Source organism: Pirellulales bacterium, from assembly GCA_019636335.1.
Taxonomy (GTDB): Bacteria; Planctomycetota; Planctomycetia; order Pirellulales; family JAEUIK01; genus JAHBXR01.
On the sequence record JAHBXR010000001.1, the window covers coordinates 57,672 to 115,342 of the forward strand.

Below are 57,671 nucleotides of genomic sequence, written 5' to 3' on the forward strand. Positions count from 1 at the left end.
CGGTCGCGACGTTAAAGGCCGCCGCTTCGGCCAGCGGTTCGACCTGGGGATCCTGCCCCTTTTCGCTAACGCGTGCGGTGCTGGGCGGTGTGGACCTGGCCGCAGGCTTCGCGTCTGCCAGTGCCACCGGCGAAGACACCGCCAGCACGCCACCGGCGAGCACGACGCTCGACCACCAACGTCGTGGATGGATGCGGAAAAGATGTCTCATCGGGAGACCGGCTCCTTTCGCGGCAGGGTCTTGCGCCGCTCGCTGATAAATGGCTCGAGCGCGGCACACGCCAACGCCAGTCCGATGAACCACTGGTAGCGCGGGATGTAGGCGTTCACGCGGGCGTCGGCGAACGATTTCTCTTCGACCGACGTGAGGTAGCGGTGATAGACCGCTCCCATGTTCACCTGCTTCGTGCCGGCGGGCACGAAGGCGCCCCCCGCCTCGACCGCCACTTTTTCGAGCAACTCGGGATTGGCCTTGGTCCACACATCCTGTCCTTCGTACTGGAGCCAGGCGTTGCTGCCGCGGGCGGTGCGAATCGGAATGCGAGCCCCCTGGTTCGAGTCGCCGATGGCCACGGTAAAGACGCGGATGCCTTGATCCTGGTAGACCTCTCTGGCCGCGTTGGTGGGATCGTGTCCCTGATCTTCGCCATCGGTCAGGACCACGATCGCGCGGTGATTGCCGCTGCGATCGAGGAACGAGCTGGCGGCAAGATGCAGCGCCTCGGACAAGTCCGATCCGCCGCGCGTCACGCTGTGCGGTCCGACTTCGTCGAGCGTCTGACGGAACTCGCGATAGTTGGTCGTCAGTGGAGCCTTGCGCGAGGCCGTGCCCGCGAAGGTGACCAGGCCGACCCGGTCCCCCTCCATTTCGTCGACCATGTCGCCGATGTATTGCTTGGCCCGTTCGAGCCGATTGGGGGCCGCATCTTGAGCCAGCATCGAGTGCGACACATCGAGCAGGAAGACGACATCCATCCCGCGCTGGGGAACTTCGCGCCACGACTTGCCCCAGCGCACGTCGAGCAGGGCCAGGGCCACGGCGGCGAGCGAGGCGATGACCAAAGCGGTCTTGAGCCAGCGGCGACGAGGATTCCACTGCGGAGCGACGGCCCCGTGCAGATTGCTCGTAGCGAACGTGGCCATCGCCCGGCGACCGCGAAACGCCGCGTAGATCAACAGCGCGCCGGCCGCCAGCACGATCCACAACAGGTGGAAGTAGGCCGGGTTGCCGATCAAATAGTCGTACATGTTCTCGATCCTCACGCTCCGTGTGCGGTTGTTCTTGCCGGTTACTACGGAAACCGTCGCAACAGGGTCGCGCTCAGGGCACATTCGCCCGCCAGCAGGCCGAACGCCGCGAAGAGCAGGGGGGGAAAGCTCCAGCCACGCTCTTGGAACGGCTGAACGGCCAGTTCGCGGTAGTCGGTGAACCGTTGTTCTTCGACCTTCGATTTTTCCAACCGGTCGATCTCGGCGTAGATGCGCTCGAGAGAGTCGGTGTCGGTGGCGCGGAAGTACTGGCCGCCGGTTTCCTCGGCCAGCTTGGTGAGCGTCTCTTCGTCGATGCTCACCTGCACCCAACGCATGACCATTTCGCCCGAGAAGGGATCTTCGACTGGAACGGGGGCTTCGCCTCGCGTGCCGACGCCGATCGTGTAGATCTTGACGCCCAGGGTCTTGGCCACGGTGGCGGCCGCCAGTGGATCGAGATCCCCCGCGTTGTTCTCGCCGTCGGTCAGCAGCACGATTACCTTGCTCTTGACCGGCGCCGCGCCGTCGCGGCGGCTATCTTCGAGTCCTTGCAGCCGTTCGACGGCCAGGCCCAGGGCATCGCCGATCGCGGTGCCGTCCTCACGTTCGTCGCTCACGATCTGCGACGTTCGCAAGGCGTCGACCGTATAGCCGTGATCGAGCGTCAGCGGGCATGTGGCGTCGGCAAAGCGGGCGAACGTGATCAGTCCGACCAGGTCATTCGTGCGGCCGGTCAGCCCCTCGCCGCCGGAGATGAAATCGGCCGCGACGCGCTTGAGCGCCGTCAGTCGATCGACCGGCTGGCCATCGAGCTCGAAGTCGTGGGCTCGCATGCTGCCCGAGCGGTCGACGACCATCTGAATGGCGATGCCTTCGGCGTCCGTGGTGGTGAGCGTCTTGCCCCACTGCGGGCGAGCCAGGGCCACGACCAGCACCACCAGCGCGGCGACTCGCAACGCGGCGGGCAACCAGGCGAGTCGCGTACGCCAGGTCGAGCCTGTGGCCCGGGCCACGTCGAGCGAGCTGAACTTTACCGCCGACCAAGGCCGCTTGACGAACAAACGCCAGGCCACCAGCGGGACGAGCAAGAGCAACAGCGCAAACCAGATCGAAGGGGAATGGAACGTCATGTCGTAACCTCTTGGGGTTCACGCGACGGGCGAGCGGTAGTCGTCGTGCCAGCGCTGGCGTTCGCCGGGTGGTCTGGCTGGGTCTCTTCCGCGGTGCCGCGGACAAACGTTTCGGCCGCCCCACGCGCGGCATACACGTCGTCGCTGGCCGGCGAGAAGCAGGCGAACTTCACCAGGTCAGCCGCTTCGAGAAACCGGGTCAGGAGTCGCTTGTGCTCGGTGGCGAAGTTCGCGTTGTGCGTCAGGCCGGCAAGGAACTCGGGGGTCGTCTGGCGCGGTGCTCGCAGGGCGAATCGCCGCTCGATGTAGCTACGCACGATATCAGTCATGACCACATACAGGTCCTGCATCCGGCCGCGAGCGAGATATTCGTCCACCTCGACCCGGGCCAACTCGGCGAGCGCCCATTCGGCCGCGGTGAGCGGACGACGGTCTCGGCGGTACCACCACACACCGGCCGCCGTGGCAATCGCGGCTGCTCCGCTGGCATACCACCACCACCACAGGGGCGTCGTCAGAGGCGGTGCGATTTCCACTTCCCCCTTGATGTCGTGAAACTTCAACGGGTCGGCATCGGCCGGCAGCGTCGAAGCGATCTCGATCGACAGCGTGGGCGAAGTCAGCTCGCCCGTTGTTTGAACGCCCGCCTTGTTCGTCTTGTAGGCGATGGTGACACCGGGCACCTCGACCGGGCCGGCCGCGAGCGATTCGACCACTTGCATGCGGGTCCAGGTGCGTCCGTTGTCGCTGGGCACGTCGAAGGCGTCACGCGTCTCGCGGACAGTGAGCGAACCGAGCGTTTGTTCGTCGGCAGGGAAGGTGACGAGAGTTCCGGTAGGGGCCTCGACGCGGAAGCGGATCGTCACGGGATCGGCCACCTGCGCCGTCGCGCGATCGGCGGTCACGGTGAAGTGGACGCCATCTTTCTCGGTGGATTGCGTGACAGAAGCTGTTGCATTCGCGGTTGTTTGATCCGTTGCAATAGCTGGAGTTGCCGTAGCGAGCAGTGCCAACAACAGGATCGCACTGCTGCGACCAACGGCTCGCGCCGTCCGTGCCCTGCCAGTAGTGCCACGCCAGCGACGACTCGAATTGGTCGAGTCGGCACTAGCACATCGCACCTTCGTGTTCTTTGCGCCTTCGCGGTGCAATTTCTTCACAGCGTTGCGTTGAAATAAGTCGTCGAGTGTCATCGTGCTCTCCGGGCTCCGCGTTTGTGGAACAGTCGGCGGAGCGGCTCGACGAAATCTTCACCGGTCGCCAGCGTGACGGGATCCATTTTCAGTCGTCGCAGGAGCTGCTTGCGCGTTTGATGCTCCGCCTCGGCACGTGCCTTGTATTCCGCTCGCCAGGCGGGGCTCGAGGTGTCGACGAGCATCATTTCGCCCGTTTCGGCATCGGCTAACTCGACGAGGCCCACGTTCGGCAGTTCCTGTTCGCGGCGGTCGCCGATCATGATCGGGATGATGTCGTGGCGGCGGCGCGCGACGCGCAAGGCTCGTTCGTAGCCCCGGTCCTGAAAGTCGCTGATCAGAAAGACCACCGAGCGGCGATCGACCGTCTTGTTCAAGTGGTCGAGCGCGGCGGTGATGTTCGTCCCGCTGCCGATCGGTTGACAGTAGAGCAGCTCGCGAATGACCCGCAGCACGTGCTTCGAGCGTTTGCCGGGGGGGACCACCTTCTCGATCTGATCGGTGAAGAGGATCAGCCCGACCTTGTCGTCGCTCTTGATGGCCGAGAAGGCGAGCGTGGCGCCCAGTTCGGCCACCAGCTCGCGCTTGAGCTGATGCTGAGTGCCGACGTCTTGCGAGGCGCTCAGATCGACGAGCAGATAGACGGTGAGTTCGCGTTCTTCGCGAAACTGCTTGATATAAGGATCGCCTGCCCGGGCGGTGACGTTCCAGTCGATGGCGCGAACGTCGTCACCTTCAAAGTAGGGACGCACCTCTTCGAACTCGATCCCGCGCCCCTTGAAGGCGGAACGATACTGCCCGCTCATCAAGGAGTCGACGATGTGCGTCGTGTGAATCTCGACACGACGGATCTTCTTGAGCATGTCCTTGGGAATCATGAGTGGTCAGTGGTCAGTGGTCAGGGGGCAGGGGTCAGGGGGCAGGGGTCAGTGGGCAGTGAGTGGCTGACCACTAGCCACCGACCACTGTCCACTCTGCTTAAGGTACGGCGACGTGATCGAGCACCATGCGGACGATGTCGGCCGAGGTCTTCTCCTCGGCTTCCGCTTCGTACGTGACGATGACGCGGTGACGCAGCACGTCGGGGGCCATGTCTTTCACGTCTTGCGGCACGACGTAGCCACGACCGCGGAGGAAAGCGCTCGCCTTGGCGGCCAAGGTCAGATTGATCGTCGCGCGCGGCGAGGCGCCGAATTGCACCAACTCGGCCAGCCCGGGCAGACCCGACTTCGACGGTTCACGCGTCGCCATGATGAGATCCACCACGTAATCCTCGATCCGCGGATCGACATAGATCTCGTCGACCAGTTCGCGTGCCGACACGATATGCGCCGGCGTCAGCACCGAGCTTACGGCAAAGGTCGGACGGGTGCGGGCCATGCGGCGGAGAATCTCACGTTCCTCCTCCCGGTTCGGATAGCCCACGATGACCTTGAGCATGAAGCGGTCGACCTGAGCTTCGGGCAGCGGGTAGGTCCCTTCCTGCTCGATCGGGTTTTGCGTGGCCATCACGAGGAACGGATTGTCGAGCGGGAACGTCTCGCCGCCGATCGTGACCTGGCGTTCTTGCATCGCTTCGAGTAGGGCGCTCTGTACCTTGGCCGGCGCACGATTGATTTCGTCGGCCAGGATCAGGTTGGCGAAGATCGGACCCTTCCGCACGACGAACTCTTGCGTCTGCGGACGATAGATCTGCGTACCGACGAGATCGGCCGGCAGCAAGTCGGGGGTGAACTGAATGCGGCTGAAGGTGGTCGAGATGCCGCGCGACAGCGAGGCGACGGCGGTCGTCTTGGCCAGACCGGGCACACCTTCGATCAGCAAGTGGCCGTTGCCCAGCAGGCCCACCAGCATCTGGTGAATGAGCCGGTCCTGGCCGACGAGCACGCGGCCGATTTCGTCGACGAGCTGGCGGAAGGGTTGGCTGCGCTGCTTGATTTCTTCGCCCAGTTCGGCGATACGTCGGTGCGCGGAATCAGCGTGGACGGTGGCCATGCGTGGCACTCCTGTCGGGTCGTGCTGGGGTGGCGGGCGTGATTTCGCCGGCCGATAAGATGTTGGGCGTGTTGCCGCCATTCCTACGGCGACCCCGAAAAAATGGTTCGCCAGCGGCAAAAAGACTTGGCCTAGACGGGGGCGTACGACCGGACGAGCCGGCGAAACCCCACTCACCGGCCGATTGAGAACGCCTCATGCGAGGAGGCAGACGCGAGCCCGATCAATCGATGAGCAGAAGGGTGCCCAAAGGTTGACCGGGGTGGCACAGTATTAACCTGGCGCGGCACGTCATGCACGTCCGAACTCGCACCGACTTGCTCCCTCTGCCCCTGTCGGTGCGCCTCGCTGACGGGGGCATCCTGAAAAAACCGTCAGGTTCGCAGCATGCCGCTCTCCGGCGAGCGGAGTTTGCGCTACTTCACGTCCTTGAGCCCGGTGGCGGCCGGAGCGAAGCGGCCCGTCATGATGTAGATGTTGACGAGCGCCCGGTTCATCATTTCTTCGCCCGCCCCGAGTTGCACGGGAGACATGGTCGGGTCGGCGCCGTAGCCGCCTTCGGACGCGGCCTCGATCGTCGGGAAGTACAACTGGTGCCCGTTGGCATAGCCGAAGAAGAGCGTGTGATCGAGATACGAACGCTCCTTGAGACGGTTCGAGTGGTTCGAGAAGAACTCGCCCGAGCCGCTCACGATCGCCAGGTTGCCGTTGAGCACGATGGTGTTCATCTCCGGCTTGAGGCCGTCGCCGTACTCCTCCATGAAGTTCTTCACCAACTCGGGGAAGAACGCGCGGGAGAACACGCCGGTAATGAGCGGGTTCTTGAAATTCACGCGCGAGCCGAAATGGAAGTGATCGACGCGTCCGTCGACCGAGGGCTTTTCGGGCACCGAGGTGGATGCCGAGCCTGCGAGTTCAAGCACGCGATCGGCCAGGGCATGGCCGAAGTTCTCCGGTCCGCCGCGGCCGTCGACGGGGTTCGGGCTCATATCGCCCCCCGCTCCCTGCATGAAGACGACCGGCACCGACATCGCGCCGGAGACTTTCCGCTTCATGAAGCCCGGGTAGTCGGCCGAGAACTTCAAAAGCTTGTCATCGGTCATCACCGGATGGGCCGCGAAGTTCACCAGCAGCGCAATCGGCTGGCCGTCGAGATCATCGAAGCGGAGCACCGCCAGTTCGGGATCGGTCACTTTCGGCTCGCGCTTCGTGTGACGATTGCGATTGTAGTCGAGCTTTTGCTTGGCGAGGCCCATTCGTGCCGGTTTCGCGTTCTTATCCGCTTCGAGGATCGCGTCGATGAGAAGCTGCGGCAGCTTCTTGGCATACTGCACCGCGTCGTCGTATTTCCCCTGGCCGTAGCCCGGGCGATCGGTGAGCTCGATCACCGGTCCGTGATGCGAGTGGCTGCCACTGATAATGACGTGCTCGATGCCGGCCTTCTCGCGGAGCGTGTTGCGAATTTCTTCCATCATCCAGGGAGTGGGACCGCGACCGATGTCGGTGCCGACGATGGCCAGCTTGTCGTCGCCCGCGTGAATGACGAGGGCCACGGCCATGAGCTTGTCGAGCGTCCCCTCGGAGAGTGCATCGTGCCGGGCGGCATAACCCCACATCGGCAAGCGCCCCTCGGGCGTGATGTCGCGCTCGGCCACCCCCACGGCAAACGTGTTCTTGTCGGCGGCATTCGCCGCAGCCGGCCCGGTCACGGCCGGAATCAGAGAAAACGCGACGAGCGCAAGGCTAACACGAAGCAACGGACGGAACAGCGAGAAGCGGTGCATGGCGGGTTCTTCCGCGGACGGGAAGTTCATCGGGGGTGCGGGGGCTGGATCGAGACGTGGCCCGGCAGTCCGAGGTTCAAAGGCTCCCCAAGCTGCGACGGGCAATCGTTCGACTGTAGCCTGCCGGGGGATGGAATTCCAGCTTCTATCGCACGGCGGGGGGCGAGAAAGCCGGGCTCGTTCAGCCCTCCTTGCGGCGGTAAATCTCGATGATGCAGAAGTCTTTCGGCTCGTACCGGGGGGCATTTTCGTCCCAGGCGAAGTGCGATTCCAGGGAGGAAAGAATCTCGACGCAACCCCGCAGCTCGTAGTTCGCTGCCAGATAGGTCGGAATCCAGTGCAGGATCGGAGTGGGGACTCCCGGCTGCTGAAGCCAGTCGTGTACGTGGACGATGAACTTGGGCCTGGCCGTGGTGATCTCTTCGATCATGCTCTGCTGCATCGCCACGGCGTACGGCTGCACCTCGAGCAAGGGATAGGCGTACATGTGCCCCGTCGCGGCGCGACGCTGCGCCAGAAAATAAATCTGCGGTTGCGAGCCCAACACGGCAATCGAGTCGTCCGGGCTGCTGTGCGCCTTGATGTACTCAGCCACTTGAGGACATTCGTTGAACGGGTTGTATCCGTAGGTGAGTCGCGATAGCTCCCAAGGGGATTTGGTCAGCAGATACCGGGCCGAGGTCGTCACCGGCCACACAACGAGCATCAGGGCCGTGACGACGCCCACGACGAGTCGCACGCGCTGCGATGGCGAGGCCGCTCGCGTATCGGCGGGCGAGCTCGCCAACCAGCGCAGGCCGATTGCCGCCAGCACCGCCACGACGGGCCAGATCAGGAAGAAATAGTGAGGGCGGAAGTGCCAGCCAGGTATAAAGGCCAGCCACGAGCCGACGATCCAGGCAGCGATCAAGAGACCGAATTCATTGGTGCGACGACGCAGCACGATCAGCACTCCGCCGGCGGCGGCCGCCGCTAGCAGCGGCCAGATCGGCGGCATTTGCAGGGAGAGTGCGAGCATCAATCGTTCGATGCCAAAGTCCAGCGCATCGTTGGTCGCGTAGGCCCGCGCGTAGTCGATCGTCCAGAGCTTGAACAGGGCCAAGGTTCCGCCCCACGCTAACAGACCGACGGTGATGGCCAACGGCAGGACGAGGCCGCCGCCAAACGCGATTCCCGTCACGAGCCACGACCGCCGCCGATCGCGGTCGCGGAATAAACCCGCGGCGAGACCGACGACACCGGTCAGCGCCAGGAAGGCGCCGTGCTGCTTCATCAGGGCGCCCATGCCGAACAGAATGCCGGCCAGCATCCACACTCTCCAGCGAGGCGAACGCCATGCATGCATCAACAGCAAAACACCAGGCAGCGCGCAGGCGAGCACGAAATGCTGCGATTGCGTGGTCATCGGCTGAACGCCCCGGCTGTAGCACAAGGCGGCAAACGCCGCCGCGCTCCAAACGCCTCCCCAGTCGTCGAGCAGTCGTCGCCCGATCAGGAACATCCAGACGAGATTGATGCTCGTCACGAGGATCAATCCCAGATGGACGCCGACGGTGGTTTGTCCAAAAAGCAGCTCGATACCGGCGTAGGCGGCGTAGATGCCTGGCCACTTCATGGCATAGCAGGAGCGGTAGGGGGGCTCGCCCGCCAGCAGCCGCTGACCACCGTAGGCGAACTCCCCTTCATCGCGCTCGAAGGGCACGTCGAGCAGGGGCCACCGCAAGGCGAGGTTCGCCGCGAGAACCAGGCCGAGGATGAGCCAGGGGAGCACGGGACGCAACCTTGCGAAGTATTCGCCGCGAGGTCCGTCGTTTGTCGCGGGTAGCGATATCGGCATGGGGGACTCGTTTTCAGCGCAAGCCGAATCCAACGCGGGGCGGGCGTAGCAGGGGTTCTCTGGCGACGGTGCCGTGTGCAGTTGCGCCCGCCGGCGACCACGGGCGAGATTACCGATCGCGCCGGCGGAAGACCTGGATGATGCCGTACTTTTCCGGCGTGTACTGCTTGGCGTTCTCGTCCCATTCGAAGCGAGATTTTTCCGGAGAGACAATCTCCACCCAGCCGCAGAGCTCGTAGTGCGTTTCGAGATAACTGGCAGTCCAGTCCAGGATCAACGTGGGGGCGCCTGGGGTGTAAATCCAATCCTGTACTAGCACGATGAACTTGGGCTTCGAGGCACGAATCTCGTCGATCATGCTCTCTTGCATCTTCTGTGCGTAGGGATGCACTTCGAGCAAGGGATAGGCGTACATGTGCCCCGTCGCCGCGCGGCGCTGCGCCAGAAAGTAAATCTGCGGCTGCGAGCCCAGCACGGCGATCGTGTCGTCGGGGTCGGTGTGCGATTTGAGATACTCGGCGACGATCGGGCATTCGTTGAAGGGGTCGATGCCGTACGTTTTGCGAGACAGTTCCCAGTGCGACTTCGTGAGCAGGAACCGTGCCGAAGTCGCGACAGGCCAGAGCAGCAGCACCAGCGCGGCCAAGACGCCGACGATGAGCCGGGTGCGGTGGGGACCGGGGGACTCGACGGAACGCTCCGGTTGCGCGGCCAGCTCGCGCAGGCAGATCCCGGCGAGCGCCGCGAGCGCCGGCCACACGAGAAAGAAGTAATGCGCGCGGAAATGCCAGCCGGGGATCGTGGCGAGCACCGATCCCACGGTCCACGTCACCAGGAGCAGGCCGAATTCACTCGTGCGCCAGCGCTTGACGACGAGCACGAGTCCCCCCAGCGACGCCAACAGCAGTGGCCACACCGGGGGCACCTGGCTGCGCAACGCGCGCATCAGGCGCCCGAGGCCCACGTCGAACGTGTCGTTCGTGGCGTAAGCCCTGGCGTAGTCGATCGTCCACAACTTGAACGATTCGAACGTGCCGCTCCACAGCAACAGTGCGGCGGTCAGGGCCAGGGGCAAGGCCAGCCCGAAGAGGAAGGCCGCTCCGGATGCCAGCCACTTCTTGCGCGCTTCTGGGGCCTGAATCAACCCCGCGGCCAGGCCGGCAAAACCGGTCAGCGCCAGGAAGGCGCCGTGCTGTTTCATCAGCGCGCCGATGCCGAAGCAGATGCCCGAAAGCAACCATAGCGCGACGCGTGGCGAACGCCAGGCATGCACGAGGAGCAGGATCGCCGGCAAGGCGAACATGAGTACGAAGTGCTGCGACTGCGTCGACATGGGTTCGACGGCCGGGCTGTAGCACAACGCGGCAAAAGCGGCCGCCGTCCAGACCCCACCCCAGCCGTCGAGCAAGCGTCGCCCGATCAAGAACATCCACACGATGTTGATGCTGGTGGCCAGCAGCAGGCCCTGGTGGATGCCGACGGTGGTCTTGCCGAAGAGGACCTCGATCGCGGCATAGGCGACGTAGATGCCCGGCCATTTCATGGCATAAAACGACCGGTAGGGGGGCTCTCCCTCGAGCAGCATTTGTCCGCCGTAGGCGAACTCTCCCTCGTCACGCTCGAGCGGCATCTCGAGCAGCGGCCAGCGCAGCGCGAGATTCGCGATCAGAATCACGATCACGGCGAGCCAGGGCAGCCACGGGCGCGCAACAGGTGGCGCAGCATCGCCGCGAAGTTCGGTCGTCGATTCCGCCAACGCAGACATGAACCGCCGTGGGCACGTACCGAGTGGATGGAGCGGCGCTCAACGAGCCCGCTCTGCCCCATTGTAACGTGCCAAGGCTCGAACGTGTGCAGGGCGCTCGAGGCGAGCGTATTTGCTGGTCAGGACTGCTCGATCTCGACCCAGCGTCCCGACTTGGCGCTAGCGAGCACCGCCTCGCAGACGCGCTGCGTCTCCAGCGCTGAGCGGAAGTCGGGCTGCACCGGCTTCTTCGTCGAAAGGCTTTCGAGGAAGTCGGCCAGGGCGTTGATGAACGTGTGCTCGTAGCCGATCGTACAGCCCGGCACCCACCAGCGGTTCATGTAGGGATGCTCGGGATTGGTCACGTTGACGCGCTGCCAGCCGGTAAGGTGGCTTTCGATCTTCTTGCCCGTCGCCGGGTCGGCGTACTTGAAATACTGCAGAATGTGTGGGTCTTCGAGATCGAAGAAGACGCTGCCCCGTTCGCCGTTCAACTCGAACGTGTTGTAGTTCTTGCGTCCGCGGGCGTAGCGCGTGCTTTCGAACGTGCCCATCGAGCCATTGGCGAAGACGGCCAGGAACATGCAGGCGTCGTCGATGCCGACGGGCTGCTTCTTGCCCGTCTCGGCATGGACGCGTTCCTTGACGAACGTTTCGGTCGCGGCGGTGACGCGCGTGATGGGGCCGTTGAGCCAGAGGGCGGTGTCGATCGAGTGGGCCAGCAAATCGCCCGTCACGCCCGATCCGGCGACGTCGAGATCGAGACGCCACAACGCGGCGCCCCCTTGGGGTACGTCTTCGGCAATCGTCCAGTCTTGCAGATAGGTGGCGCGGTAATGAAAGGGGCGACCGATGCGTCCTTCGTCGACCACCTGCCTGGCCAGCGAAATCGCAGGAACGCGCCGATAGTTGAACCAGACCATGTTCGGCACGCCGGCCTTCTCGACCGCGGCGACCATCTCTTCGCCTTCGGCGAGATTCATCGCCAGGGGCTTTTCGCACAGGATCATCTTGCCCCGCTCGGCGGCGGCCAGCACGATGTCGCGATGCGTGTTGTTCGGCGAGCCGATGTCGATCACGTCGATGTCATCGCGTTCGACTAGCTTGCGCCAATCGGTCTCGTACGATTCGTAGCCCCAGTTCTCGGCAAAGGCCCGGATCTTGTCTTCCTTTCGCGCGCAGCAGGCCTTGAGCACCGGGCGGTACTCGAGGGGGAAGAATTGGTTGACCTGACGATAGGCGTTCGAATGGGCGCGGCCCATGAACCCGTAGCCGATCATGCCGATATTCAGAGGTTTGGTCATGGCGCGAGAGACCTTCTATGCAAGGCGATTGTCTGGAACAGTTCGTGTGGCACTGCTGGCACGTTCAGCAGTGAAGGATCGAAGGCAAATTCAACCCGCTGTGTGCGACGCGCACCTTAGCCGTATTTCTTGGCGAGCACGTCGATCCCCTGCTTGCACTTCTCCGTGGCCTTCCAGGCATCGGGCCAGAAGCAGAGATCGATCGTCCACCAATCGTCGGGGCAGCCCGCCGCCACGATCGCCGGCATGAACTCGTCGAACTGGAGATTCCCCTCGCCGAAGGGGGGGTGGGTGCTCGTGTGGTTGTCGTGCAGCGTGTCGTCCGAGTCGATCAGGTGGACGCGGCCGATCTTGCCCTGCACCTTCTCGGCCAGTTCCTTGATGCCCCCCTTGAGCGTTTCGCGCTCCCCCGGCTGGCGCGAGCCATGGACCGCCACCATGTTCGCGTGGCAGGTGTCGAACATGAGCAGGAAATTGTCGTGATCGACCGCGTCGAGCACGTTAAGCACGTCGCTCGGCTTGTTGAAGGCAAAGCCGGGCTCGAACTCCCACACGACGCGCACGCCGGCGTCGGCCGCCTCTTGCGCACAGCGACGCCAGGTTGCGGCCACGCGCTTGAGCGCCGTGTCGTAATCGACGATCGTCTCCTTCTTCGGCTCTCCCTTGATCTGGCCGAGCACGCCCGGATCTTCCGTCGTATCGACGCGAATCACCTCGATGCCCAGGTCGTTGCAGAACTTCACGTTCTTGCGAAACGTGGCCATGTAGGAGGAATCGTCCGCGGCGGTGATGAGCTTTTCGCTCCACAGGTCCGCGGCCAGGCCGCTGCAGCCCATGCCGCGCGATTCCCACAGTTCGCGCACCTGGGCTCGTTCCTCGGGGGTCTTTTGCAGGTCGGGGTTCGGATGGACGCCGAAGCCTCCCAGTTCCAAGCCGTCGAACTTCAGGGCGTGCAACTTCTCGACCACTTCGGTGAAGGGGACGGGATTGTCCGCATAGGGGCCGATCGAATAGGCCCAGGTTCCAATCGAGATTCGTTTCGACATGGTTTTGCTTCCCGGTCTGGCTTGGCGGTGATGTTTGCGGTGAGCTAAGTCTGCGGTATCGCCAACACTGCCGGACGAGCTAGCGATGGCGTTAGACGTCGTTCACCTTTGGTGTCGCGCTCTTCTCGCTGGGGGGTAGCACGGATGATTTTCCGGAGCGGTGTGGTCAGCGTGCAGGGCTGGAGTCGGAAAATCGTCCGTGTCGCGTAGCGACCAGAGGATTGGTGAGGTTAACGGCGTCGAATACATTCAAAGACACTGTTCTAGCGGCGGTAATCGCCCACGGCGGGCAGCTTCGCATGCACGTCGGGACCGAAGTAGCGCAGGCCGACCAACGGCTCGCTACCGGTGTTCTCGATCTCGACCCCCGCATTCGCCGCATCGTGCGTGATGAAGACTTCGTCCTCCGTATCGGCGCCGAAGCGGATCATGGCCGGCGTTTGCAGCTTGAGCCGGCCCATGCGGCCGCTCCCCTGCACGGTGATCCAGCCGCTGGCGCCCGGGTCTTGCAGCTTGCACTTCTTGCCCGGCTCGATGGTCAGTTCCTTGGCGCTGAAGAGCTGGGCCTTGTCGATCGTGCCGTAGACGATCCAGCGATCGGTGTACCCGTCGCCGCTGCGCGATTCGTCGACGATCGGCTCCAGGTAGTTATTCTCTTTGAAGTGCGTGTCGACGTTCTTTTCCCAGTCGAGCTGGCCGATGATGAAGTCGAGATCCTGGTGCTTCTCCTTCGGTACGTCCTTGACGAGCAACGACCAGGGGACCTCGCGCCCTTCGACGAGCGACTGGAACATGCCGAACACGTCCGAGCCCCACTGCGGCTCGTAGGTGCAGAGCGAACCGGGTGCATGTAGCACGCCGGGGGGAATGAGCCAGCCCGTGCCGCGCTTCAGCCGGTGGGCACGCGACAGGTCGAGGATGCCGTTGTCCCCCTTGTGCCAGTCCTCGAGGCAGCGGCGGACCTGGGCCTTCGTCGTGCCGGGCTCCAGACCCATGAACGTGTAGGCGAAGTTGTTGTCGACGTTGTTCAACTGCGGCGGAAAGTAGTAGCTCTCGGGCTTGCCTTCCTGGCCGACGAGCTTTGCGTCTTCGAAACGCTGGTGCATGTGATGGGGGATCGGCCCCATGTTGTCGAAGAACTTCGAGTAGACCGGCCAGCGCTGGTAGCGATCGAACATGGCGCGGCCGATGAGCTTCGCGCCGGCCTCGGCCACGGCGTCGCGGAGCTGAAAACGCTGACCTTCGTGGACGATGTAGCTGAGGCCTTCATCGGGCACGCGGCCCTCGTTGGCGGCTTCGGTCGTGCTGGCAAACCAGCGCTCGTCGATACCGCCCCGATGGGCGCCGTAGGCGTACCAGTCGGTGGGGGCGAGCTTGATGCGCTTGCCTGGATGCAGAAAACTACGCGGCACCCAGTTCGGGGCGAGCCGCAGGAGGCCCTCTCCCTTGTCCAGCGCGCTCGCCAACAACTTTGCCACATTTTCGCCCGCGACAACCTTCGAGGTCACCATCTATGCACCGCTCTCCGTTGGTATACTTCCCATCGCCGGAAGCGTAGTTGTAGTGGCTCTTTGCGCCCTCTTCAAGCAGGAGAAAAAGTGAGCGGACAGGTACTTGGGGTGGCCCCGCCGGTTGCTACGATGAGGGTCATCTTGCCGGCAATCGCCCACGCTTCCTCCGAATCCACCTCGGCCGATCGATGAGTTCACGCATGAGCATCAAGACCTGGACCCTGCTCGACGCCGCCGCCAACCAATTCGTCGACTCCCTCGAGTTGACCCCCAAGGAAGTGGGCGGCACGGCCCGCGGATATCGCGTGAGCAAGCGCACGCTGCGAGGCGGCGTGCGCGACGGCGTCGATGTGGTCGAGCTCGACAACGGCGAGTGCCGCGTCGTCGTCGTACCGACGCGCGGCATGGGCATCTGGCGCGCCTGGCTGGGCGATTTCGAGGTCGGCTGGCGCTCGCCCGTGCGAGGCCCCGTGAATCCGGCTCACGTCCCGCTGTTCGAGCCGGCCGGGCTGGGTTGGCTGGCGGGCTTCGACGAGCTCGTCTGCCGGTGCGGGCTCGAAAGCAATGGCGGCCCCGAGTGGGACGACCGTGGCGTGCTTCAATACCCGTTGCACGGCAAGATCGCCAACACGCCGGCGCGCAAGGTCGAGGTTTCGATCGATGGCGCCTCGGGCGAAATCACGCTGACCGGCACGGTCGAGGAAGCACGCCTCTATCACGCGAAGCTGCGTCTGACGAGCACGGTTCGGCTCAAGCCGGGCGAGCAGGGGTTCCGCATCCACGACCTCGTCGAGAATGTGTCGGCCGAGCCGAGCGAGCTGGAATACCTATATCACATCAATTTCGGCCTGCCGCTGCTCGACGCGGGATCGAAAGTGGTGTTGCCGGCGACCCAGGTCGTGCCGCAGACGCCGCGCGCCGCGGAAGGCGTGGCCACCTGGGACACGTACGACGCGCCGGCGGCGGGCTTTACAGAAGAGGTGTTCTTCTTCGAACTGGCGTCGTCCGGCGACGGGCACACGCAAACGATGCTGCGCAACGCGCGCGGAGATCGGGGTGTGAGCCTGCTCTTCAATCGTCAGGAGTTGCCCTGCTTTACCCTGTGGAAAAGCACACAGATGCCCGAGGATGGCTATGTGACGGGGCTCGAGCCCAGTCTGAACCTGCCGAATGGGCGCTCTTTCGAGGCCGCGCAAGGCCGCGTGACGAAGCTCGCCCCGCACGAGCGGCGCGAGTTTCGCATCGAGGTGCGCATCCACGGCGATGCCGAAGCGGTGGCCCGTGCCGAGCAGGCCATTGAATCGCTGCGAGGTGGCGTTGAACCACGGGTGTTTGACCGGCCGCAAGCGGGTTGGTCTCCCACGTAGCTACCGGCCTGCGAATCTAGTAGCGATCTTCGCGCAGTCGCAGCAGCCAGAGAACGGCGGCGGTGCGGGTGATCCAACTGCCGAGGAAGATCACCTGGAAGTGATCGAGCTCGAGACCCGCGAGGGTGAAGTGGGCCTGCGCGGCGAGCCGATCGTACATCCAGCCGCCGAACACCGTCGCGGCGGCGTAGCAGAGCCCCGTCGTCGCAAAGTACATGGACAGGTAAGGGGCAAAATCGTCCTCTTGCGACAACCTCAGCGCCAAATTGGGTAGACAAATGTTCTGGACGGCGTAGAGCGACCAGAGCAACCAGGCTCCAGCCAGCCACCACGGATGCGCGGGCGTGGCCGCTAGAAAAAAGAGGGGCGCCGCGCCCAGCAGCAGTTGACTGACGATAAGTGCCGCGCGGTTGCCATAGCGATCGGCCAAGGGGCCTGTCCACCAGCTCACGCCGATCTGGCCGATCCGCATCCCCACACGCATCGTTTCCAGCGGCAGCACGGGCAACTGCAAGACCTGCTTCGGGTAAATATTCTGCGCCGTCTGCACGACGCCATTGGCGAGCGAAAGCCAGCAGCCAAAGTAGAGCAGCCGGCGAAACGACGCACTTTGCCAGACACGTGTGAGCGAAACCCCGGACGGCATCGCCGCGCGCGCCGAGAGTTCCAGGGGGGGCATGGCCGTCAGCGGCACGATCGATCCGACGAGCAGCAGGCATCCAGTAGCAAAAGGGATGACGTAGGCCAACAGCGACCACGCGCGGGCGGCCGCCGGGAAGGTCTCGCGCCATAGATCGGCGAACATGCCGCCGGCCAGGATCAGCGGAATCGCCACGGCCAACTGCCACATCTGACGTCGTGCGAAGTAGCGACCGCGCACGCGGCGGGGCACGAGCGCGCCCAGCCACGTCCACAAGGAGACGGTGCCCATGTATTCGAGCGTTTGATGCACGCACAGGAGCACGATCAGTCCAGCGATCGCCGCGCGGTCCGGCAGAAAGATCAGCCCGGGCAGGAGGGAAAGGATTCCATAACTGAGCGAAAAGAGCTGCACGCTGGCACGCTTCGCGCCACCGAGCGACACAATCAGCCTGGGAGTCAACAAACGCAGCAGCCCCGACAGGGCCGGCGCGGCCAGAATCAGACTCAACGACATCCCACGCGCGCCGAGATCGAGCGCCAGATAGATGACCAGCGTGCCGGTCGTCAGTGCGTTGCCGGCATACCATAGCGTGCCGTTGACAATCGCCAGCCGCATGGCACGGCGACGTGCCGGTTTGTCGAGCTGCCCCACTGCTCTCGTCATGCGTAGCAGCGTACGGCGGTCTGCACGAGAATGCAATCGCGAACGCCGTCTGTAGAGATAATCTCTCCTATTGGTGCGCTGCGTCAAGCGTGCCAACTGCTCGTTGGTGGGGAGTGGTGTTCACGGCAGTTTGCGCTTTCCTGGAATGTCTACACACAATGTAGATAATATGGGCATTCGCCAAGCAAAAAAACTGCACAAGTTTTGCTTGAATAGCAAGAATTAGAGCGATAGTCTCTCGGCGCACTTCCTTGCTGCATTTCACGCGCACGACTCTCATCGCTGGAGGTAACGGCCATGGGCATTCTTACATCAGGCCGTCGTAACGGTCGCGCACTCGAATCGCCGCGCAAGCACTCCTGGTGGCGGTTTCATGGCGGTCACGAAATGCTGCTCGAGCGCGCCGCGCCGGTCGTCGAGCAGTTGGAAGAACGCCAGATGTTGGCGATTTCGACGTTCGCGGCGGGGTTGCTTACGGTCGTCGCCGATCCGTTGTTCAACGAGAACGTCACGATCAGCGCCGCCGGGGGCAACGTCAAAGTCAATGGCGCCGACCCGCTGTTCGGAGCGGTGCCCGCCTCGGCGGTGACGGGCATGATTCTCACCGGTGGGTTGGGGGCGAATGTATTCGATCTCACTCCCGTGCAACGCTTGCAGACGTTTACCAATCTCAGTGCCATTTCCGTCACGGGGGGCCTGGGCAACGACATGCTCAAGCTGCATACCCAGAGCGGCTACAACGATAAGATCGACATTACCGCTTCGACGATCTCGATGTCATTAAATGTCGGTTCGGGCGTCTCGGTTTCGATCGGCTACTCCGGCATCAACTCGCTGCTCGTCTACTCGGCCGGCGGCGCCGATACGATTACCGTCACCGAACCGATCCTAGGCAGCATGCCGAACACGATCGAAATTCAATCTCAGGATGAATCGGACATCATCGAGGTGAATCTCGCTCCCAACGGCAGCAATACGACGTATATCGTTGATGCCGATGGTGGGGCGAACGATCGGTTCAGCTATTTCACGCGGAGCGCCGGAGATGATACTGTCACGGCCACGCAGACGCAGTTCATCGCGCGTCTCGCCGACGGATCGGTCAAGTCGGCTAGTTACACCGGGGTCGAGTACCTGCAGGTCTTCACCGATGCCGGCAACGACTCGGTTGTCGTCACGGAGCCTGCCAACGGAGTCTTTCCCGCGACGATTTCCGTCGAAGGACAATCGGGCAACGACTCGGTGACGGTGAATCACGGCATCGCCACGTTCGCCACGCTCTACGGCGTGAACCTGGGGAACGATCCCGACGATCGTCTGACGGTAAACACCGCCAGTGGTCACAGCGACTCGGTCACGCTGATCGCGCCCACGGTGCGTACGCAGCTTGGTCCCAACCCGGCCACCAAGCCGCAGAAGGTCATCGTCCAAACCGGTGTCGATTGGCTTACCGTGCGTACCGCCGGGGGAGGCGACACCATTACCGTACACGAGCCGGCCTCGGGCAGCCTAGCCCCGATCGTCGATCTGCAGGGGCAGGACGAGGATGATTTCATCGAGATCAATCTGGCAACGAATGGCTCGGCGAGCAACTACAATGTCGATCTTGGCGCCGGAGCGAACGATATCTTTGGCGTCTTCACTCGCTCGGCCGGCGCGGACATCGTGGCGGTCAGCAGCACGCAGGTGGCCGCGACACTGCCGTCGACTCCGACCAAGACAGCCAGCTATGCGGGGGTCGAATACTTGCAGGTCTTCACGTCTGGCGGAAACGATTCGGTTTCGATCACCGAGCCCGCGAGCGGCCCGTTTCCGCCTCTCGTGCTGGCCGACACCGAGACGGGCAACGACGAGGTCATCCTCAATCTGGCGCTCGCCACGCTGGCGACCACGCACGTCGTGTTGTTGGGGGCCGATCCGCTCGATCGACTGGTGGTGAACACGCAGAGCGCCGCCAGCGATTCCGTGACGCTCAGCTCGAACGGAACGATGATGACCACCACGGCGCGATTGGGACCAGGAAACCCCACGAAAACGATCCTGCACTCCGGCACCGATAGCATCACGATCGACACGGCCGCCGGGAACGACACGATCAACGTCACCGAACCGACGTCCGGCGCGTTTCCCGCCAAGGTCATTGCGCAAACCGGCGACGGGGATGACTCGGTCTCGCTTTCTCTGTTGCTGGCCTCGGCCGGCACGATCTACGCCGCCCTGCTCGACAACGGGACGGACGATCGGCTCGAAGTCAAGCTGCTGGGGGGCTACGACGATCTGGTCGGCATTCGCGACGTCGCGCTCGAAGCGCGGTTGGGCCCCAACCCAACTTCCAGTCCGGTGAAGTCGGTCATGCTCGCCGGATTAGAACGACTGGCCGTCAGCACCGCCGGCGGGCACGATCGCATTACCAGCACCTCGTCGCTCGGCGCGACGATCAGCGGCGGCGGCGAGAACGACACGATTCTCGGCGGTCCCGGGCCCGACTCGCTCCTGGGCGAGGCCGGCGCCGATATCCTGGTCGGCGGGCAAGGCAACGACACGCTCGAAGGGGGAGCGGGGCGCGATCTCCTCTTCGGGGGTGAAGGATCGGATAGCTTTTTCGGCGGCGACGATCAAGACATCGTGCTGGCCAGTCCTTCGATCTACGACTGGGACATCGCCGCACTGGGCGAGATCCACGAAGAATGGCGCCGCACGGACGTCGACTTTGCCACACGACTCGCGCATCTGCAGGGCACGCCCGGCGGTCTGAACGACGGCATCTACTTGAAAGCCGCTCCCGACGACTCGACCACGAGCAACTACGGCCAAACCATCTACAACGATCTCGCCACGGACGACGAACTACGGGGGGGTGGCGACGTCGACTGGTTCCTGCTGCACGACGGGACGACGCCCGATCGGGTGGGAGTCGAGCCGCGGACTAACCTCGGAGCATCGACTGTTCCACCACTCGCCCAGATGGACGAAGGCCCGAGCCACTCGGCGAACCCGGTGTTCCTCGAGCCGCCGGCCCCCAGCATCGCGGTGGGGCTGAATCACGTCGTGACGGTGATGAATAAGCTGGTCCGTTTCGAGACGAAGAACTTCACCCACGAAACGACGCAAAGTCTGGCCGCCTTTTTTGGCCCCCTCAATCCGGCCAGCAACATCACGAGCCCGCAGGCGCTCTACGATACCTATCAGCAACGCTACATCATCGTGGCGATCGATGGATTGGGGGCCTCGCCCGGACGCCTGCTGCTCGCCATTTCCGACGACAGCGATCCGAACGGCACGTGGTACTACCGCGCGATTCCGGCGAGCGTGGTCATTGGTAGCGAGACGACCTTCCCACGCTCGTTCAACCTGGGGGTGGGAAGCGAGGCCCTCTACATCATGGCCGAGATGCACGGCACCGTGGTCAACGGATTCCACGGTTCGCGGTTGTGGATCGTGAATAAGTCGCCGCTCTATAGCGGCGGTAGCGCGCCAGACGACGCGCGCGTCTTCGATCCCTCGACGGAGGTCGGACTCAATCGACAGGCCGTCTACCTGCAACCGGTTCAAGCCTACGGGACTTTGCCCGCGGGGGTCGGCACGTTTCTGGTCGCCACGCGATATTGGGATAGCGGTGCAACCTGGAACTACCGCCTCGGTAGCAACGACGCGCTCCTGGTGATTCGTATCGACCATCCGCTGGCGGCGACTCCCACCTTCGCGGGTCAACTCGTCGATATCGGCAACGACATCGATCCCAACTTTGGCAATCTTCCCCTGGCGCAACAGGCCGGGGGTACGAATGGCATCGGCACGGGAGACAATCGCATCGCGAGTGCCATTTGGCGGAACGGCAATCTGTGGCTGGCCAATTCGATCAATCCGATCGGCACTGCCGACGACGGGCAAGCCACCGTGCGCTGGTATCGCCTGAACACGGCCTCGCTCGGTGCGCTGGCTATTGCCGAGATGGGGCTCGTCACCGGCGAGGATATCGCGCCCCGAACGAGTACGTTCTACCCCTCGCTCGCCGTCGACACGGGGGGCAATCTCGCGATCGGCTTTTCGGCCTCGGCCGGCGCCGATACGAGCTTGGGGAGCCAGGGCATCTTTGCCAGCGCGTACTATGCGTTCCGCCTGGCCGGCGATCCCGGCACCTCGCTACGGACGAGCGGTCTGCTGGCTGCCGGTCTCGCGCGGTACGGAACCTCGAACGGCCCGTGGGGGCCCTACTCGGGGCTCGTGATCGATCCCACGTCGAACGAGACGTTCAGCCGTTTCTGGGTCTTCAACCAGTATGCCTTGGCGCCCCAAGGCAATGCCGGCCGTTGGGGCACGCGCCTCGGTGCGTTGGTCGTCGACGTGTGAGGAGAATCGACCCCTCGCGCATGAAAAAACGCCTGCCGGAGCACATCGCTCCGGCAGACGCTGCTTTCATCAATCCGTCGCGGCCACTTACTTGGCGGCCGTCGTTTCCGGCTTGTTTTCCACCACCCAGATGTTGCGGAAGACGACCGGGTTACCGTGGTCCTGCAGCAGGATCGGGCCGGCGCCAGCGGCTTCCTTCTCGCCACCGGGCGTCTCGCTGTCGAGGGCGAAGTTTTCGTGAATCACGACGCCGTTATGCCGCACCGTGACCTTGGCGTTGTCCGTCTTCTTGCCCGACTCGTCGAACTTCGGCGCGACGAAGTCGATATCATACGTCTGCCAGGTGAGCGGGGGGAGGCACATGTTCTCGCGCGGGGCCTTCTTCGAGTAGATGCCGCCGCACTCGTTGTCGAGCCCTTCGAGCCCGAACGAATCGAGGATCTGCAACTCGTAGCGATTCTGCAGATAGACGCCGCTGTTGCCGCGCGCCTGGCCCTGGGCCTCGGGCATGTACGGCGTGCGGAACTCGAGATGCAATGTATGATCGCCGAAGCTCTGCTTGCTCTTCACGCCGCAGTTGAGAAAACCTTCCTCGGTGACCTTGCCACCTTCCCAGGCGTCGGCATTCTTGCCGTCGAAGAGCACGATCGCGCCCTCGGGGGGCGAAGCGCCTTCGGACTCGATCTTGCGCTCGTACTTCTTCAGCGTGCCGAGCTCCTGCTCGTCGATGCTCTTCACGACGACCGTGCCATCCTTGATGATCGCGTAGCCTTCGTTCGCGGTCAGCTTGACGACACCGTCTTCCTCGGCGGCGTCGGCCTCGAGCTTGCCGAAGCCATCCCAGCCTTCGCCCGGCAACCCGCCGAAGTAGGCGACTCCCTTGTACTTGCCTTCGCCCAGCGACACGACCTGCAGGCCGAACTTCTGCGCGTTGCCGTCTCCCAGATCGAACTCGCCCAGGTACTCGCCCTGCACGGCGAAGTCCTTGCCGGCCATTTTCGGATCGGTGATGGCCTCGGGTTTTTCTTCATCGGCGCGAGCCACGGCAAACGTGCCGCACGCCAGCATCAGTGCGACGAACAGCCAGTGTCTCTTCAGCATGCGAATCTCTCCAATCGGGGTGTGACTGCGAAGCGGTGAACGGGTGATGCGGTGGGGCGCGATAGGCATCGCGGCCGCGCGGGGCCGGCACGGTCGGCTCCCTCCATCGACCGGCGGCGAAGTTTGCATTTTGAACCGCCGGCGACCCCAGAGCAAGCGACCGGTGGGCGAATTTCCCCCAGCAGAACCCCCGCAAACACCGCACCTGCGGCTCCCTTTCGACCGCGGGAGACGCGCCACGTTACGATGGAACGTGGTGGTCTGGCAGCAACGCTATCGTCGGCGAGGGGCGCGTCCCGTCGAGCGAGGAAAGGTCCGCGGCATGCAAAAGCTTTCGCCTCTGGGCACGATGACGGTCTTCTACGTGCCGTCACACAAGCTCGACGATCCCCGTTTTGGGCCCCAACAGACCGTGCGCATCACCATCCACGAGTTTCTGATCGAGTCGTATCGCGCCTACACCCATACCCCGTCGACCGTCAAAGGCTACTGGATCAACGCAGCCAATGTGCTTTACCACGACGTCTTGGAGCGTTACGAGGTGTCGTTCGACACCGAGACAGAGTTCGAGGCGATTGTCGACTTCCTGGGGCGTCTCTGCGTCCGTCTGGAAGAAGAGTCCATTTACCTGACGCGGGGGGACCGGAGCTATCTGGTGAGGCGTGTCGAGTAAGGCCCGCCGCAGACCTGTCCCAGGACGAGGGCCTCGCCCAACACGGCGTCATCTAGTGCCTTGATCCGTTTTAACTTGTTTTTATGATTGCGTTTATGTTTCTTTTGGATCGGTCGTGAGCAGGGCGTTAAAGGTCGACCAACGATTCCAGGCGGAATTTTCAAGGAGAGACTCTTGCGAAGGTCGATCCTTGTTGCGTAGAATCCGACGAGTCGCGAGAGATTGAGACTCAGTATCATGTTCCGCTGCCGCCCCACTCGCAGGGACGCGGCTAGCGTTCAGCGATTTCATGTGAGGCCCGGGCCATGAGCCCCCGTTTTCACGGCGCCAACGACTATCTCTGTCACTGTCTGCGGGTCTCGGAAGGCACCCTGCGGCAATTGGCCGCTGTGGGTCAGGTGCGCTCGCTCGACGACGTGAAGCGACACACCGGCGCCGGCGAAGGCTGCACCGGCTGTCATCGTCGTATTCAAGAGTTTCTGGCCGGCGGCGAGTGCGGACGCTAGCTCGCAGCCAGGTCCGCGCGCTGTTCCCCCCGCGAGGCCGAGAACGCCTCGCTGCCGCGCCCGTGCGTCGTGCCGTGCTGCGACCCCTTTAGTGGTTGCCGGCGGGTTCTTCGCCCATCTGCTCGCTGAGATAATTCTCCAGCCCGATCGCGTCGATCAGACCGAGCTGCGTCTCGAGCCAATCGACGTGCTCTTCTGATTCGACGAGGATCCGCTCGACGAGCTCGCGGCTACCGCCGTCGTTCAGCTTGAGGAAGAGCTCGATCGCGGCGTTGTACATCTTCACGCCGCGCGTCTCGAGGGCGAGATCGTGTTCGAACTGTTCTTTGACGTTCGCGCCGACGCGAATCACGTCGTAGCGGGCGATCTCGGGCACGCCTTCGAGGAACAAGATGCGATCGATCAGCATCTCGGCGTGCTTCATCTCGCCGATCGATTCGTGATAGTGCTTGGCGGCCAGTTTGTTGAAGCCCCAGTTCTTGCACATCTTGGCCTGGCAAAAGTACTGATTGATCGCCGTCAGCTCGATGGTCAGCGCGTCGTTGAGGGCGTCGATGACCTTGGGATCGCCTTGCATGACTTTCAACTCTCCGTGCCAAGATGGAAAACGAGCACACCGCGCACACGACAGCGGCGCCGCCGTCAGTATAGGGATCTTAGGACCGAGTGACCATCAGCAAAAACGTGAATCGGCGCGCTGAACTCGAGTTCAGCGCGACATCGAGACGGCATCTCGCGCACGGCATGACGAGCGAGCGAGGCCTTGATACGATGTATCAATCGCGGCGTCGAAAATCGGCTCGTGGGGCTGAGATTCGATTGCAGTTCTGCTGCCCGTCGCGCCGGGACAACCGTGACACCCTCGCGTGAGAAGGGGTTCTTGTGACCGAAGAACAAGTCGTGCTCGAGGCCGCCTTGCGTCCTACGTGGTTCGTCGATAGCGATTCGTCGCTCGTGGCCGAGTTTGCCCGCGGTGCGATCGGCGCCGCGACGGACGACGTCGAACGCGCGTGCCGCTTGTTCTACGCCGTGCGCGACGATATTCGCTACAGCGCCTACGGCATCAAATTCGGCCGAGAGGCGTTTTGCGCTTCGAGCGTGATCGAGTCGGGTTTCGGCTGGTGCGTGACGAAGTCGTGCCTGCTGGCGGCCGTCTCGCGCGCCGCGGGCATCCCCTGCCGTCTGGGCTATGCCGACGTGCGCAATCATCTCGCCACCGAGAAGCTGCTGCGTTGGATGGGGACCGACATCTTCTGCTACCACGGCTACAACGAGTTCTGGCTCGCGGGACGCTGGGTCAAAGCCACCGTCGCCTTCAATCGCAGCCTGTGCGAGAAGGCCCGCCTCAAGCCGCTCGAGTTCGACGGGCGCGAGGACTCGCTGTATCATCCGTTCGATCTCGAAGGTCGGCGCCACATGGAGTATCTCCGCGACTACGGTCCGGCCGACGACGTGCCGTACGATGCCATCCTGGCCCGCTTCGCCGAGTTGTATCCCGGCATGCGCGCCATGATCGTCGAGCAAACGACCACCGAGGCAGGAGACTTCGAGGCCGAGATCGAGGCGGAAACCGCCCAGCGCGAACAACGTCCCTAGTCGCCTTGCCCTCGAGCGCTCTGGCCACACATCACCACGACGGAATCAGCCAACATGGATTTTGCAGCGATGTTCGACGCGGGGCTCTCCTATCACGACTTTCTCGCCCAGCATGGCACGGACGAGCATCGCAAACGCTGGGAGGCGTTCTACGGGCGCGTGACGCTCACGGAGCAGCAACGCACGCTGCTCACCGGATTCGTCCGCGAGATGAAGGTCTTGTGCCTGGCGGGGGCCTGGTGCGGCGATTGCGTGCAGCAATGCCCCATCTTCCAGCACTTTGCCGAGGCGACCGACAAGATCCAGGTGCGTTATTTCGACCGCGATGCGAACGCCGATCTTGCCGCGGCGCTCCAGATGTGCGGCGGGGCACGCGTGCCCATGCTCGTATTCCTGAGCGAGGATGGCCAATGGGTGAGCACCTACGGCGATCGCACGGTGGCCAAATACCGCCAGATGGCGGCCGACTTGCTGGGGGCGGCCTGTCCGACCGGCATCGTCCCTCCCGATCATCATCTGACGGCCGAAGTCATCGAAGACTGGCTGCGCGAATTCGAACGCGCGCAACTCGTGCTGCGCACCTCGGCGCGATTGCGGGCCTTGCACGGCGATTGATGAATTGTTGGGCGTAGGCAGCGGACGAAGGTGGGAATATTTGGCGATGGATGCTCTGTAGAAACCCTGCCGTCGTCTGAGGATCATGATGTTTAGTGTGATCGCACGCAGCAGGATTTCGCGGCATTGACTCCAGTAGCGGCGGGCTCGGAGTGCGGAGCCGAGCAGCCGCTTGAGCATACTGTTCACGGTTTCTGCTTGCCAGCGCTGGGAATAGCGAGTCAGGTGCAGCCGTGATTTCATTTGTCGTCGCCAGTAGCCCGTCGGCGGCTTCTTCGTCGGTCGACCGATCAGCGGAGGGATGAGCGAACGCACGCCCTTCTGCTCACGTGCGAAGCGGTGGTGATGCTCACCATCGTAGCCCGCGTCGGCCGCCAGCGTGTCTATCTGCACGCGCCGCAGCGCTTCGTTCAGCGCTTGTTCAAAGTGCGTTCCGTCGGAGCCCGGGCCCCGTCCTGGCACGCAGGCCAGCACCAGATGCGTCTGGGTGTCGCACAGCACGCCCGCCTTGGGAAAACGACGAAAAGCGGCCTTTGGGCCGGTTTTTGCGGTCGCTGCGCTGCGTCTGAGGTAATGCTGACTGACGTGTCGCGACTCCAGCCCGGTGCCGTCCAAAGCCGCTAGCGAGACACGCCGGGGTAGTCGGCCTTGCACCTGAGCCAGGCGAACCGTCTGGTCGAGATACGCTTGCGAGAAACGGTTGATGAGCAGCCGCCGAGCCGCCTTCTGAAAGGTCGTGAAGTGCGGCACCTTCTGGAGGCCGATCGCGGCGGCCAACTCGCTGGCGTCTTGGAGCAAGCCGGTCAGCTTGCGATAATCGAGTTGCAGGAACTCCTTGAGTGCCAGGCAGGCAAACAGCTGCGGCTGCGTAAAATCGTGGCGGCTGCAGCGATGCGAATAGTCGGGCAGCACCAACTGGCCGATCAGATAAGCATACTGCAATACTCGCCGTGGCGACTTCGTAGTCTTCATTCTCCTTGTGCTACGCACGCGGAGAAGCTAGCAGGCTAGCTAGCAAATGTGGGGATTTCTACAGAGCAGGCGATGGACTATTACCAGATCTGGTAGCATTCGATGAGCTCAGCCATACCGCCAGCACAGCCTTCAGAACGACCGTTGATCGTCGACCCCGCGCTGTTGCGTCAGGCGACGCTGAAGAACCTCGACGCGCATACGACGCATCGCGGGCAAATCGAGATGCCTTGCGCGCCGGCGGCCCTCGAACATTACATGGCACGGCTCTGCGGCATGTTCCAGCACATGGGTCGCGCGCTGGCGCCACAAGAAGCCAGCGAACTGCGCCATCTGGTGGCGGAAAACCTTCGCCGCGGCTACGATCTCGCCCCCACGGCCAAGCTTGTCGTCCAGTACGAGATCCAGTCGTCTCCCACATTGACGAAAAGCTTGAAGTGCCAGGTGACGGTCAGCGTGCCGTCGCTGACGGACCACTATCGCACGTGGACGGAGACGAAGAGCGAGGCACTGTTCGGCGCGAATCCCGACGCCCGCGTGATGGCCGTCGCGGCGGAGATTGCCGATCCGCGTGCCTGCCCGGTACTCGACGTGGGAGCGGGCACGGGGCGCAATTCGCTGCCGCTGGCACGGCTCGGTTTTCCCGTCGATGCCGTGGAGATGACGGTCGAATTCGCCGATCGTCTCGAGGCCGGCGCGGCGAGCGAATCGCTGTCGGTTCATGTTCTACGGGGAGACCTGTTCGATCCTGCCACCGCACTGCCGACGAATCATTATCGTTTGGCGCTCTTATCGGAAGTGGTCTCGCACTTCCGCAGCTACGACGAGCTGCGCCGCATGCTGACCAAGCTGAGCGATTCGCTGGTGCCAGAAGGCTTGTTGCTGTTCAATATCTTTCTGACGGCCGATCACTTCGAGCCGGAACCGCTCTTACGTGAGATGTCGCAGGTAGCCTGGGCGTCGCTCTATACGACGCGCGAGTTGAATCAGGCGCTCGAGGGGCTGCCCCTCACCGTGCTCTCCAACGATTCGGTCGTCGAGTACGAGCATGCCCACCTGCCGCGCGAGGCCTGGCCCCCGACCGGCTGGTTCATGTCGTGGACGACAGGCAAGGCGATTACCCCGCTCGAGCGCGGCTATCCGCCCATCGACATGCGGTGGATCCTCTGCCGGCGCCTGTGAGCGCCCTGCCTGTACCGCGGCGCTGGTTGCACGCTAACGATGCGCCATGTTCGTCAGGTAGGTTTCGGCCAGGCGGCGGACGCGCGGCGCGGCGTCGGCATTGGCCGCCTCGCGCATGCGATCCATCAATTCGGGATCGTAGCTGGTCGCCAGCACCGAGAGGGCCGCGTGTCGGACTTCTTCCAGGTCGTCGTAGCTGAGCCACAGCAGCCACGGCCGCGCGTTCATGCCACGCATGACCGGCAACGCACGAGCCGCCGCCGCGCGCTTCTCGGCATCGGCATCGGTGACCGCATGCAGCAGTTCGACGTGAACGTCGGAATAGCCGATCGCGCGCAGTTCGGCCCGCGCGGCGACACGCGTCGCATCGACGGGCGAATGCAGCCGCTGCGCCATCTCGATTACCGGCGAAGTCGGACGAGTGCTTCCCCGGCTGGCCTGTTGCACCGCGACGACGGCAGCGGCCGCGGCAATTGGATGGCGTCGTCGATGGGCCGCCTCGCGCTGAAAGCGCGGCATCTCGAGCAATTGCTCGCTTGGGGCCGAAAGGGGTAGGGGGGATTGTCCGTCGGCCGCAGTCGATTCCGCACTGGCCGAGCCATTTACCGCTGCGAGACGCGGCGAATGGCCAGACACGCTCCCCGGCAACGCGCTGCCGGACGATCCACGCTCGGGCTCGGACTTCGCGGCGGCAGGCAGGGCCGGTCCGGCGCGTTCGATGGGAAGCCCTCCCCCTGGAAACTGTGCGAGGGGGGCGTCGAAACTCAACGCCGCGATGGGATGTTCTGCGACGGTGTTCGCTTTCGTCGGTGATTCTGTGGGGACAGCCGCCGCGACCTGACGGCGGTCTGCCGCCTGGTCGAGGGACGCGGCATGCGCGGCGCGGAGCACGATTTCGCACCGCGCAACCAGGACGTCGCGCGTCGGCACCGGAAAGTGCGATCCTGCCGCCGCAAGTATCTTGTTGGCCAACTCGGCGTTCGCCTGGCCTGTCTCGGCGTGCCAGGACACGCATTCTCGCGCCAGCGCGGCCGAGAGTTCCTCGAGCCGGGCGGCTGCCTGCGGCGTTGGCTCGAGGCGCGTAGCGGCGATCTGTTCGAGCAAGCTCTTGCGCGCCGCGGCGGCTCGTGCCGGATCTACATCGCCGACGGCGCGAGCCAATTCGGAGATCGACCTATTGGCCAGCGGGCGTTTGGTCAGCCAGCGATGCGCGGGACGCGCCAGCAGACGCGGATGAACGACGTAAAACGCCGCCAAGACGATCGTCAGGCAAACGGTTAGCAGCACGAGGGGTTGGGCACGCATGCGGTGCTCGACACAAAGGGAATCGATCGACCGCTACAAGGTCGGAAGCACGCTAGCAGTCGGGGCGCGGATTGTGTTCGTTTGGTTCGTGGGGGGCAAGGTCAGCTATCAAACGCCGCGCCAGGGGCTCTGCCCGAACGAGGAAAGCTGGGACCCCGCCGCGTCACAGTTCGGGCAATCTGGTGAATTTACGACGCCGATTCGGCCTGTTTTTTGAGTCACCCCGCGACCTTCCGGCGGCCGAATTATTTCTAGGACCGTTAGAGACGACGCAGTTTCCTGCCTCGGATCTGAGGGGCTGGTTTGGCACGAGGGGAGGCGGCTCCGCGATGATTTGGCATCGCCACGCGCCGACCCCATGAAGGGGGATCGCATGCTTCGACAGGGTCGGGGGGAGATGGCAGTTGTGCGCGCTGCTGGAACGTGCGGTACCGCCACGCGTCCGCCGGGTCGCCGTCGGGGGGCAGCGACCGTTGCGCTTTGGGCGGCGATCGCCAGCGCGATGTTCGGCGTGTCGGCAACAGGCGATCTGCAGGCGGGCGAGAATCCCTATCGCGCGTCGACCAGCCGCGCGGCGCGCGAAGACGCACTCGCGTCGATTCCTCGCCACCGCCTCACGGCCGAGCAACTGCGCCAGGTCGATACCCTGATCGAAAAGACGAGCATCTTCCGGCGTCTGCCGACGCAGGTGATCGAGTGCGATCCGGAGATCTACCAGTATGTGATGGAACACCCCGAGATCGTGGCCAATATCTGGCAACTGCTCGGCATTGAAAAGGTGGTGGTGCGTCCCGTCGGCCCGAACGTCTATCAGGCCGAAGACGGCGCCGGTACCAAGGGAGTGCTGCACTTCCTCTACCGCAGCCCCGAGTTGCACGTCATCTATGCCGAAGGCGCCTACGATGGGCCCATGTTCACGCAGAACGTGACCGGCGGCTGCTTGCTGATCTTGAAGACGGGCTATCAGCGCGAGGTCGACGGCAAATACTACATCACGTCGCGCGTCGATACGTTCATCCGGCTCGATAATGTCGGCTTGGAGTTCCTCGCCAAGACGTTCCAGCCGCTCGTGGGGCGCGTGGTCGACTACAACTTCATTGCCACGGGTTCGTTCGTCGAAAGCCTGTCGCGCACGGCCGAGATGAATCCGGCCGGCATGCAGCGTCTGGCGGCCAAGCTCGAGCACGTCGATCCGGCAGTGCGTGACGAGTTCGTGCAGATCACGCAGGATGTGGCCGCGCGGGCGGCGGCGCGAGAAGAACGTCTGTCGGCGTTGCCGAAGGGGCAAGCCATCCGGCCGACGACGCGCGCCCAGGGGCGCTAGCCCCCTTTGGCCAGCAAGTAGCCCAGCGCGAAGACGATGATCAGTGGAATGGCGATTGCCGCACCGATCATCACCGTACGCCATACCGAAGGCGCTTTCTTGGATTTCGCCGGAGCCAGCGGTGGCGCGTCGAGACTCACTCCCTCGTTGATCTCGCCCAGCAGGTCGGCGGGGAAATCGAAATCCGATGGGGGCTCGACCGGCTTGGCGGGTACGGTGGACTTGGGGGCAGGGGCCGGCTTGGGTGCCGCGGTCGGCTTAGCGCCCGGCGTTTGCGCGGCGGGCGTCTTCAGCGGTGTGGGGTGTGGCGTCGTGGGACGTGGGGTCGCGCCTGGCTTGACGATCGAACTCGGCCCTTTGAACGTCGCGACATCCTTGCCCGTGGCCGTATCGCTCAGAGCCTGATTCTTACCGGCGCTACTTCCGCCGCGCAGCACGCTGCTCGAACTGCCCGAGCCAGGCTGGGGGGCCCGGGCCAGCACGCCCGACTTGCTGCCGCTGCGGGTCGCCAGCCAGTTGAGCAGCACCTGGCGCACTTCCAGCGCCGACTGGAAGCGATCCTCGCGCTTCTTGGCCATCATCTTCTGGCAGATGCGGACCAGGTCGTGCGGCGTCTCGGGGCGATACTCGAGGATGCTCTTGGGCTGCTCGAGCTGATGCTTCATCAAACGCTGCGCGAGCGAGCCTTCGGGGAAGGGCGGGTTGCCGGTGAGCAGGTAGTACAGCGTGCAGCCCAGGCTGTAGATATCTGCCCGTGCATCGACGTCGTGGCTGTTGATGGCCTGCTCGGGCGAGCAGTAGTCGGCGGTACCCAAGACCTCTTCGCCGTGGGCAATCGTTAGCGACGAGGCCTGCTTCTCGAGCGCGAGCCCGAGATCGAGCAACTTGACGGTCCCCTTGGCGTCGACGAGCAGGTTGGCGGGCTTGACGTCGCGGTGAACCAGCCCTTTCTCGTGCGCGTGCGCCAGACCGGTCGCCCCCTGGCAGACGTACTTCGCGGCGACTTCGAAGCCGAGCGGGCCGTCGTCCTTCACACGCTGATAGAGATCGCGTCCTTCAATAAACTCCATCGCGATGTAGTAGGTCTTGTCTTCGCAGCCGATATCGTACGTGCGCACGATATTCGGATGTTCGAGCTTGGCGGCGGCCTGCGCTTCGCGGAGGAAGCGGTCGAGGTAGGACGAGTCGTCGACCTTGTTCTGCGGCAGGACCTTGATCGCCTCGCGCCGGCGGAGCATCACGTGCTCGGCCAGGTAGACGCTGCTCATGCCTCCCGTGCCGAGATGCCGGAGTAACTTGTGCTTGCCGAGGAAGAAACGCTTGTAGCGTCCTTCGAGCAGATTCTGCGTTTGCCAGTCGGTGAGCAGGCCGGCATCGACCAGCCGCTTGGCCATCACGCGGCTGTCGGCGATCGACTCGCCCGCTTGCTCGGCATCGAGGACAGAGAGTGTGCGCTCGAGCTGGCTGTTGTCTACCAGCCCGCTTCGTCGGACGAGTTCGAGGAAGCTGTCAACCGCGAGCTTGGACATGCCCGAGGCCGCTTTCTAGAGGCCGCGACAAAGAGATAAGTATGCGCCGCACGGCCGTCCCCCACACGACAAACGCAAACATTTGGCCGAATGGCCGTTAGGCTTTGCCCTCGACTCAGGGTAACACGGCCGCGTGAAGGATACCAGCGAATCCTGCTTGCGCCAAAGGCTTTCGGTGTATTTCGCGGGCTGTCCGTCGTCATAAACGGCCCCCTCTCGATTTGACCCCCCTCGCCCGTGTCGTAAGAATCGCCTGGACCTGACCGGAGGGGGCGATCACCCACGCATGAAATCGGTGAAAACAGACGGATGACGAACCCGCCCGAGGTGCTGTTGTTCACGCGCGAAGGGTGCCATCTCTGTGACGATGCGCTGGCCTTGCTGCGCGAGCATGGCCTGCAGCCCACGCTCATCGATATCGATCGCGATCCCGGACTGCGCGAGCGATACGACGTGTGCGTGCCGGTCGTCGTAATCGACGGCAAGGAGCGGTTCCGCGGTCGCGTCGATCGTCGACTGCTGGCGCGTCTCTTGCGAGGGCGCGGTTGACTCGCGCCAGCGCCCGGCCCCCTCGACCCGGCGCGTCGTTCCCCTAGAATAGCGGGGAAAGCGGGCGTTCTACGCTCGATCGTTTCTGTGCTTCCATTCCCGTTCGAAGCCACCATGCACGACACGCTGATCGTCGGCGGCGGAGTGATTGGCCTGTCGCTGGCCTACGAACTCGCGACGCGCGGACAGCGGGTCCAAGTGATCGATCGCGGCGAACCGGCCAGCGAGGCCTCTTGGGCCGGCGCCGGAATTCTACCGCCGGCGAATTCGCGCACCGCCGCCGATCCGCTCGATCGTTTAGGCGCGGTCAGTCTCGACTTGCACGCTGATTGGGCCGAGCGATTGCGCGACGAGACGGGCATCGACAATGGCTTCCGTCGCTGTGGTGCGCTTTATGTCGCGCGAAGCGACACGGAGCGGAAGGAACTCGAGGTGCTCGCGCGCGACGGCGTCCGCCGGCAGGTCGAGTTTCGCTCGCTCGACGTGGCCGAGTTGGCTCGGCTCGAGCCAGCGCTTCGCGCGTCAGCGCAAGACGCCGTCTGGCTGGTGCCGGGCGAATATCAGATTCGTAATCCCCGCCATCTCAAGGCGCTGCTGGCCGCGTGTGTGGCGCACGGCGTGCAGATTATCGCTGGCATCGAGACGTACGACTTCGATGTTGGCGGCGGAAGGGTCCGGGGGGCCGTCACCTCGGCGGGCCGTCTCGAAGCCGGTAACTACTGCGTCGCGTCTGGCGCCTGGAGCCGACGCCTCTTGAGCCGATTGGGCATCGAAGTGCCCCTGCGACCCGTGCGCGGACAGATCGTGCTTTTGCAGGCAGCGGTCGGAGAGCTCCGGCACATCGTCAACGAGGGGCCACGCTACCTCGTGCCGCGCGACGACGGCCACATCCTCGTCGGCTCGACCGAGGAAGAGGTGGGCTTTGACAAACGCACTACCGTCGAGGGTATGACCGGGCTGCTGCAGTTGGCCGTGGGGCTGGTGCCCAACCTCGCGCAGGCGCGCGTCGAGCGAAGCTGGGCCGGACTGCGACCTGCCACCGCGGATCGCAAGCCGATTATCGGACGCTTGCCCGAGTTGGCCAATGCCTATGTCGCCGCGGGACACTTTCGCAGCGGGCTGACATTGTCGCCGGGAACTGCCGTGGCGCTAGCGCAGTTGATGGCCGGCGAGACGCCTTGCGTTTCGCTCGACACGTTGGGCCCCGACCGCTTCTAGCAGTCTGGGGAAGGGGGGAACGCAGTGCCCGGCATTTAGTCGAAGAACACCCAGTTCGCCTTCAGCATCTTGCGGATTTGGGTGACCTCTTGCGGCGAGAGCTTCGGTTCCTGTTGCATTGCTGCTTGCTGCTTCTCGGCGTCCTCGACCGTTTTGGCCTGGACTAGCCGGCTGAAGCCGTTCGAGTCCTTGACGTGATACCAGTAAGGGACCAGGTTATCGGCCTTATCCTGGGCGGGAAGTTGCAGGCGAATCTTGCCGCCGAGCTCGGCGTACTCGATCGAGACGTGCCCCGTTCCCTTCCCAGTGATGCCCTCGAGCCCGCTGGCTTCCTGGCCGTCGGTCCGCAGGGAGTAGTACTTGCCCGGCTCGACCGTGATCGGCGCGCTCCAGGCCACCCCGTCGCGTCGGCGCAGCTTGAACGTGAAGGGCTTGTCGGCGAGGTTCCACAGTTGCCCCTCGATCGGTTCCTTGGCGGCAGTCGCGTCGTCGGCCGCGGTCGCGATTTGCGATCTTGTCCCTGCCTCGAGTGCAACGACAGCCAAAAGCAGCATGCAGACGACAGGCAGGCGAGAGAGCGAGCGCAGCGACATCGGTGGGCGTCCTCTGGGCAGTGGCAAGAAGAAGGCAAATCGCGCACGAGCGGACTTGCCTTTACCCTAACAGCATAGCTCGCTAAGCCGAACTCGACCACGTAGGGGTTGCCCGCCAGCTCCCTTTAGCGGAAACGGAATCCGCGAGAGGTACTCCGGCCCGACGAGGATTTTGCTTGCGATTTGGCCCACTGCTGAGAGCCGTAGTTGATGCCGCTGATGTTGAAGCTCGAGAACGGATTCTGCTTCTGCGGGCGACGCGCTGCCTGGGCTTCGGAGGCCGGAGCGAACAGCACCACCAGGCCAATCGCCAGGCCGAAGAGCGCGGCATAAAGCGTACGCATGGAAAATCTCCTACACCGAAGAGGGACGTGAGGGACGGCCAGATGGAATCGATCTATCTCAGGAGAGCGCAGAAATCGCGGCATTGTTACAGACAATGTAGCCCGCGCCCGCGATGTGCTTTGGTAAGCCGCTTTAGCCAGTGTATGTCCCTAATCTGTAAAAATCATGTCAAGTCGCTTGTATGTTTTCTTCCCCCGAAATTATCATGGGACCAGCAAATCCTTGCATTTCAGCAAGTCCGAGCCCAGAACACCGCCGGCGGTATGAGACCGCTCGTCGCGAGCGGCAGGGATGCCTTCCTCTTGCCCAACCCGCAACCGAGAAAGAGCACCCCATGCGATCTTGGATGGCTGCCGCCAAACGTTTCACGACGCCTTCGCAGAAGAAGAGCAAGCCGGTTGTCCGCCGCGCGCTAGGATCGCGGATCGGTCTCGAGCCACTGGAAGAGCGAGCCATGCTCGCGGTGTTCCATGTCGCCCTCTCGGGCAACGACGGCAACGACGGCAGCGCCGCCACTCCCTTCCGCACGATTCAGCAGGCGATCGACGCGGCGTCGGCTGCCGACGACGGTGACGACATCATTCGCGTCGCGGGGGGGACGTACGACGAAGCGGGCGTGGACATCGGCTTCACGATCAATGCCGATGCCGAGCTCGACTCGCTCGATATCTCCGGTTCGTGGGACGCCACGTTCACCACGCAAGATACCGACAACACGCCGACGATCTTCGCCCCCTCGGATGCAGGCGGGCAGGTCAATGTGCTCGACGACGACGTGACGCTCGAAGCGATCGGCTTCATGTTCGACGGCACGAACACCGGCATCTCGGTTGGAGCGAATAATTTTCGCCTGGATACCGTGGGCGTTACCGGCGCCTTCGATGGCGTCGCCGGCGATAGCCTGACCGCTCAAGTCAGCATCGATGACTCGCTCATCACGGGCAACCTGGGGACGGGGGTCAAGTTCACCAACATGACGGGTGACTTGATCGTCAACGGCACCGAGATTTCGGACAATGGCATCAACGGCATCGATTTCGAGGGTTCGAACGCCTTCGTGTCGATTCAGGGCTCGACCCTGAAGGACCATCTCCTGGGGACTGGTGCGAAGATCGTTAATCCCGGAGGCCAGGTCGCGGTCGGCAACAATTCGGCGATCTCCGGCAATCTGGCGGGGCTCGTCGTCGAAGGCGCCAGTTCGCTGGCCGTCGATGCCACCGACATCGAGAGCAACACGCTCAACGGCATTACCGCCAAGGATGTCACCGGACAGGTATCGATCACCGGCGCAACCACCCTCGTGACGAACGGTTTCATCGGAGCGCAACTCACCAACATCGGCTCGCTCGAGGTGGACAACATCGAGGTCAACGACAACAGCGCGGGGGGCTTGATTGCGGCCCAGGTCGCGGGCGCGGTCGAGATTACGAACAGCACCTTTAGTGGCAACAGCACCGGCATCGGCATTGCCGGCGCCAACGGCGTGACGATTTCGGGTACTTCTGCCTCGCTGAGCACCACCGCCAACGGTCTGACCGTCAACAACGGCGGAAACGTCAGTGTCACCGGCGGCAACTTCAATACGAACGCGGCCATCGGCATCGAGATCAAAGACAGCAATGACGTGACGCTCGAAAGCCTCTCCGCGAGCGGGAATGAAACGAACGGCATCAGCCTGAACGATGTAGACGTCGTCGATTTGACCACCCTCATCGTCGACGGGAACCTGGAAGTCGGTCTCTTGGTCGACGAGGCCACCTCGGTGACCGACCAGTCGAGCAGCTTCTCGTCGAATCTCGGCTCGGGCATCGTGCTCACCAACATCGCCATCGACGTCTCGTTGACCAATAGCACCGTCGAGCTCAACGGGGCTGACGGCTTCTTTGCCAACGTCGTCCTGGGAAATATCACCATCTCCAACGGCACTTTTGACGAGAACGACGGCGACGGCGTTCACGTCGACGAAGCGGGCGCGTTCAGCTTCAGTGCCCAAGCCTCGAAGAATGGCGGCGATGGCGTGGACGTGGCCAACGTGGCGTCGGTGGATATTCAGATCGCTACCGTGGAAGAAAATACGAACGGCGTGGGAGTGAAGGCCGTGGACGTGACGGGCGCCGTCACGGTGGCGTTCGTCGATTTGAACATGAACATGGTCGGCCTCGTCGTCAGCACCGCGGCGTCGGTCTCGGTCGAATCCGCCAACATCGAAGCCAACACCCTGAATGGTGTGGACATCGAAAACGTGGCAGGCCTCGTCGAGATTAAGAATTCGGACATCAATGACAACCAGTTCCACGGGGTCAGCATCAAGACGTCCGGTTCCGTGAGCGTCGTGACGGTCAACGTCAACAACAACAGCGCCGCGGGGCTCTTGATCAGCGGCATTACGGGGGACGTCGATATCGATGACGTCATCGCGGATGCCAATAGCTCGGGCATCGCCGTCGACGGCGCCGCGAAGGTCACGATCAAGGGCGTGTTGGCGACCAACAGCGTCAGCGGCAGCGGTCTCGTGATCAACAACGTCACGGGAGGTGGCACTTCCGTCGCCATCACGGACTATTCGTCGTTCAATGGAAATGCGGCCGACGGCGTCCGCATCACGAACGTCGTGGGCGAGATCATCCTCGACGAAATCGAGGCCAGCGACAACGTCGAGCAAGGCATCGACATCGACGGCGCCGACAAGATCGAACTCAACAACCTCACGCTAAAAAACAACGCCTCAGGCCTGGGCGGCCAGGTCGTCAACGTCGCGCAGATTTATCACAACGGCACTACTCTGGGAACCGTGGCCGACCTCGTTGTCGTCACGGGCACGTCGATCACTCACACGCGTGCCGGTGACGCACAGCAGCCGATCAACTATGCCAACGCCTTCCGCTTAAGCATCAGCGGACACGCGGGCGACGACACGGTTCAGGTCAACGGCGCGTTCGCGCTCGGCGCCGGCGACGGACTCCACATCTTCGGTGGAGACGATAATGACTTGATCGAGTCCAATGGTGTCACCGGGTTCGGGCAGACCGTGCCGTTCGTCATCCGTGGCGAGGCGGGGAGCGATTCGCTCGTCGTCAATACGCTCAGCGGATTCGACGACCTGGTGCAACTCGTCAGCCAGTTCGTCTTGGTGCAGTATGGCCCGAATGCCCTCGTTGCCACGCCCGAGGTGCTCGAGTACGACGACATCGAGGAAATCACGCTTGCCAGCGCCGGTGGCAATGATTCGGTCGTTGTCACCGAACCCGTGCCCAATGGCCAGTTCCCGAATGTCGTCAATATCAACGGCGGCGACGAGAACGACGGCATCGAGATCAACCTTGGCAAGCCCAACTCGGACGTCGTGTACAACATCGACGGCGGCGCCGGCAGCAATGGTCTCACGATCTTCACCCGCAGCATTCACGACAATAATCTCACCTTCACGGACGGCAAGGTCGAAGTCGAACTCCGTAATCCGGTCAATCTCTCGACGGTCAAGACGATCAACTATGCCAATATTCGCGGCATCAACGCCTACGCGGATGCGGGCAACGACGCCTTCGAGGTCTCGACCACGTTCACCAATGGTCTACAACGCCTCTCGTTGTTTGGACAGGGAGACCAGGATCTGGTCAACGTCCATCTCGACGATCCCACCCTGGCCTCGCTCGTCGAGTTCGATGGTGGAGCTGGCGTGGACAATCGCCTGTCGATCTTCACGCACAGTGGCGACGCCGACCTCGTGACGATCGACAGCCAGCGAGTGCGCTCGAAATTGGCCAGCGAAGCGAATCCCAACAAGGACGTCAACTACGCGAACGTCCAGATGCTGAGCGTCGATACAAATGACGGCGCCGACGTGGTGTCGCTGTCGCAGGCGTTGGGGGCTCCGGTCCTGCCCGCCCTCGTGGTGGTCGATCTGGAAGGCGGCGCGGACGTCGTCAACGTTGACGTGGCCAACATTCCAAACTCCGTCGAGTTGAGCCTGTTCCTCGGCGGTGGCGACGACACGGTCAACGTGACATTGGCGGCAACCAACATGTTGACCACGCTCAGCATTGATGGTGGTTCCGAGGATGTCCAGGACGAGATTCGCGTCGTCGGCAACTCTGTGGCTGCGAACAATCTATCGGTCGGCACCTCATCGTCGAACGATCGCATCCGCGCGAGTGGCATCGAACTGTTGTTCATGCTCGGCGGCGCGGGTGCCGACGTGTTCACGAACAACACCAGCATCAACTCGATCCTCGACGGTCTCGGCGGTAACGATACCCTGACCGGTGGTAGCGGCCGCGACTTCATTCTGGGCGAAGGTGGCCTCGACGTGCTGTCGGCCTTGGAAGAAGAAGACCTGCTGGTCAGCGGTCCGGTCTCGTTCGACCTGCACATCGCATCCCTCTTCGCCATCATGTCGGAGTGGACGTCGAATCGCACCTTCTCGGAGCGCATCGCCAACATCAACGGCACGGGCGTCGGGGCGCGTAATAACGGCGATGTCTTCCTGCAGCCGACGGTCACCGTCTTCGACGAAGGCGCCCTCGACCTGCTCACCGGCGGCACGGAGGACGACTGGTTCCTGGCCCAGACGTCGAACGATCAGATCCTCGACCAGCAGAACCTGGACGACATCGTCACGGTCATCCCGTAGTCGACTGACCACCAGGCTGCATTTGTCAAAAACGAAAAAGGCACCGGCCAGCACCGGTGCCTTTTTCATGGACGGAGCGTGTCGGGGGGCGACTACAAATAGTGCTCCAGCAGGCGCCGGCTCGTGCCGTCGAGTTGCCGGGTATCGGCGATCAAATGGCGGATGCCCTGGGCGTCGATCACCAGCGCCTTGCGGCCCGGCAGCCGGCGGACATCCTCTTCGCTCTTGACCGTCAGACGGGTCGGACCGCGATCGGTTTCAACGTCCCATTCCGACGAGCTCGCCAGCCGATCGATGCGCGTGATCCGCTGGATGGCCGGCACGAACTCGCGTCGGGCCAGCTCGCGCCGGATCAACTCGCGCTCGTTCTCCGGCAGCGCGTTCAGGTCCTCGATCAGCTCGAGCTCCTGCGAGGCCTCGTCGACCAGCGCGATCCAACGCTCGGGATCCGAGAAGGGAAATGCGTGCAGGGCCTCGACGCCGACGTGCTGCTCGCCCAACGCATCGGTGTAGACGAGCCGGTTCCAGGCATCGACGGAAAGTTGAAAATCGCAGCTCATGGCACCAGCTCCTCGAGCAACTCGACCTGGGCGCGGTGAAGTCGGGAATAGATGCCCGACGAATGCAGCAGTTCTTCGTGTTGACCGACTTCGGCCATGCGGCCGCGGTCGAGCACGATCAGCCGATCGGCCTTCCGCAGGGTGCTCAAGCGGTGCGCGATGGCGATCGTCGTGCGACCGGCGATCAGGTTGTCGAGCGCCTCTTGGATCTCCCGCTCGGTTTCCGTGTCGACCGATGAAGTGGCCTCGTCGAGAATCAGGATCCGCGGGTCGATCAGCAGGGCCCGCGCGATCGAGATCCGCTGGCGTTCGCCGCCGGAGAGAGCCTGGCCGCGTTCGCCGACGAGAGAATCGTAGCCGTCGCTCAGCCGCAGGATGAACTCGTGCGCCCGGGCAGCCCGCGCGGCGGCGATGATCTCGGCCCGCGTGGCGTTGGGACGGCCGTAGGCGATGTTCTCGGCAATGGTGCCATAGAACAAGAACGGCTCCTGCAACACCAGCCCGATGTGCCGGCGGTATTCCTCGACCGGAAAGCTCCGCACGTCGGCGCCGTCGATCAGGATGGCTCCCTCGTTCACGTCGTAGAAGCGGCAGACGAGGTTCACCAGCGTGCTCTTGCCCGAGCCGCTCGAGCCCACGAGGCCGATCATCTCGCCCGGCGCCACGCTCAGGTTGATGCCGTCGAGCACCGTGCGGTTGCCATAGCGGAAGCCGACGTTGCGGAATTCGATGGCGCCCGACACGCGTTCGAGATGCACGGGCACGCGCGGCTCTGGCACGCTCGGCACGCGATCGAGAATATCGAACACGCGCTGCGCGCACGCCGAGGCCCGCTGCGTGGCCGAGAACATGCGGCTCATCGATTCCAAGCGGGTATAGAAGCGGCCGATGTATGCCAGGAAGGCAGTCAGCACACCGACGGTGATCTGGTGATTGAAAATCAGCCAGGCGCCGCAGGCCCAGACGACGATCAGCCCCACCTGGTTCAGCAGCACCACCAAAGGCCAGAAGAAGGTCCACACCCGATTCACGCGATCGTTGGCGTGAATCACATGGTCGTTCGCCCGGCGAAAGCGTTGCACCTCGCGCTGTTCCTGGGCAAAGGCCTTCACGACGCGGATTCCCGGGATCGTGTCGGCCAGCACATTGGTCATTTCAGCCCAGGCCTTGCCGCCGCGGCGAAAGCCGATCTGCAGCCTGGTCCGCACACGGTAGATCATGTAGCCGATGATCGGGAAGGGGACGAGCGTGGCCAGCGCCAGCAGCGGATCGATCGAGAACAAGATCGCCGCCGTACCGACGATCATCAGCACGTCGGTCGAGAAGTCGACCAGGTTGTCCGACAGGAACGTGCAGAGGCGTTGCGTATCGCTCCCGATGCGCGACATCAGGTCGCCGGTTCGTTTGCCGCCGAAGAATTCGAGCGAAAGTCGCTGCAGGTGCGCGTAGGTTTCGTTGCGCAGGTCCGCGCTGACGCGCTCGCTGGCCCAGGCCATGACGAAGCCTTGCGCCCAGCTCAAGATCCACGCGGCAAAGCTAGCCCCGGCCAGCCCCCCCAGCAACCATGCCACCAACCGAATGCGCGGCGTCTGCTGGCTGTGCAACTCCGCCAGTTGTTGTGCTTGCAAGGCCGGGTCGTGAGCCGTCTGCGCTCGAATCGCTTCGACTTCGGTCTGATAAGGAATGAGTACGTCGTCCAACAGGGGCATCGTCAAATAGGGGGGGACGAGCCCCGCGGCGGTCGTGGCCAGCGTCAGCACGAAACCGAGCAGGATCAATCCGGCCCGCGGCCGGGCAAAGCGCAGCAGACGAAACAGGGCCATCGAGTCGCGCAGGTGCCACGGCGGTGGGGCGTCGCCTGGCGTATCGAACGAAGCGTTACCTCGCGCCGCTGCGGTGTCGCTCGACCGGCTCGTTCCCCACGTGGCCCGTGCCTGATAGGCGGCGGTCAGGGCGTGGGCGGCCGACGAAAGATGCTGCGTGTAGCGCCATTCGCCCAGTTGTGCCTCGCGGCCCAGCAGTTCCAGCTTGCCGACGCCGGCGCGTTCGCTCGCGCGCAGTTGAGCGACCGCGTCGAGCGACCAAGATCGCACGCCTTCCGTAGTGCAAGTGACCACACGCTGATCGGTCAACAGGACCAACTCGTGGGCGAACTGCAAGGCCTCGTCGAGATCGGTTTCAAACCAGCCGACGAGGCGCTCTTCCGGCGCGAGCGCAGCGGCCACGACAGAGCGCCACGTGGACGGAAGTGCTCGCAACGAAGCGTGTTGTTCGGACAAGGTAGGCAGACTCCAGGTTGCTGACCGCGGAGGCGGACGAACCAAGCAGGACAGGGGCGAGGGGGCGTCGCTGGCAGACAGAGCGGATACGGCGCACCAAGGCGCTCGGCCATGATACGGATTCTGTCGGCCGCGCGTTCGCTTGGTCGCGAATTCGCCGATTCTTTACGCGATGCCTGCTCGATTCTTCGCTCGCGGTCCTTATCTTCGACCGCCGAGGGGCAGATTCGTCACAGACGGCAACGTTTTTCCAATCGGTCGAGTCGCACGTCTGCTAGCGGCGATGCACGACGTGCCAACCGTAACGACGTTGACGTTCACGACAGGCAGTCGAAGTCGGAAATCTCGCCGGCTTAACGTTTTCGAGCGGTGGGCACGCTGCTGTCGGAATAGTACGCAAACGACAGCAAACCGTCCACGGAGCGAATGCGTAAAGAGGTGCCAAGGAGATCGCTCGAATCTTCGGCGACCAGCAACGGCGATAGGCGAAGCGGGGTGGTTTGCAACGCCTGTGTGGCTGAGCGTGTTCGCCGAGATTTTTTCGTCGATACGTAGAGGATGTTTACCAGAGGCGAACGGAATCGGAGTCATAATTGGATATCCATGCGGGTGTGCTTGCCCGCGGCGATGTTCATCCCCAAGCATGGTTCGGATCGGCCGACGAATAGGGCCGGACTCGAGCTTCCTACCCCCTGGCGAGGGCAACGATCTTCGCCTCCCCCCTAGGTCAACAACGGTGCCGGTCCGCGCAAGTGGGCTGTCCCTGATAAACCCGCGCGACCACGAGTCGCGCCATCGCTGACAAGAACGAAAACAACAAACAACTTCGGGCAGGTGGTCGTCCGCGGCACGCAACCCTAGGACGTTCGCCTGCTCTCACCTTGCTGGATTCGCTTCGAACCGCGCATCGAAGGCAAAGCATCGCTGAGGAATTCATTAGATGGAGATTCGTAAGGTTTTGACCTTGGCCGGACCGAACGTGTGGGCGAACTTCCCCGTGTTGGAAGCCTGGGTCGACTTGCAGGAGCTGAAGGACTCCCCTTCGGACGAGCTGCCCGGCTTTAACGAGCGGCTCATGTCGTGGCTTCCCACGATGATCGAACATCGGTGCAGCATTGGCGAGCGTGGCGGTTTCTTCGAACGCCTGCGCCGCGGCACCTGGCAGGGACACATTCTCGAGCACGTGACGCTCGAACTGCAGACGCTTGCCGGCTGCCCGGTGGGCTTCGGCCGCGCGCGAGAGACGGCCGAAGAAGGGGTCTACCGTGTCGTCATCGAGTACGAGGAAGAAGCCCTGGCCCGCGCCGCGCTCGAGACGGCCTTCCGGCTGTGCCAGGCGGCGGTCCACGATCGTCCCTTCGACGTGGCGGCCGAGGTCGCCCGGCTGCGCGAGATCGCCGCCGACGTGCGCTTGGGCCCCAGCACACGTGCGATCGTTGACGCGGCGGTCGCACGCGGCATCCCCTTCCGCCGGATGAATGCCAATAGCCTGGTGCAGCTTGGCTATGGTACACGGCAGCGGCGCATCGTGGCTTCCGAAACGGACGCCACTAGCGCCATCGCCGAATCGATCGCGCAGGACAAAGAGCTGACACGCAATCTGCTGGCGTCGGCCGGTGTGCCCGTTCCTTGCGGCTGGCCCGTCGACAACGCCGAAGAGGCGTGGGAGGCCGCTCAGTCGATTGGCCTGCCGGTCGTCGTCAAGCCGCAATTTGGCAATCATGGTCGCGGCGTGGCGACCAACCTGAAGACGCGCGAAGAGGTACTCTCGGCGTATGCGGCGGCGCGGCAGGAAGAAGAGACCGTCATGGTCGAGAGCTTTGCGCCCGGCTGCGACCATCGCTTGTTGGTCGTGGGGGGGCGTCTCGTGGCGGCGGCCCGTCGCGAGCCTGCGCACGTCATCGGCGACGGTGAGCATACGATCGACCAGTTGATCGACGCCGCCAATCGCGATCCGCGCCGCGGCGACGGGCACGCGAACACGCTGAGTAAGATCCGCATCGACGACGTGGCCCGCGACGTGCTGGCTGCGCAGGGATTCACGGGCACGTCCGTGCCGGCTGTCGGACAGCGCATCCTCATTCGCCGCAATGGCAATCTCAGCACCGGTGGCACGGCCACCGATGTGACGGACGAAGTTGATCCCGAAGTGGCCGCCCGCGCGATCGAGGCCGCCCGAGTGGTCGGGCTCGACGTGGCGGGGATCGATGTGGTGGCACTCGATATCCGCTGCCCGCTCGAAGCGCAAGGGGGCGTGATCGTCGAAGTCAACGCCTGCCCGGGATTGCGCATGCACGTGCAACCCTCCGAAGGCACGAGCCGTCCCGTGGGAGAGGCGATCGTCGAGCTGCTCTTCCCGAACAACGACAACGGGCGTATTCCACTCGTCGCCGTGACGGGTACGAACGGCAAGACCACGACCACCCGGCTCGTGACCCACATTCTCAAGACGGCCGGTAAGCTCGTCGGCATGACCTGCACCGATGGCCTCTTTCTCGATGGTCGCCGCATCGATCAGGGGGATTGCAGTGGTCCGCAGAGCGCCCGGTCGGTGCTCATGAATCCGCACGTCGAAGCCGCCGTGCTCGAGACCGCGCGCGGTGGCATCCTGCGCGCCGGTTTGGGCTTCGACCGTTGCGACGTGGCGATCGTCACCAACCTGGGCCAGGGCGATCACTTGGGACTCGGCGGTGTCGAGACGCTAGAGCAACTTGCTAAAGTGAAACGCACGATCGTCGACGTCGTTGCGCCGACGGGAGCCGCCGTGCTCAATGCCGCCGACCCGATGGTGGCCGACATGGCGTCGTACTGCCCGGGCAGTGTCATCTTTTTTGCCCTCGAAGAAACGCAACCGCGATTGGCCGAGCACCGTCAGACCGGCGGCGCGGCCGTCTTCGTCCGCGATGGCTCGATCATCCTGACGCGTGGCGAGGAAGAGATCGTGCTGACACCGCTCGCGAGCGTGCCGCTCGCCCGCGATGGCCGCGTCCGCTTCATGGTCGAGAATGTGTTGGCCGCCGCCGCCGCGGCCTGGTCGCTGGGGCTGCCGCTGGCCACGATCCGCGCGGGCCTGGGAAGTTTTGCGGGGGACGCCGACAGCGTGCCGGGCCGTTTTAACATCCTGAAGGTGGGTGGCGCGACGGTCATCGTCGACTACGGTCACAATCTCTCGGCACTTGCGGCCTTGATCGAAGCGATTCGCGTCTTCCCGCACGAACGCCGCGTGGCGGTCTATTCGGCCGCCGGAGATCGCCGTGACGAGGACATGGTCGTTCAGGGCGAACTGCTCGGCCGGGAATTCGACCGCGTGCTGCTCTACGAGGATCACTACACTCGTGGCCGCGCCGATGGCGAGATCATCAAGCTGCTCCGGCAGGGGATGCAAGCCGGCGGACGCGTGACCGAGGTGTTCGAGATCCGCGGATCGCTGATGGCGGTCGAGGGGGCCCTCGAGATGACCCGAGCCGGCGACCTGCTGTTGATTCAGGCCGACGTGATCGACGAGACGGTCGACTTCGTCCGCAACTACCTCGAGCTCCACCGGCTGTGGCTCGATACGCCCGCTCCGGCCGAGTGCCCCGAACGATTGGGGCAAATCTATGGACAGCAGGCGATTCCGGCCCCGGCAAACATGCCATCCATTTTCCCGCTTTCTACGTAGATAGATTGGATGGTTCGGGCCGGAAAATGGGACGCCGTGGCCTAAAGGTTGGCGCCATCGTCACTTCCGCCCGATGCACTCCGGCGATAGAATTGAAAGGACGCCTCGAGGGGCCTGGCAATAGGCCCTTCGAGCGTCCTTTCCCCTTTGCCAACTAGCGAATCGGAAGCGTCTCTGCCGAGACGCTGAGCATGATGAGTCTGGCAACCGAAAACACAGAATTCGTCGCCGACGACGAGTACGTGGGCGAGTATCGCGCCCTGTCGGCCCTGGCCGTGACGAGCGTGGTCTTGGGCGTTTGCTCGGCGGCGGCGGTGCTCGATTGGTCGCTCGCGCTGTTTCCGCTGGCCGGTATCGTCTTTGGCATTTGGGCCCTCGTGCGCATCCGGCGAAATTCCGAGACGCTGACCGGCGCGAAGATCGCCAAGATTGGCCTGGCACTCTCGATCCTGGGGTGGGCCGGAGGGTGGTCGTGGCTTACCTACGACTACCTGACCGAGGTGCCCCCCGGTTATGAACGCATCTCGTACGCCGATCTCCAGGCCGATGCGACGGGAACGCCCGTCCCGGCGGCTGCGAAAGCGCTCGATGGCAAACGTGTGTTCATCAAGGGCTACGTCTACCCCGGTGCGCAGACCCAGGGCATCCAACGCTTCGTGCTCGTGCGAGACAACGGCACGTGTTGCTTCGGTGGCGCAATGCCCAAGTTGAACGACATGGTCGACGTCAAACTGTCCGATCCGTTACGCATCGTCTACGCGACGGGTGTGTTTCGCGTGGCGGGCACCTTCCGCGTGCAATCGACGAGCGCCCCCGGATTGGGAGAGGTGCTCTACCAGTTGGACGCCGACTACGTGAAGTAGCACGGCCGGTGCAGACCACGTTCACTTCGCCCCTCGAAGTCAACATGCCACGACAGGCGTTACAACTCGGATCGCTCGCTGGCCTGCTCTTGCTCGTCGTCGCGGGCTGCAACGACGCCTCGTCGCCCGCCGTGGTCGTGGCCGAACGGACGGAATCCGCGGTCGAGGCGCCCACGAACGCCACCAGCGAGCCCGCGGGCGAGAATCCGGCGTCGGCGGCCTCGCCTGCCGCCGTAGTTCCCGCCGTAGCACCGGCTACGACACCAGCGTCGACCAACGTACAACCCGCCCCGCCGGCGCCTCGCGGACCGACGAAGGAAGTCACCTTCGACACGGTGAAGCTGGCGCTCGAGAAGGATCAGCCTTTCGAGCGGTCGTTGCTGACGCCCGAGGTCCTGGCCATCGACAACCAGCCCATCCGTATCCGCGGCTACATTCTGCCGAGCTTCCAGCAGACCGGCATCAAGCAGTTCGTGCTCGTGCGCGACAATCAGGAATGTTGCTTCGGTCCCGGCGCGGCGCTGCACGATTGCATCGTCGTCGACATGAAGCCGGGAAAGACGACTCAATACACCGTACGCCCCGTGGCGGTGGAAGGGGTCTTTTCGATCCGCGAGATGAAGGGGCTCGACGACAAACATCTGGCGATCTACCACCTCGATGGCGAATCGGTCGAGTAGTCGAGTTCCCTCTTGAGCAGTGAGGCGATCGTGCCCGAAACGCTTCACTCCGTCGGCAAGCGACACCGTCGGTTGACGCTGCTTGTGGGGCTTATCGCGACCCTTTGGGGGGGGCAGCTCGTCGCCTGTCCCTTCTGTCCGGCGCTTGTTCCCACGCTCTGTCAGCAGCGTGAATCGGCCGCCGTCGTGCTATTGGCCGAGATCGTCTCGCGCGACGAAGCCGGAGCTCGGGTACGCATTCACAAGATTCTTAAGGGAGAGACCGCTCCGACCGCAGGCAAGGAAATCTGTCTCCCCACCGCGCTGATCGGAGACGCACGCGGCCTGGTGCTCCTCTTCGGCTCGCCCAAGACGAGCTCCGCTACCAGCATCGAGGAAATGGACTGGATGGTGCGGCCCGTCGACGAAACCAGCTATGCGTACTTCGCGCGTGCGCCCGGCCTGCGGACGCCCACGTCTGAACGCTTGCGCTACTTCGTACGGTTTCTCGAGCATCCCGATCCTAGTATTGCCGCCGATGCCACGATGGAATTCGCCCATGCGCCGTTTAGCGACGTGGCCGCCATCGCCGATGCCTTCGACTTTCCGCAGGTCCGACAATGGCTAGCGGACGATCGCGTGCCGCAAGAGCGGAAGGGCTTCTACGGACTCGTCCTGGGGTTGGCCGCGGCGCTCCGGGACATGGCTGCAAATCGCGAACTGCTGCACGCCAAGGTCGGTGAGCCGGGCGCCGATCTGCGTGCGGGTTTCGACGGCATGCTGGCCGGTCTGTTGTTGCTCGACGGCGAGCCGGCGCTCGAGTTGATGGAAACACGTTTTCTCGCCAATCCCGACTCGCGCGACGGAGACGTGCGTCACGCCCTGGCCGCGTTGCGGTTCTATGCCGAGTATGGTCGCACGATTTCGCTGACACGCATCGCCCAGGCGGTACGTCCGCTGTTGGATCGGCCGGAGTTTGCCTCTGCCGCGATGGTCGAGCTCGCGCGCTGGCAAGATTGGTCGGCACTGAACCGGATCGTTCCGCTCTACGATGCGGCGGGCTACCCGCAGCCCGGCACGCGCCGCGCCGTCGTGGGGTACCTGCTGGCGGCGCCTGGTCCCCAGGCCGCGGCCGCCTTGGCCGAATTGCGTCGGCAGCATCCTGCCGAGGTCGCCGAGGCCGAGCAGCACCTTTCGCTCTTCGGCGGGGCGAAGTAGACAGGTCTTTTCTCGCCGGCTGCCGCAAACTCTGCTGCGCGTTGTAGCCCCCTATGCGGCTTGGGTTTGCGACCACGGGTCGGCCCGCTATACTTCAAAGTAAGGGACGCTCGCCAGCGGCCGAATGCCGCGCGGGGGTCGCACGCGGCTGACACAGCCGCCCGATAGCATCAGGGATTTCCAGCCGCCCATGGCCAGGTATGTCGTTCGCACCGGTTCGATGCGCACTTTGGGTGTCTACACGACGCGCAGCGAGGAGTACGCACGCTCGTCCCGGGTCATCGTCCGGACGGATCGCGGTCTGGAGACGGGCGAGGTACTGTGCGACGCCACCGACGAGGTGGTCGCCCAACTCGCCGATCCCCCCCGGGGGCAAGTGCTGCGGGCCATGACGGGCGAAGACGAGAACGAGCAATACCGTCTGCGGGCCCAAGAACGCCGCGCCTTCGAAACCTGCCGCCGTCTGATCGCCGAATTGACGCTCGAGATGGACCTCGTCGACGTCGAGCACATCTTCGGCGGCGAACGTATCGTGTTCTACTACTTGTCCGAAAGCCGCGTCGATTTCCGTGACTTAGTCAAGGCTCTGGCCGGCGAGTTTCAAACCCGCATCGAGATGCGCCAGATCGGTGTGCGCGACGAGGCCAAATTGCTGGCCGACTACGGCGATTGTGGCAAGCCGGTCTGCTGCAACACGCATCTGTCGGCGATGCCGCCGGTGTCGATGAAGATGGCCAAGCTGCAAAAGGCCACGCTCGACCCGACGAAGATCTCGGGACGTTGTGGGCGTTTGAAGTGCTGCCTGCGCTACGAGTACGACACCTACGAAGAGTTGCAGAAGAGTCTGCCCCGCGTGGGGGCCGAAGTCGTGACGAACAAGGGGCGTGCCCGCGTCCTTGCTCACGAGATTCTCGCCAGCCAGCTTCTCATCGAGACCGAAGATCACCGCCGGGTGCTGATTCCCGCCTCTGATGTTTTAACCGTGCTCGCCAAGAAATAGCGCGGCATCCCGCTCGATTCTCCGCTACGATCATCGCTTCCGCCTGCCTCGACGAATTCCGCCTTCTTTCGCCCACCATGCCGAAGTCTCCCGACCCGCTGATCAAATTGCTTCGCCGCGACAAACGCTACAGCCTCGAGGCCTATGTTTTTGTCTTCGAGGCGTTGGCCTTCGCCCAAAGCAAGCTTGGCATGGGCCGTGACGTGGCCAGCGAGTCCCGCCCCGCCCCGCCCCCTGCCGAGGAAGAAGAGGACGAATCGTCCGAAGGCTCGGAACGGCACCTCACCGGGCAGGAGCTCTGCGAAGCGATTCGCGTCTACGCCCTGGAGCAATTCGGCTATATGGCCAAGTGCGTGCTCAATAGTTGGGGGGTACACAAGACCGGGGATTTCGGCGAGATCGTCTTCAACCTGATCGAAGTCGAACGCATGCGCAAGACCCCCGAGGATCGCCGCGAGGATTTCGACGACGTGTTCGATTTCGAGACGGGACTCGTGCAAGGCTTCGAGTTCAAGCTGACCGAATGACCCCCTGCGGGCTGGTGGCCAGGCCAGGAAGCGGATGAGCAAGTCGAAATCGATACGCACCCCCGCGCGACCGCAGCCGCCGCGCCCGGCAGCGCTGGAGTCGCACGAGCCGGCGCCCCCTTTCGAGCCCCACCCGCCAGCCCGGCGGCGCGGCCTGCTTGTCGCTTCGCTCGTCTTGCTGGCCGTGTGGATCGCCTTCCTGATCGGGCTCGCCCTGTTCGGCAGTTGACCCGCGCTACCTGCCGTCGAGCGAGGCTCGGCTATACTGGCTGTTACCTGTGCGCGGCAGGCAACTCCCACGCCGCGCGTTCGTGCGCTCGTACTCCAAGTGAACTCGCGGCATGTCGCTCAAGTTTCTCGTGCCTCTGGTGTTGTTAACCTTCGCGCTCGTCGCGGGCATGTTCAGCATCACGATGAATACGCGCTGGGCCGAGTCGCAGGTGGCGCAGTACGAACTGTCGGATCTGCGCGAGACGCTGGCCTACCTGCAGGGGGCGCTCGAAATCCCGCTCGAGCGCAACGAGCTCGATCAGGTGCGGCATCTCCTGTCGCTCTTGCACGTGAACTCGCAGATCGAAGGCGTCATGCTGTTCGACGATCGGCATGTCTGCATCGCGGCGCTGCACGACGAGGAAATGGGACGTCCCGCCTCGGAGCTCCTGGCCGACGTCGGCCGGCGTGCCAACTTCGATCCCGATCGACAATTGCTTTCGCTGCGCACGCAGAAAGATTCTCAGATCAAGTACGGACTCACCAACGATCAGAACTCCGCCGTCGGATTGGCCAGGATCGTGGTGCAGGATGCTGGCCCCAACCGCCATGCGGCACGCATCGGCGTGCTCTACCTGCAGTACAATCTGCGCGACGCCTTCGAGGCCGAACGCCGCCAGGTGCGCCTGCATACGGCACAGTTTGGCGCGTTTCTCGTCTCGGCCGCTTCATTGAGCTGGCTCTGCTTTCACGTGTTGCTCACGCGACGGGCGGAGCGACTCGTCACGGCGGCCGAGCGATTTGCCGCGGGGGATCACTCGGCCTCGGCCGGCCTGACGGGGCAGGACGAGTTGGCCGGCATCAGCACGGCCTTCGATCGCATGGTCCACCAAGTGGCCGAGAGCCGCAATCGGCTGCAATCCGCGCACGATCAGCTCGAAGATCGCGTCGAACAACGGACCGAAGAGCTGATGGCGGCCAACGCCCAGTTGCGCCTCGAGGTGGCCGAGCGGCGCCGCACCGAGGCGGAGCTGCAGGTCGCCAAGGATCTCGCCGAGGCCGCCAGCCGTGCGAAGAGCGAGTTTCTGGCCAATATGAGCCACGAGATTCGTACGCCCCTCAATGGCGTGATCGGCATGGTCGACCTGCTGCTCGACACGCCCTTGAATGCAGAACAACGACGCTACGGCGAGATCGGCAAGACCTCGGCCGGACTGCTCCTCACCCTGATTAACGATATTCTCGATTTCTCGAAGATCGAAGCGGGTCGTCTCGAACTCGAATCCGCCGACTTCGACGCGGCCGACGTCGTCGAAGAGGTGGCGGTGATCCTGTCACGACCAGCCGAGGAGAAGGGGCTCGAGCTGGTCTGCGATGCGCGGCGCGGAGTCGAAACGCTCGTGCGCGGCGACGCGGCCCGGTTGCGTCAGGTGCTGGTCAACCTGGTGAACAACGCGATCAAGTTCACGCCCGAGGGGCAGGTGGCCGTGTTCGCCGACGTCGAGCACGCCGACGAGCACGAGCTCAAGTTACGCTTTACGGTTACCGATACCGGCATCGGCATTCCGGCGGAGCGCGCGGCCTCGCTCTTCGATCCCTTTACGCAGCTCGACGCCAGCACGACGCGCCGCTATGGCGGCACCGGGCTGGGGCTGGCCATTTCCAAACGCTTGACCGAGTTGATGGGGGGGAGCATCGGTCTCACCAGCGAGCCCGGCAAGGGGTCGATCTTCTGGTTTACGGCCCGCTTTGCTCGTGCGCAAGCGGTGCCGGAAAAGATTCTCCCTGACGTGAGCGTGCTGCGCGGGTGCCCCACGTTGGCGATCGACGACAACGCCACGAACCGCGAGATCCTGGCCGCCCACCTGGCCAGCCTGGGAGCCCGGTGTCAACTGGCCTCCAGTGGGCCGGAGGCCCTGGAGCTTTTGCGCACCGCGGCCAAGCGGGGCGAACCGTTCCGGCTGGCGATCGTTGACATGCACATGCCCGAGATGGATGGTCTCGAGTTCGGCGAGCGCGTGCAGGCCGAAGCGGCGGTGCGCGGCACGCGCCTGGTGTTGCTCACATCGGTCGGGCATCAAGCGAATCCCGGGCGGCTGCGCGCGGCCGGATTTGTCGCCAGCGCGACGAAGCCCCTCTGGCGTGGCGAATTGGTGGCCGTGCTCGTGCAGTCGTTAGGCGAGCTTCCCCCCATCGAGGAGCAGACGCAGCTACCCGTTGCGACGGCGGCGCGTGAGGAGAAACGCGGCCACGCCAGCGGTTCGCGCGGGCGAATCCTGGTCGTCGAAGACAACGAGGTCAATCAACAGGTGGCCACGGCACTGCTGCGCCAGTCGGGCTACACGTACGAGATCGCCTCCAACGGATTGTTCGCGCTCGAGCTCCTGGAACGGGATAAGTTCGACGCGGTGCTGATGGATTGCCAGCTTCCTGGCATCGATGGGTTCGAGGTAACGCGGCGTATCCGCGAACACGAAGCTCATCCGTCGACCGAGCCACCGCGGCGTCTGCCGATCATCGCCGTGACCGCCGGCGCCACCAAAGACGATCGCGATCGCTGCCATGCGGCGGGCATGGACGGTTTCGTCAGCAAGCCGATCGACCGTGTCCGGCTGTTGTCGATCCTCGAATCTCTCTTGAGCGAGCGCGACCCGCGGCAAGAGTCGAGTGGGGCAGACAACGGCGAGCTCGACGCCCCTTCTGGCGAGCACGGGCACGCGACGCTCGACCTGGACGCCACGATGCAGCGGCTCGGCGGCGATCGGCAGCTTCTCGGCGAGCTGGCCGAATTGTTCCGCACGACCGTGCCCGAACTGATGGGCGAGATCCACACCGCTGTGGAAACCGCCGACGCCCCCCGGGTCAAGCTGGCCGCCCACCGCCTGCGTGGCATGGCGGGCAATTTCGGCGCGGCCGCCACCATGGCAGCGGCCGCGCACTTGGAAATGTTGGCCGATTCATCGACCACCAATGGATTTGCCGAGGCTGCCGCCGATCTCCGCCACGAAGTCGAATGCCTGCTCGCGGCGCTTGGCGAACAGCTCGCACGCACGGACGTTGGCAGCCAGTAATCGCGGGGCAGTTCTACTTGATCGATTCGATCAACTGCGTGATCTGTTCTTCAGACATGGCCTCTTGGTCGGCAATGAGGATCAGGCCGGTCGGTCCCGACTTGCCTTCGAACGAGCCGACGACCTGCCAGGCTTCGCGATTGCTCCCCTCTTCCAGGCCGTGGCCGAAGTAGAACTTGGCCGGCTTGCCATTGATGACGAACTCACGTTCTTCGTATTGCTCGACGTGAATACGTTTCCCCTCGTGCCGACCTTGCTGCTCGAGTTGGTGCTCCATCTGGGCGCGAATCTGTTCGGCGTCGAGCCCGGCGAAGTCCATCGACATGAGCATCAACATCGTTGGCTCTTGCGGTCCGGTGAAGACGACGAACCGCACGTGCTGATCGGTAAAAGGCACCTTCAGGTTCATGGAGACTTCGGGCTTGAAGTCGGGGGGTACCGCGATCTCGGCGATCTGGCTGCGCACCTCTTCGATCTTCGCCGGATCCTGGCTGAGCGACTCCACGGCCGTCGAATACGCGAAGTAGGAGAAGAGCCCGAAGCCGCCGCAGCACAGCACGGACAGACCGCCAAACACGGCCAGCAGAATCAGGAAGACCTTCATCCCGGAGCCCATGCCAGCTTTGGCAGGTGGAGTGGCGCCGAAGTCGTTGGCTTGCGACATGAGAGTCATCCTTTTCGTCAAGCGAGGTTCGGGTTCAAGGCCAGGCGGGCAGCATTTTCCGCCCGCCCGAGCAGGGTGTCAACGACGCTCCCCAAATCTAGCATCGAATCGCGGGCTTGAACGGCGCGGTCCGGGAGCGTATCACGGCAGCGTGAGGAAAACGCTGGCAGCGGCGCCAACTGCGAAGCGAGGCGTGCTGCCCGGCTGGAAATCATCTCCTGAGCAGAGGGAAGCAATATGGCTCGTCATCGCCAGCGCGGCGTATCGCGTCGTCGTTTTCTCGCCACCGCGGCAGGGGCCACGGTGGCCACGATCGCGGCGCCGGCAGTCATTACCGCCGCCAAGACCGACAGCCGGGTGATTGTGGGCGAGGGAGACTATCGCTACGAGTGTCAGCACGACTGGCCGCAGCTCCCCAGTGAGTTCACCTGGCAGACGACGCACAACGTGGCGGTCGACAAGGCTGGCAATCTGTATGTGATCCATGAAGGGGACGCGAAGCTGGCGGATCATCCTTCGATCTTCGTCTTCGACGCCGACGGCAACTATGTCCGCTCCTTCGGTCAGCAGTTCCAGGGTGGCGGGCACGGCATCGAGGTCCACGAAGAAGATGGCCAGGAGTTCCTCTACGTCTGTGCCTATCAACAAGTCAAATCCTTCGCCAAGCTCGATCTGCGGGGAGAGGTCGTCTGGCAGAAGCACGCCCCCATGAGGTCGGGCAAGTACGCCGCGGACGAAGACACGATGCCCAAGAAGGTCTGGGGGCGCGATCGCTTCATGCCCACGAATTTCACTTTTCTGCCCGACGGAGACTTTCTGCTGGCCGACGGATATGGCTCGTTCTTCATCCACCGCTACGATCGCGATGGGAATTGGAAGTCTTCGTTCGGCGGACCGGGCGAGGGGCGTGGAACCTTCAATACGCCGCACGGTCTCTGGTACGACAACCGCCCCGGCGTCGAACCGAAGCTGGTCGTGACCGATCGCGCACATCATACGCTGCAACTCTTCACGCCGGCCGGAGAGTATCTCGAGACGTTCACCGGCTATGGCCTTCCGGCGAACGTCGACACGCACGGCGAGTTGATGGTCGTTCCCGAGTTGTTCGCGCGGGTATCGGTCCTGGACAAGAACTACCAGGTCGTGGCCCAGTTGGGAGACGACTCCGCGGCGATCCAGAGCGATGCTGGACGCACGATTCGCGCCCAGCCTTCGAAGTGGAAGCCCGGCAAGTTCGTGCATCCCCACGATGCCTGCTTCGATGCCGATGGCAATATCTTCGTGGCCGAATGGGTGGCCACGGGTCGCGTGACGCGGCTCAAGCGCTTGGCCTAGCTTCGGACGACGCTATCGCGTGGATGCGGCGCGCCGGCGCGTGCGTGCGACTCGACATCCTAACGCAAGGTGGTGTGGCGCGCCGGATCGGCGCGACGGGCCGTGGCTTGCAGCGCCGACTGCATTTCCATCACCAGTTGCGTGCCCGGGCGCTTTCCTGTCATGCGGTTCAGCGGCACGCCGCGTGGCGAAAGGAACTGGATCGTCGGAAAGCTGCGTACGTGGTAGTGCCGGCAGATCTCGGGCTGAGAATCGGCATCGACTAGCACGCACACGAACTGGTCGGACAAGCCCACGACCTGTTCGTGCTTGAAGGCATCGGCCGCCAACTGGTGGCAGAAATTGCACCAGGCCGCCGTGAAGAAGAGCAGCAACGGCTTCCCTTCTTGCTGGGCAAGTTGAATGCCCTGGTCGTAGCTTTCGACGAACTTGAGCTCGCCGCGCTGAATCGTGGCAGGGCGAGCTACCTGCTCGGGGGGGGGGGGCCCGCCGGAGCATCCGGTGGCAGCTAGCACGAGCGCCAGCAGCGCCATGCCGCCGAGCGCGCGAATTCGAGCCATGTTGGCCTTCCCTGGCACAAACCAAATGGTGGTGAAACCTTGCAGCGATCCGCCCGCCAACGTCGGTTCATCATCAAGACGCCGGTGACCGATCGCGGGTCCGCAAGACTTATCGCCCGCCGAGTCCGTCCGACTTGAACTTCTGCCACGCCCCCGGAAAACCTCGACAGAAGCCGCTACTTTGTGACGCAAGTGGGGGGGCGCGCCAAACGCTATTTCAGCAGGCTGGTGGTGATGGCGCGAAACACCGCCTCGACGTTGGCATACTCGCGATCTTCGGCCTGATAGAAGAGCAGGTAAGTGGCAATCGGGGTTTGCCAACAGCGCAGCACGGCCGTGTTCGTCAGATCGAGACAGTAAAAGTTCAGGTCATAGCCCGTGGTCTCGCGGCCGCCGAGCTGCTCGTGAACTTCTTCGGTTTCGAGGCTGTCGTAGATCTCGCGCATGGCGGCCACCGCCGTGTCGAGCAGACGCTGGGGGTTTTCGCCCCGCGGGTAGATCGAGATCTGCCAGAAGGCCCCCGTGGGACTGTTGACGGAAACCGTGCGCGCCCCCTCGGCCGCGTCATCCTCCTCGACGCTCCAATTCTCGGGATATTGGAAATGGAGACCGTCTCGGTCGAACACTCCCGGCATGGGCAATCACTCGGGTCTGAAAGTAACGGGGAACAAGCCTGTTGCGCTGGCCATTTCGTGTACCTCTCGCGCGGCGCCTCCGTCACCGTAGAGAACTCACGCCGTTATCGCAAGGTGCGGTCGAGCTCTGCTCCCAGACGCTGTGTCGTGGGGGGGGCTGCTGTGGTCGGGCCAGCATGGCGAGCGACGATCTGCCAGAATTCGCGGGAAATCGGGCCACTTCGCCCATGGCGCAGCGGTGTACTCCTTGCCACTGCCTGGGGCAAGGTTCTAGGATGGCCAGCAAGGGGGCGCCGGGGACGACGAGATCATGGCCAACCGAGCGTAAAGCGTGCGCACATCACCGAAGCTGCACTGGATCATCTGCGAGCGCGCCGGCAAATGGTCGGCAGCCCTGCGACGCGATGCGGCGGTAGGCGAGTCCAATGTCGTCGAGCTTCGGCATCCCGACGAACTGGCCGCGGCGATCGCCG

At 63.6% G+C, this 57,671-nt stretch carries 45 protein-coding genes (2 of these 45 cut by a window edge); 20 read left to right on the top strand and 25 right to left on the bottom strand.

The window, feature by feature from the left end:
• The 12 genes from KF708_00230 to KF708_00285 all read right to left on the bottom strand — a co-directional run.
• Positions 1-211: the beginning of a hypothetical protein gene (locus KF708_00230; protein MBX3411112.1), read on the bottom strand. Its footprint begins 1,274 nt before the window's first position; 211 of the gene's 1,485 nt are visible here — the first part of the coding sequence; the start codon lies at positions 209-211; its stop codon lies off the left edge, out of view.
• On the bottom strand, positions 208-1,248 hold the full coding sequence (locus tag KF708_00235) for a VWA domain-containing protein (protein ID MBX3411113.1): 1,041 nt from the start codon (positions 1,246-1,248) through the stop codon (positions 208-210). Before KF708_00235 ends, KF708_00230 begins: the two co-directional genes overlap by 4 nt.
• A gap of 44 nt (positions 1,249-1,292) precedes the next feature.
• Positions 1,293-2,381, bottom strand: coding sequence for a VWA domain-containing protein (locus tag KF708_00240; GenBank protein ID MBX3411114.1), 1,089 nt, complete (start codon positions 2,379-2,381; stop codon positions 1,293-1,295).
• Positions 2,378-3,286, bottom strand: a complete 909-nt coding sequence (locus tag KF708_00245; GenBank protein ID MBX3411115.1) for a hypothetical protein — start codon at positions 3,284-3,286, stop codon at positions 2,378-2,380. The genes KF708_00240 and KF708_00245 overlap by 4 nt, the downstream gene beginning before the upstream one ends.
• A 284-nt stretch (positions 3,287-3,570) precedes the next feature.
• Complete coding sequence (locus KF708_00250) at positions 3,571-4,452, bottom strand: DUF58 domain-containing protein (GenBank protein MBX3411116.1); 882 nt, start codon at positions 4,450-4,452, stop codon at positions 3,571-3,573.
• 100 nt (positions 4,453-4,552) lie between these two features.
• Positions 4,553-5,569 carry an AAA family ATPase gene (locus tag KF708_00255; GenBank protein MBX3411117.1) on the bottom strand — a complete coding sequence of 339 codons (1,017 nt, stop codon included), beginning with the start codon at positions 5,567-5,569 and terminating at the stop codon, positions 4,553-4,555.
• A gap of 416 nt (positions 5,570-5,985) precedes the next feature.
• Complete coding sequence (locus tag KF708_00260; GenBank protein MBX3411118.1) at positions 5,986-7,353, bottom strand: neutral/alkaline non-lysosomal ceramidase N-terminal domain-containing protein; 1,368 nt, start codon at positions 7,351-7,353, stop codon at positions 5,986-5,988.
• A gap of 181 nt (positions 7,354-7,534) precedes the next feature.
• On the bottom strand, positions 7,535-9,190 hold the full coding sequence (locus tag KF708_00265; GenBank protein ID MBX3411119.1) for a glycosyltransferase family 39 protein: 1,656 nt from the start codon (positions 9,188-9,190) through the stop codon (positions 7,535-7,537).
• A 109-nt stretch (positions 9,191-9,299) separates the two neighbouring features.
• Positions 9,300-10,955 carry a glycosyltransferase family 39 protein gene (locus KF708_00270; GenBank protein MBX3411120.1) on the bottom strand — a complete coding sequence of 552 codons (1,656 nt, stop codon included), beginning with the start codon at positions 10,953-10,955 and terminating at the stop codon, positions 9,300-9,302.
• A gap of 119 nt (positions 10,956-11,074) precedes the next feature.
• Positions 11,075-12,238 (bottom strand): Gfo/Idh/MocA family oxidoreductase, encoded by a 1,164-nt coding sequence (locus KF708_00275; protein MBX3411121.1) that lies wholly within the window; start codon positions 12,236-12,238, stop codon positions 11,075-11,077.
• A 116-nt stretch (positions 12,239-12,354) separates the two neighbouring features.
• Complete coding sequence (locus tag KF708_00280; GenBank protein ID MBX3411122.1) at positions 12,355-13,284, bottom strand: sugar phosphate isomerase/epimerase; 930 nt, start codon at positions 13,282-13,284, stop codon at positions 12,355-12,357.
• A gap of 263 nt (positions 13,285-13,547) precedes the next feature.
• Positions 13,548-14,795, bottom strand: a complete 1,248-nt coding sequence (locus tag KF708_00285) for a hypothetical protein (GenBank protein MBX3411123.1) — start codon at positions 14,793-14,795, stop codon at positions 13,548-13,550.
• A 200-nt stretch (positions 14,796-14,995) separates the two neighbouring features.
• Here KF708_00285 and KF708_00290 point away from each other — a divergent pair, with 200 nt between their 5' ends.
• Positions 14,996-16,162: an aldose 1-epimerase family protein gene (locus tag KF708_00290; protein ID MBX3411124.1), complete on the top strand. Its 1,167-nt coding sequence runs from the start codon at positions 14,996-14,998 to the stop codon at positions 16,160-16,162.
• A 16-nt stretch (positions 16,163-16,178) separates the two neighbouring features.
• On the opposite strand, the gene KF708_00295 is transcribed toward KF708_00290, so the two are convergent.
• Positions 16,179-17,468, bottom strand: coding sequence for a hypothetical protein (locus tag KF708_00295; protein ID MBX3411125.1), 1,290 nt, complete (start codon positions 17,466-17,468; stop codon positions 16,179-16,181).
• A gap of 297 nt (positions 17,469-17,765) precedes the next feature.
• Between KF708_00295 and KF708_00300 the strand changes: the two genes are divergently transcribed.
• Complete coding sequence (locus KF708_00300; GenBank protein MBX3411126.1) at positions 17,766-21,818, top strand: hypothetical protein; 4,053 nt, start codon at positions 17,766-17,768, stop codon at positions 21,816-21,818.
• An 87-nt stretch (positions 21,819-21,905) separates the two neighbouring features.
• Here KF708_00300 and KF708_00305 read toward each other — a convergent pair whose 3' ends face one another.
• Positions 21,906-22,919, bottom strand: coding sequence for a DUF1080 domain-containing protein (locus KF708_00305; GenBank protein ID MBX3411127.1), 1,014 nt, complete (start codon positions 22,917-22,919; stop codon positions 21,906-21,908).
• A 322-nt stretch (positions 22,920-23,241) separates the two neighbouring features.
• Here KF708_00305 and KF708_00310 point away from each other — a divergent pair, with 322 nt between their 5' ends.
• Complete coding sequence (locus KF708_00310; GenBank protein MBX3411128.1) at positions 23,242-23,592, top strand: hypothetical protein; 351 nt, start codon at positions 23,242-23,244, stop codon at positions 23,590-23,592.
• 305 nt (positions 23,593-23,897) lie between these two features.
• The gene (locus tag KF708_00315; GenBank protein ID MBX3411129.1) at positions 23,898-24,098 is read left to right on the top strand and encodes a (2Fe-2S)-binding protein; all 201 of its coding nucleotides are present in this window, start codon (positions 23,898-23,900) and stop codon (positions 24,096-24,098) included.
• An 88-nt stretch (positions 24,099-24,186) separates the two neighbouring features.
• On the opposite strand, the gene bfr is transcribed toward KF708_00315, so the two are convergent.
• Entirely contained in the window at positions 24,187-24,675 is a 489-nt protein-coding gene (bfr, locus tag KF708_00320) for a bacterioferritin (GenBank protein ID MBX3411130.1), read from the bottom strand.
• Between the two features lie 305 nt (positions 24,676-24,980).
• Between bfr and KF708_00325 the strand changes: the two genes are divergently transcribed.
• A complete protein-coding gene (locus tag KF708_00325) occupies positions 24,981-25,694 on the top strand; it encodes a transglutaminase domain-containing protein (protein ID MBX3411131.1) in 714 nt (237 codons plus the stop codon).
• Between the two features lie 45 nt (positions 25,695-25,739).
• Here the strand turns inward: KF708_00325 and KF708_00330 are convergent, their stop codons facing one another.
• Positions 25,740-27,281: an IS5 family transposase gene (locus tag KF708_00330; GenBank protein MBX3411132.1), complete on the bottom strand. Its 1,542-nt coding sequence runs from the start codon at positions 27,279-27,281 to the stop codon at positions 25,740-25,742.
• A gap of 102 nt (positions 27,282-27,383) precedes the next feature.
• Between KF708_00330 and KF708_00335 the strand changes: the two genes are divergently transcribed.
• Complete coding sequence (locus KF708_00335) at positions 27,384-28,463, top strand: class I SAM-dependent methyltransferase (protein MBX3411133.1); 1,080 nt, start codon at positions 27,384-27,386, stop codon at positions 28,461-28,463.
• Between the two features lie 33 nt (positions 28,464-28,496).
• Here the strand turns inward: KF708_00335 and KF708_00340 are convergent, their stop codons facing one another.
• On the bottom strand, positions 28,497-29,768 hold the full coding sequence (locus tag KF708_00340) for a HEAT repeat domain-containing protein (protein MBX3411134.1): 1,272 nt from the start codon (positions 29,766-29,768) through the stop codon (positions 28,497-28,499).
• 397 nt (positions 29,769-30,165) lie between these two features.
• On the opposite strand from KF708_00340, the gene KF708_00345 reads away from it, so the two are divergent.
• Positions 30,166-31,092, top strand: a complete 927-nt coding sequence (locus tag KF708_00345) for a hypothetical protein (protein ID MBX3411135.1) — start codon at positions 30,166-30,168, stop codon at positions 31,090-31,092.
• Here KF708_00345 and KF708_00350 read toward each other — a convergent pair.
• Positions 31,089-32,621 carry a serine/threonine protein kinase gene (locus tag KF708_00350; protein ID MBX3411136.1) on the bottom strand — a complete coding sequence of 511 codons (1,533 nt, stop codon included), beginning with the start codon at positions 32,619-32,621 and terminating at the stop codon, positions 31,089-31,091. The two genes, KF708_00345 and KF708_00350, sit on opposite strands and share 4 nt — an antisense overlap.
• Before the next feature lie 309 nt (positions 32,622-32,930).
• On the opposite strand from KF708_00350, the gene KF708_00355 reads away from it, so the two are divergent.
• Positions 32,931-33,170 (top strand): glutaredoxin family protein, encoded by a 240-nt coding sequence (locus KF708_00355; protein ID MBX3411137.1) that lies wholly within the window; start codon positions 32,931-32,933, stop codon positions 33,168-33,170.
• Positions 33,171-33,284: 114 nt separating this feature from the next.
• The gene (thiO, locus tag KF708_00360; protein MBX3411138.1) at positions 33,285-34,388 is read left to right on the top strand and encodes a glycine oxidase ThiO; all 1,104 of its coding nucleotides are present in this window, start codon (positions 33,285-33,287) and stop codon (positions 34,386-34,388) included.
• 35 nt (positions 34,389-34,423) lie between these two features.
• On the opposite strand, the gene KF708_00365 is transcribed toward thiO, so the two are convergent.
• Entirely contained in the window at positions 34,424-34,981 is a 558-nt protein-coding gene (locus KF708_00365) for a hypothetical protein (GenBank protein ID MBX3411139.1), read from the bottom strand.
• A gap of 125 nt (positions 34,982-35,106) precedes the next feature.
• Positions 35,107-35,325 carry a hypothetical protein gene (locus KF708_00370; protein MBX3411140.1) on the bottom strand — a complete coding sequence of 73 codons (219 nt, stop codon included), beginning with the start codon at positions 35,323-35,325 and terminating at the stop codon, positions 35,107-35,109.
• Between the two features lie 335 nt (positions 35,326-35,660).
• Between KF708_00370 and KF708_00375 the strand changes: the two genes are divergently transcribed.
• Entirely contained in the window at positions 35,661-39,956 is a 4,296-nt protein-coding gene (locus KF708_00375) for a right-handed parallel beta-helix repeat-containing protein (protein ID MBX3411141.1), read from the top strand.
• 92 nt (positions 39,957-40,048) lie between these two features.
• On the opposite strand, the gene KF708_00380 is transcribed toward KF708_00375, so the two are convergent.
• Positions 40,049-40,516, bottom strand: coding sequence for a DUF1854 domain-containing protein (locus tag KF708_00380; protein MBX3411142.1), 468 nt, complete (start codon positions 40,514-40,516; stop codon positions 40,049-40,051).
• Positions 40,513-42,741 carry an ABC transporter ATP-binding protein gene (locus KF708_00385; protein MBX3411143.1) on the bottom strand — a complete coding sequence of 743 codons (2,229 nt, stop codon included), beginning with the start codon at positions 42,739-42,741 and terminating at the stop codon, positions 40,513-40,515. The genes KF708_00380 and KF708_00385 overlap by 4 nt, the downstream gene beginning before the upstream one ends.
• A gap of 994 nt (positions 42,742-43,735) precedes the next feature.
• On the opposite strand from KF708_00385, the gene cphA reads away from it, so the two are divergent.
• From cphA to KF708_00425, 8 genes are all read left to right on the top strand, one after another.
• Positions 43,736-46,456 carry a cyanophycin synthetase gene (cphA, locus tag KF708_00390; protein ID MBX3411144.1) on the top strand — a complete coding sequence of 907 codons (2,721 nt, stop codon included), beginning with the start codon at positions 43,736-43,738 and terminating at the stop codon, positions 46,454-46,456.
• Between the two features lie 191 nt (positions 46,457-46,647).
• Entirely contained in the window at positions 46,648-47,319 is a 672-nt protein-coding gene (locus KF708_00395) for a DUF3299 domain-containing protein (protein ID MBX3411145.1), read from the top strand.
• A gap of 44 nt (positions 47,320-47,363) precedes the next feature.
• A complete protein-coding gene (locus KF708_00400; GenBank protein ID MBX3411146.1) occupies positions 47,364-47,999 on the top strand; it encodes a DUF3299 domain-containing protein in 636 nt (211 codons plus the stop codon).
• 30 nt (positions 48,000-48,029) lie between these two features.
• Complete coding sequence (locus KF708_00405; GenBank protein MBX3411147.1) at positions 48,030-49,196, top strand: hypothetical protein; 1,167 nt, start codon at positions 48,030-48,032, stop codon at positions 49,194-49,196.
• Between the two features lie 220 nt (positions 49,197-49,416).
• Positions 49,417-50,196, top strand: coding sequence for a signal peptidase (locus KF708_00410; protein MBX3411148.1), 780 nt, complete (start codon positions 49,417-49,419; stop codon positions 50,194-50,196).
• Between the two features lie 77 nt (positions 50,197-50,273).
• Positions 50,274-50,723, top strand: coding sequence for a hypothetical protein (locus KF708_00415; GenBank protein ID MBX3411149.1), 450 nt, complete (start codon positions 50,274-50,276; stop codon positions 50,721-50,723).
• Positions 50,724-50,757: 34 nt separating this feature from the next.
• On the top strand, positions 50,758-50,952 hold the full coding sequence (locus tag KF708_00420; protein MBX3411150.1) for a hypothetical protein: 195 nt from the start codon (positions 50,758-50,760) through the stop codon (positions 50,950-50,952).
• A 112-nt stretch (positions 50,953-51,064) separates the two neighbouring features.
• Entirely contained in the window at positions 51,065-54,004 is a 2,940-nt protein-coding gene (locus tag KF708_00425) for a response regulator (GenBank protein ID MBX3411151.1), read from the top strand.
• Between the two features lie 13 nt (positions 54,005-54,017).
• Here KF708_00425 and KF708_00430 read toward each other — a convergent pair whose 3' ends face one another.
• Positions 54,018-54,668, bottom strand: a complete 651-nt coding sequence (locus KF708_00430; protein ID MBX3411152.1) for a hypothetical protein — start codon at positions 54,666-54,668, stop codon at positions 54,018-54,020.
• Between the two features lie 237 nt (positions 54,669-54,905).
• Between KF708_00430 and KF708_00435 the strand changes: the two genes are divergently transcribed.
• Positions 54,906-56,003 (top strand): peptidase, encoded by a 1,098-nt coding sequence (locus KF708_00435; protein ID MBX3411153.1) that lies wholly within the window; start codon positions 54,906-54,908, stop codon positions 56,001-56,003.
• A 59-nt stretch (positions 56,004-56,062) separates the two neighbouring features.
• Here KF708_00435 and KF708_00440 read toward each other — a convergent pair whose 3' ends face one another.
• Both KF708_00440 and KF708_00445 read right to left on the bottom strand, forming a co-directional pair.
• Entirely contained in the window at positions 56,063-56,563 is a 501-nt protein-coding gene (locus KF708_00440; protein ID MBX3411154.1) for a thioredoxin family protein, read from the bottom strand.
• Between the two features lie 212 nt (positions 56,564-56,775).
• Positions 56,776-57,198 (bottom strand): hypothetical protein, encoded by a 423-nt coding sequence (locus tag KF708_00445; protein MBX3411155.1) that lies wholly within the window; start codon positions 57,196-57,198, stop codon positions 56,776-56,778.
• A 331-nt stretch (positions 57,199-57,529) separates the two neighbouring features.
• On the opposite strand from KF708_00445, the gene KF708_00450 reads away from it, so the two are divergent.
• On the top strand, positions 57,530-57,671 hold the 5' end (the start) of the coding sequence (locus tag KF708_00450; protein MBX3411156.1) for a hypothetical protein. Its footprint extends 347 nt past the window's final position; 142 of the gene's 489 nt are visible here — the first part of the coding sequence; the start codon lies at positions 57,530-57,532; the stop codon falls past the right edge of the window.

What these genes read in the sequence shown, in the direction of transcription:
- KF708_00235 (MBX3411113.1), bottom strand. Translation starts at nt 1,248, where the DNA reads ATGTACGACTATTTGATCGGCAACCCGGCCTACTTCCACCTGTTGTGG.
- KF708_00240 (MBX3411114.1), bottom strand. Translation starts at nt 2,381, where the DNA reads ATGACGTTCCATTCCCCTTCGATCTGGTTTGCGCTGTTGCTCTTGCTC.
- KF708_00250 (MBX3411116.1), bottom strand. Translation starts at nt 4,452, where the DNA reads ATGATTCCCAAGGACATGCTCAAGAAGATCCGTCGTGTCGAGATTCAC.
- KF708_00255 (MBX3411117.1), bottom strand. Translation starts at nt 5,569, where the DNA reads ATGGCCACCGTCCACGCTGATTCCGCGCACCGACGTATCGCCGAACTG.
- KF708_00260 (MBX3411118.1), bottom strand. Translation starts at nt 7,353, where the DNA reads ATGCACCGCTTCTCGCTGTTCCGTCCGTTGCTTCGTGTTAGCCTTGCG.
- KF708_00265 (MBX3411119.1), bottom strand. Translation starts at nt 9,190, where the DNA reads ATGCCGATATCGCTACCCGCGACAAACGACGGACCTCGCGGCGAATAC.
- KF708_00270 (MBX3411120.1), bottom strand. Translation starts at nt 10,955, where the DNA reads ATGTCTGCGTTGGCGGAATCGACGACCGAACTTCGCGGCGATGCTGCG.
- KF708_00275 (MBX3411121.1), bottom strand. Translation starts at nt 12,238, where the DNA reads ATGACCAAACCTCTGAATATCGGCATGATCGGCTACGGGTTCATGGGC.
- KF708_00280 (MBX3411122.1), bottom strand. Translation starts at nt 13,284, where the DNA reads ATGTCGAAACGAATCTCGATTGGAACCTGGGCCTATTCGATCGGCCCC.
- KF708_00285 (MBX3411123.1), bottom strand. Translation starts at nt 14,795, where the DNA reads ATGGTGACCTCGAAGGTTGTCGCGGGCGAAAATGTGGCAAAGTTGTTG.
- KF708_00290 (MBX3411124.1), top strand. Translation starts at nt 14,996, where the DNA reads ATGAGCATCAAGACCTGGACCCTGCTCGACGCCGCCGCCAACCAATTC.
- KF708_00295 (MBX3411125.1), bottom strand. Translation starts at nt 17,468, where the DNA reads ATGACGAGAGCAGTGGGGCAGCTCGACAAACCGGCACGTCGCCGTGCC.
- KF708_00300 (MBX3411126.1), top strand. Translation starts at nt 17,766, where the DNA reads ATGGGCATTCTTACATCAGGCCGTCGTAACGGTCGCGCACTCGAATCG.
- KF708_00305 (MBX3411127.1), bottom strand. Translation starts at nt 22,919, where the DNA reads ATGCTGAAGAGACACTGGCTGTTCGTCGCACTGATGCTGGCGTGCGGC.
- KF708_00310 (MBX3411128.1), top strand. Translation starts at nt 23,242, where the DNA reads ATGCAAAAGCTTTCGCCTCTGGGCACGATGACGGTCTTCTACGTGCCG.
- KF708_00315 (MBX3411129.1), top strand. Translation starts at nt 23,898, where the DNA reads ATGAGCCCCCGTTTTCACGGCGCCAACGACTATCTCTGTCACTGTCTG.
- bfr (MBX3411130.1), bottom strand. Translation starts at nt 24,675, where the DNA reads ATGCAAGGCGATCCCAAGGTCATCGACGCCCTCAACGACGCGCTGACC.
- KF708_00330 (MBX3411132.1), bottom strand. Translation starts at nt 27,281, where the DNA reads ATGAAGACTACGAAGTCGCCACGGCGAGTATTGCAGTATGCTTATCTG.
- KF708_00335 (MBX3411133.1), top strand. Translation starts at nt 27,384, where the DNA reads ATGAGCTCAGCCATACCGCCAGCACAGCCTTCAGAACGACCGTTGATC.
- KF708_00340 (MBX3411134.1), bottom strand. Translation starts at nt 29,768, where the DNA reads ATGCGTGCCCAACCCCTCGTGCTGCTAACCGTTTGCCTGACGATCGTC.
- KF708_00345 (MBX3411135.1), top strand. Translation starts at nt 30,166, where the DNA reads ATGGCAGTTGTGCGCGCTGCTGGAACGTGCGGTACCGCCACGCGTCCG.
- KF708_00350 (MBX3411136.1), bottom strand. Translation starts at nt 32,621, where the DNA reads ATGTCCAAGCTCGCGGTTGACAGCTTCCTCGAACTCGTCCGACGAAGC.
- KF708_00355 (MBX3411137.1), top strand. Translation starts at nt 32,931, where the DNA reads ATGACGAACCCGCCCGAGGTGCTGTTGTTCACGCGCGAAGGGTGCCAT.
- thiO (MBX3411138.1), top strand. Translation starts at nt 33,285, where the DNA reads ATGCACGACACGCTGATCGTCGGCGGCGGAGTGATTGGCCTGTCGCTG.
- KF708_00365 (MBX3411139.1), bottom strand. Translation starts at nt 34,981, where the DNA reads ATGTCGCTGCGCTCGCTCTCTCGCCTGCCTGTCGTCTGCATGCTGCTT.
- KF708_00370 (MBX3411140.1), bottom strand. Translation starts at nt 35,325, where the DNA reads ATGCGTACGCTTTATGCCGCGCTCTTCGGCCTGGCGATTGGCCTGGTG.
- KF708_00375 (MBX3411141.1), top strand. Translation starts at nt 35,661, where the DNA reads ATGCGATCTTGGATGGCTGCCGCCAAACGTTTCACGACGCCTTCGCAG.
- KF708_00380 (MBX3411142.1), bottom strand. Translation starts at nt 40,516, where the DNA reads ATGAGCTGCGATTTTCAACTTTCCGTCGATGCCTGGAACCGGCTCGTC.
- cphA (MBX3411144.1), top strand. Translation starts at nt 43,736, where the DNA reads ATGGAGATTCGTAAGGTTTTGACCTTGGCCGGACCGAACGTGTGGGCG.
- KF708_00395 (MBX3411145.1), top strand. Translation starts at nt 46,648, where the DNA reads ATGATGAGTCTGGCAACCGAAAACACAGAATTCGTCGCCGACGACGAG.
- KF708_00400 (MBX3411146.1), top strand. Translation starts at nt 47,364, where the DNA reads ATGCCACGACAGGCGTTACAACTCGGATCGCTCGCTGGCCTGCTCTTG.
- KF708_00410 (MBX3411148.1), top strand. Translation starts at nt 49,417, where the DNA reads ATGCGCACTTTGGGTGTCTACACGACGCGCAGCGAGGAGTACGCACGC.
- KF708_00415 (MBX3411149.1), top strand. Translation starts at nt 50,274, where the DNA reads ATGCCGAAGTCTCCCGACCCGCTGATCAAATTGCTTCGCCGCGACAAA.
- KF708_00420 (MBX3411150.1), top strand. Translation starts at nt 50,758, where the DNA reads ATGAGCAAGTCGAAATCGATACGCACCCCCGCGCGACCGCAGCCGCCG.
- KF708_00425 (MBX3411151.1), top strand. Translation starts at nt 51,065, where the DNA reads ATGTCGCTCAAGTTTCTCGTGCCTCTGGTGTTGTTAACCTTCGCGCTC.
- KF708_00430 (MBX3411152.1), bottom strand. Translation starts at nt 54,668, where the DNA reads ATGTCGCAAGCCAACGACTTCGGCGCCACTCCACCTGCCAAAGCTGGC.
- KF708_00435 (MBX3411153.1), top strand. Translation starts at nt 54,906, where the DNA reads ATGGCTCGTCATCGCCAGCGCGGCGTATCGCGTCGTCGTTTTCTCGCC.
- KF708_00440 (MBX3411154.1), bottom strand. Translation starts at nt 56,563, where the DNA reads ATGGCTCGAATTCGCGCGCTCGGCGGCATGGCGCTGCTGGCGCTCGTG.
- KF708_00445 (MBX3411155.1), bottom strand. Translation starts at nt 57,198, where the DNA reads ATGCCGGGAGTGTTCGACCGAGACGGTCTCCATTTCCAATATCCCGAG.